This window comes from uncultured Hymenobacter sp., from assembly GCF_964243305.1.
GTDB lineage: Bacteria > Bacteroidota > Bacteroidia > Cytophagales > Hymenobacteraceae > Hymenobacter.
Genome location: NZ_CAXTEF010000009.1, coordinates 57672 through 114724 on the forward strand (window position 1 = coordinate 57672; position 57053 = coordinate 114724).

Genomic DNA, 57053 nt, shown 5'->3' on the forward strand with positions numbered 1-57053 from the left:
GGAGTTGCGCAGCAGCAGGCCGGCCCAACTGCGGTAGGGCCGCCACTGGTCGGCTGCTCGTTCGAGCGCGTCGAGGGCCGGCTCTTCACCGAGGTGGTAGGCGGCGGCCATCGCGTGGTGCAGGCGTTTTTCCGTGCGCGGGAAAGCGTCCGGGTCCCCTACCCCCCGAATGAGAATCAGCTCGGCCGAAAACGGCCCGATGCCGGCCAGCTGCTGGAGGTGCGCCAGCGCCGCGGTGTGGTCCAGCGCGCGCAGCCGGGCCGTGTTGAGCCAGTCGGGCGCGGCTTGGCCGAGGGCGCGCAGCTGCTCGACCTTGCGGGCGGCCAGCCCCGGCACCAGGGGTAGTTCCGCGAGCCGGTCGGGAGCTGGAAACCCGGGCAGCACCCGGTCCCCGACTTCCACCCGGACGCCGTGCGCCGCGGCGATGCGGCCGGTGATGGCGGCGGCCTGCCGCAGGGGCAGCTGGTGGCCGATAATGGCCCGCGCCGCCGCCTCGTAGGGACTCGGGAATAGGACGGGCCGCAGCCCCGGGTGCTGCTGCCGCAGCGCATCAACAACCTTGTCGCGGGCGGCCACGGCGGCAAAGCCGGCCCCGTCCACATCAAGGCAAAGCATCCGTTCCAGCTGGGCGCGGATGTCGTCGGCCGGGGCTCCGCCGGGGTTGGCCAGCACCTGCACGCGCACTTGCTTAGCGGCCTGGTATAGGCGCACGCCCACGGTGCGCCAGGAGCCTTCCAGCAGCAGGGCCAGGTCGAGCCCGTCGCCGTCCGGCCCGCCATAAAGCTTATCCACGAACGAGGCGCTGGCAGCCAGCGTTACGCTGGCCGCCAGGGAGTAGTCGCCGGTAAACCGTAAAATCAGGTTGGTATTGGACATCCTCAATCGGGTCTAAAGCTGCGCATCTCTATGGGGCCGGAACGTCCAGTTGATGCGTTCGCCCACCGGGCGGGCCGTTTTCAGCACCGCGTGTTCCCAGTCCTCCTGGCAGCCGGGAAGCATAATCAGCAGGGCGCCGCTTTCCAGGTCGTAATCAATCACTTCCCCGCTGGCTTTGTGGCGCAGCTTGAAGCGGCGGGTGCTCCCCAGGCTCAGGGAGGCAACGGCCGGCCGCTGCCCGATTTGCGAAAAACTATCCGAGTGCCAGCCGATGGAGTCCTTCCCGGTTACGTAGCGGTTGCCGACCGCGAAATTGAACGTCAGGCCGCACACGGCCTGAATCCGGTCGCGGACTTCGCGCAGGAAATCGGGCCAGGGCTCCGCCTTGATGAGGGCCCCCCGGTACTCGTAGCGTAAGTCGTCGCCGAACAGGGCTTCTTCCCGCGGGACGGGGATTTTCTTGCCGTACATCGTCAGCTCTCCCCGCTTCCATTCGAGCGCCTTGGACTGGTCGAACCAAGCCAGGTTATCGGCCGGGGTTAAAAAGTTAGGGTAAAACTGCACGGGCGGCGCTACTGCGCTTTTCATTAGAGAAGGGTTCATGGGGGTCTTAGTTAGGATTGACTGCTCATTTTTGCGAAGGGTTGCGGGGCGGGCGCTCCCGCCTGACCGGCATCTCATTCCAGGTCCGGCCGTCGAGCAGTCGGCCGCCGCCCTTGGGCGTGGTGCCGCCCCATTGCAGGAAGAAAAAAGGAATCCGGTTTGCCACCGCCTGGTCGCGCAGGTCGCGGACCCAGTCGGCGGCCATCGGCCGGGCAGTGCGCCCGGATTCGCCGGCAAGGCTTATCCAGTCGATACCGGCGAGATTCAGGTCCGGCAGCGGGCCCAGCAGCGGCTCCAGCGACAGAAAGCGCACGGCGGCATCGACTTTCCGCAGGTCGTCGGCGCGGTGCAGCACACTCTCGTCCTCAATCGAAGTGCCCACCCACACGTTAGCCGGCCAGTCAATGTACTCCGACAAATTGGCGAGCCGGCGGGCCCGCTTGGTCAGCACCTGGTAGGTGTGCTGCGGCGTCGCCCGCATGGTTTCCACCACTTGCTGGATGTAATCCAGCGGCACCCGGGGGTGGAAAAGGTCGCTCATGCTGCCGACGAAGATGTGCCGGGGCTTGCGCCAGGACTTAGGCACGTCGAGCGCGTCGGGGTGCAGCGTGAGGTCGAAGCCGGGGCCGCTGGTGCGCGGGTCGCCGTCGTGCTGGTAGCGCGGCTGGCCCAACTCCTGGAGCCGCCGGGCGAACATGAGGGCGTAGCAATTGTCGCAGCCCGCCGAGATACGGTCGCAGCCGGTCATGGGGTTCCACGAGGTCGTCTTCCACTCAACTACCTCACTGCCATTGGTCTCTAATTGGATAGTCGGCATCTTTCTTGGCTGATTTAGGTGGTTGAAACGTACTCGGTGGTGACTGCTTAACCAGTGATTAATATTATGTTCATAAACTGACCATCAGTCCAAACAATTTCCATTGCGGCAACTATCTGCTTGAAAATTCTGCTTGACCAGCACTAGCGAGCTTTGCGCTTGGGAGAGGGGGTAGGGAAATTTTGGGAACGTCCTACTCAGTTGGCGTTTACGCAGTGAAGCATCTTCACTGCTTCATTTGGGCCGTTCAATGAAGCGAGCGAGATGCTTCGACAAGCTCAGCATGATGTTCTCTCTACTTTTCTAGACTTTCCCTACCCCCCTCTAAAAAGCAGAAGCTGCTCATCGGGGCAGCTTCTGCTTGCGAATTAGCTACGCTCTCTGGTAGGCCGCGGCAAATTCCCTGGCGAAGTCTTCCAGCTTTATTTTACCCAGGGCATGAGGGTGGTGCTGGTCGTAGTCCTGCCGTAACGCACCGCTTCGGATGCTGCTGCCCAGCGCTATCATGCTGGCCACGGCCGGGGCGGGCATTCCCCGCTGTTCGAGGGCGGCCTGCATTTGCGCGTCGCCGAAGGCCACCCACTTCAGGTCCGGCTTGCCGATGGCGGCGCCCAGGACGCGGGCGATTTCGTTCGGAGTGCGCTCGTCACTGGCCACGTAGCGCACGCGGGGGCCGGGGGCGGCGGGAGTGGTCAGTTCCTCGGCGGCGGCGGCGGCAATATCGGCGGGGGCCACCATCACGATGCCCGCCTCGCCGCCGTAGTTGGAGCCGACAATGCCCTGGCCTTTTATCATCCCGATGTAGTTATTCAGGTTGTAGTAGAGGTAGCCCGCCCGCAAGTGTGTCAGGGCCACGTCGGGCAGCTGATTCAGCATATTCTCCACGTCGTGCGAGCCGAGAATAAAGCCGGTGCCCTTATCCAAATCAGCTCCCCAGCTGCTCAGGTGCACCACGCGCTGCACGCCCGACCGCTCGATGGCCTGCACGTAGCTGCTGCCAATGGCCCGGTAATAGGCGCGAGAATCGGGGGTGGCAAAGTTGGGCGGTATCATGCAATAGACCGCCTCGGCCCCGCCGAAGGTATCGGTCAGGAATTTAGAGTCTTCCAGCGCGCCGATGGCCGCTGTGGCGCCTAGGGCTTCAATAGCGGCTTGCTTGTCGGTCTTGCTGCTGACGACCGTGACGGCATGGCCTGCGGCGACCAGTTCCTGGGTTAGCGGCTGGCTAATGTTTCCCAGCGAGCCGGTTACTACGATTTTCATGAGTGGTGGAATGTGGTGAAATAACTTGATTTTTTGCTTAATGCATTGTTAGCCAAGAGGTAGGCTGGCAGGTCAATAAGCTGGCAGGCTTGCCTGTTTTCACAAGGTTGAATGTGAGAGCTTAGATAGTTAACGAGAAATTGTGTATTATGTTCATAAAATGACTAGCAGTCCAATTATAAATAAAAGTTAGTCAGCTGAAAATAAGCTCATTGTATTGTGGAATCTAAAAAGTTTTCCTTCTCAATGTAATAAAAGAACCCATATAGAGTCAGCGCCGAGGGCTCCGTGGTTTTCTCCAAGGCTCCGGCGACCTCCTGGGCGCGCCGGGCGGCAAGCCCTGCCACGACGTGCACGCGGTGAAGGTGACGCTGCGCGACGGGCACATCGGGGAGCCGGTCGAATACGCCAGTCCGGTGACGTTCGCTATGCTCAGCGGCCGGGGCCATCCGGCTTGGGTTAGCCGGTTTGCACTGGCCACGGGAACGGCGCAAAACGGCCGTGGCTGCCAGACTGGTTCCCAAATAGTATCTTTAGAAGCACTGGCAAATCAGCACTTCTTAACCGCCGCTAGTATGCTGGAAAAGGTTTAAGGTATCGTGAACGCCCGCGATGTCATCGGCTCGCTGCGGTATGCGCAAACCCGACCCGCACTGAGCGGGCCGACGGTGGGCCTGTTCGGTCACTGCCTGAGCTACAACGCTACGATGTTCGCCAGGCAGCAGCACCCCGAGGATTACTCTGCCCCTACCCGCTGGACGTGCCGGGATTGTTGGCGCCGGCAGCGTAGCGCCTACTTGGGGGTTAGTAAGAAAACCAGTTTCTAGCCGAAGCCTCGCTACGGAGTGCGCCGCAACCCGCAAGAGGTGCTAAGCGAAAACTGTTTTACGGCCCTCGAAGCAGTATTTCCTACCCCTCAGCCTCCGCAGGGACGCTCACTCTTTTCTTACCGACCACCGTTTCGTGGTGCAGCAAGCCCCATTCCACCATCGCATCTACTACGTTCGTCAGCGTCTGGCTATGCGGCGTAATTTCGTACTCGACCGTGATGGGGCGCGTGTCGCAGACGGTCCGTTTAACCAAGCGGTTCATCTCCAGCTCCTGCAATTCCTTCGCCAGCACGCGCGGCGTAATGCCGATTTCGCGGCTCAGCTCCCGGAAACGAAACTTGCGCCCCAGCAGCGTGGCCAGGATGACGAGTTTCCACTTGCCGTTGACCACGTCCATCGTATCGCGCAGGGCTTGGATGTGCTGTTTTTTAACGGGATGGATGCACGTGGTGGACATAGTGGTAGGGAAGGGGTAGACCGGTATACTTTCGGTAATTAGATACTAAAGTTACTAAAGCGAGCCGGTAGTTGTGCTTTCGCTTCCCTGCTCGCAGGCGGTCGTACACCCAGTTACAGTTTCCCAATTTATTCTATAACGCAGGCGGGGCGATGCCCATTACGGTCATAGTCCACGTCTTGGAGTTGCAACGTGACCAGAGCCCAGAGCCGTGAGAAAGCCGTGGGGGAGGCGACCAAGCAGTTTGGCGAGCACAAAAGCGCCTTGGGCCAGGCGTTACGCGGGCAGCAGCAAGCGCTGGCGCTGCGGGAAAGGGTGTGCTAAGCCAGCGCCTTCGTATTTCTTCTCAGTTCAAAAAAGCTCTTGTACGCCAAGTAAAGGACTTTTTTTTTGAGCTAATGCAACGGTTTCGTGGGTACCGCAAGGGTAAGCAGGGCGACCAGACGGAGCGACAGCAAGCAGCAGGATGATATGGCCAATGATACTGGTATCCTTTCGGTAACTGATACCATTTCAGGCTAGGGCGGACAGTAATTTTGCTTTCGCATTCTCAATTACGAATCGCTTACTGGCCTTTTATCGCCTTTGCTCATTTTTCCATGCAGATTCTAGAAATTATTTCCAGCCCCCGAGGGGCGGCCTCTTACAGCACCTAACTCGCCAATAGCTTGGTCGAAATGCTTACGGCGCCTACCCCCAGCAGCTCCGTCAAGGTCCATGACTTGGCCAACAAGCCCTTCCCCCACCTGGAAGAAGTTCACTTGCAATCTTTCTTCACGCCCGCCGACAACCGCACCCCGGCCCAGCAACAAGCCGTGCGCCACTCCGACGAGGCCATCCGGGAAGTGATGGAGGCCGACATCCTGGTCATCGGGGCACCGCTCTACAATTTTGGGATTCCCTCCACGCTCAAGGCCTGGATTGACCACATAGCCCGCGCCGGCATCACCTTTCGCTACACCGAGGCCGGGCCCGAAGGCTTGGTAAAGGGTAAAAAGGTGTACGTCGCCCTCTCGTCCGGCGGTGTTTACTCCGAAGGCCCGCTGACGGGCTACGATTTCGTGGCGCCCTACCTGCAAACCGTGCTCGGCTTTCTCGGCATGACGGACGTGACCATCGTGCGGGTGGAAGGCACCAGCCTGCCGGGCGGGCAGGATACGGCCCTCGACAAGGCGCTGGCCAGCGCCGGCTCTTTGTTAGCCGCCGCGCCCGTTCTCACCAGTTAACATTCCCCATTTATCCCTTCGTACTCATGACTTCCTCCGCTCGTAACATCGCCGCCTGGGTTTTACAGGGGCTGCTTGGCTTGGCCTTCATTGCCTCCGGCGCGAAGAAATTCACTGATTTGTCCGGTACCCTTACCATGTTCAGCAGCCTGGGGCTGCCCGCTATCCTGGCCTACCTCATCGCCGGGGGCGAAGTGCTGGGCGGCATCGGCCTGCTGGTGCCGCGCTTCACGCGCCCCGCCGCGCTGGGCTTAGCGGTTATTATGATTGGCGCGCTGGTGATGCACGCCACCAAAATTCCGGGCGGGCTGGCCAACGGCGTGCCGGCCCTAGTGCTGCTGGTGCTGCTAGGCATCGTGCTGTGGCTGCGCCGCCCCGCGCCCGCCTCGGCGTAGCGCCCGGTACCGCACCCACACCCGCGAGTTTCCAGGTGCCGTCTGGCCCGGCAACGCGGGGTAGGCGCCACAAGCCCGCCAGTTTCTGCCCGGCGGCAACCGCCGCTTTTGGTAAAAACAAGCCCCCACTCCCTACCTAAAACTAACCTCCTCTATGAAAAAGACTATTGGTATTATTGGTGCCGGCGCCATCGGAAAAACCCTAGCCAGACACTTTGCGCAGGCTGGCCACCAGGTATGGCTCAGCAACAGCCGGACCCCGGAATCACTCGCCGACGCCGTGCAGGAGCTGGGCGAAAACGTCAAAGCCACCACGCCGCTGGAAGCCGCCAACGCCGACCTCGTGGTGTTGTCCGTGCCGTGGCAAAACCTGGAAGCCGCAGTACAGGCAGTTCCAAACTGGCAGGGCAAAATTGTCATTGATGCCAACAACCACCTGCTGGCGGCCACGCGGCAACTGGTTGACCTGGGGGGCAAAACGTCCAGTGAAGTAGTCGCCGCGCTCCTGCCCGGCGCCCGCGTGGTGAAGGCGTTCAATACGCTGTACTACAAGGTGCTCGAACAAGCGCCCCGGGAGCCGGGCGGCAGCCGCGTCCTCTTCCTAAGTGGCGACGATGTCGCCGCCAAACAAGCGGTGAGCGACCTCATGGCGGAGGTAGGGTTTGCCCCGGTAGACCTGGGCTCCTTGGTCGACGGGGGCAAGTTGCAGCAAATCGGCGCTTCCCTCGCGACGCTTAACCTGCTGAAGAAAGCCTAGCCGGCGCACCGCCAGCACGGCTTGGCAGTTTTGCAATACTTGTTTTTGCCCGACCAGGTAGCTCAGACCGAAGCTGCATCAGGCAATATCCGTTGTATCCGAATGCTTTCGATTCTCACCGAAAGTTTACTCACCACCAGCTATGAACCCTACCCCCCAGCGCGCCATCAAAAAGACCTGGCAGGTCCAATTGCAGCGGCACAGTTCCTCTCATACCTCCGGGCTGGTGCTGCCGGCGGGGGAGTATGCCGCCTTCGACCCCTTTCTGATAATGGCCGAAGACAAATTTCAAGCGGCTGTCTTCGGGCACCACCCGCACCGGGGCATGGAAACGGTGACTTTCGTCATCGAAGGAAAGTTAATCCACGACGACAACAAGGGGGGACACGGGCTGCTGCACCCGGGTGAGGCGCAGTGGATGACGGCGGGCAGTGGCCTTATCCATTTAGAAGCCCCCCGGAAGACAGCACCGTGCACACCCTGCAGCTCTGGGTGAATCTGCCCCGGGCCAACAAAATGGCCCCGCCCCGCTACCAGGACATTACGAGCGAGCACGTCGTGGTGCGCCGCGAAGCCGGCGTCACCTACCGGGTCTACTCGGGCAATTCGGGCAGTGCGGTATCCTCCACCAAGAACTACGCGCCGGTGACGATGGTCGAAATACAAGTGGAGGCCGGGCATTCGGCCAGCCAGGATTTACCGGCCGACTACACCGGCTTTCTGTACGTGCTGGAAGGGGCCGGTGTGTTTGGTAGCAACCAGGTAGCGGCGGGGAAGGGGAAAGTGGTGTTGCTGGCTGCGCTGCCGGACAAGGCCGGGGCCAGCGAACTGACTTTTACCGCGACCGAGCGCCTGCGGGTCGTGTTTTATGCGGGCCGGCCCCTGCAGGAGCCAGTGGTGGCGCGCGGACCTTTCGTGATGAACACGGAAGATGAAATCAAGCAAGCCTACGCCGACTACCGGGCAGGGAAATTCTAAGCCGTCGCCTGTGGCACTTGACGAAACTTGCTCGCTACTTTAAATATAGCATGAACGTATTGGAGATGAGCAATAAACTTGAGCTGACCGGAGCTTCGACAAAAAAATTTGTCTTTTTCTTAGTTCAGCCTAGTACCGCCCCCATAAAGCGGTCGGAAGATTAAGGTATAGCCTTCGGATAGACGTCTGCCCATTACCGGCATCTGACGACACCGACGGGGAGTACGTGCGCTTTTCTCTGCGCCTAGGCTCCTACTCATTTAACTCACTCACCAAATGAAGCTTGCGATAAGTACCCTCGCATTTGTCATGCTTGGGATAATCCTGTTGCTGCGAGCGGCACCAACGTCAAAGCCTGAAATCATTTCAGTGGCTGCGGCATCGGAACGGGCGCTATCCGGTGGATTGAAAATGGCCGGCACAGTGCTGGCCTCGCCCTACCAGGTGGTTCGCACGCTCGCGGGTGGCCGGGTGGTGCGCGTGTACTTCACCGCGGGGCAAGCCGTGCCGGCCGGCGCGCCACTGCTGAAGCTGACCGTGGGCGGGGGGCAAGCAACCCGGACGGTCTTTGCCTCGGCCCCGGTGGCCGGGGACATGAGCAACGTGACGGTGAGCCTGGGCCACTACCTGGCGGCCGGCACGGCGTATGCCCGGCTCACGCCGCGCGGCCCAGTACGGGTCTTGGTGGCGAGTGCTGACGCCGCCCGGCTGCAACCAGGCGACTCTCTAGAGGTGCTGGTGGGCCCGCTTGGCTTGGTCGGGGCAATTACGCCGCTGACTGCCTTGTTGCCGGGCTCGGCCGGGGAACCCGTGGTGCTGGTCCTGGGCCGCCTGGGTTGGCCCCCCGGCACGACGGTCCAGGTTGTGCTTGCTCCCACTAAGGTTGGCGGTTGACTAGCCATTTGCCGTATCCAATTACTCGGTCAGATTAAGCAGGCTAGGGGCGGAGTTATTTCCCCGCTACTCGCCGGCCTCTCTAGAATCACTTCTTTCAACCAACCACTGCCATGCCCGAACACTCTGACTCCATCATCCCCGCCGAAGGCAAGCTCGGCATCCTGATTCCCGGCCTGGGGGCCGTGGCCACGACTTTCATCGCGGGCGTGCTGGCCGTGCGCAAAGGCGGGGCGCAGCCCATCGGCTCGCTCACCCAGATGAGCAACATCCGCCTGGGCAAGCGCACCGATAACCGCTACCCCAAAATCAAGGATTTCGTGCCGCTGGCCGCCCTCGACGACCTAGAATTCGGCGGCTGGGACGTGTACGAGGACACCGTGTACCAGGCCGCCGTGAAGGCCAAGGTGCTGGACCAGGCCCTGTTGGAAACCGTCCGGCCCGAGCTGGAAGCCCTGGTGCCGATGAAGGCGGCCTTCGACCGGCGCTACGTGAAAAACCTGGATGGCACCCACGTCAAGACCTATGCGACCCTGCACGACCTGGCCGGGCAGGTCATCGACGACATCCGCACCTTCAAGGCCGCGCGCAACTGCGCCCGGCTGGTGATGGTGTGGTGCGGCTCGACGGAAATCTACCACGAGCTGGCCCCGGTGCACGACACGCTGCTGGCCTTCGAGGCCGGCCTGCGCGCCAACGACCCCAGCATCTCGCCGAGCATGATTTACGCCTACGCTGCTTTGAAAGAGGGCGTGCCGTTCGTGAATGGGGCGCCCAACCTGACCGTGGACGTGCCGGCCCTGCTGGAGCTGGCTCAGGAAACCCGCACCCCCATTGCCGGCAAGGACTTTAAAACGGGCCAGACCCTGATGAAAACCATCCTGGCCCCCGGTCTGCTGGCCCGCGCCCTGGGTGTGCGGGGCTGGTTTTCAACCAACATCCTCGGCAACCGCGACGGGCTGGTGCTCGACGACCCCGACAATTTCAAGACCAAGGAAGTGTCGAAGCTGAGCGTGCTGGAGGACATTTTCCGGCCCGAGGACAACCCCGACCTGTACGGCGAAATCTACCACAAGGTGCGCATCAACTACTACCCCCCGGCCGGCGACAACAAGGAGAGCTGGGACAACATCGACATCTTCGGCTGGCTGGGCTACCCCATGCAAATCAAAATCGACTTCCTCTGCCGCGACTCCATCCTGGCCGCGCCGCTGGTGCTGGATTTGGCCTTGTTCATGGACTTGGCCCAGCGGGCGGGCCTGGCGGGCATTCAAGAGTGGCTCTCGTTCTACCTCAAGTCGCCGCAAACCGCGCCCGGCCTGCGGCCCGAGCACGACATTTTTCAGCAGCTGATGAAGCTGCAAAACACGCTGCGCTACCTCATGGGCGAAGACCTGATTACGCACCTGGGCCTGGACTATTACCAGGACCTGATGGAGGCTCGCTAATCTTGCTGGGCGTGGATAAGCTCATCGCCAGCGGGTTGGGCATCGGGTACGTGGGGCGCGGCGGCGGCACGCTGGCCGCCGGGGCCTGCGGCCTGGCCCTGTACCTGGCCCGCGCCGCCGAGCCGACCCGGCAGCTGCTGCCGGCGCTGCTGCTCACTGCCGGCCTGCTCGTGGCCGGCACCGTGGCGGCCCAACTCGTGGAGTCGGCTTGGGGCAAGGACCATCAGCGGGTGGTGATTGACGAGGTGGCCGGCATGTGGCTGACCATGCTGGGCGTGCCCCTCACCGGGGCGAGCCTGCTGGCGGGGCTGGTGCTGTTCCGGTTTTTCGACATCCGCAAGCCGCTGGGCATCCGGGCCCTGGAGCGGCTGCCGGGGGGGGTAGGGGTGATGCTGGACGACGTGCTGGCCGGCCTCTATGCCAATGTTCTACTTCAGGCCGGCGTTAAATTTCATTTGTTTTAGCAAAGTGCTACCCACCCGATTTCTGGCCGCGCAGGCGGCGTCCTTCGCCGGCACGGCGGCTGATTTTTTCGTCACCATCGTCGCGGTCGAAGTCCTTCACCTTCATTACCTGCCGGCCGTGGTGGCGGGCAACGTGGCCGGGGGCGGCCTAAACTTCTACCTCGGCCGGCACTACGTGTTCGGAGCGGGTCGGCAGGGGCTGCCGGGGCAGGCCACCCGCTACCTGCTGGTCTGGCTGGGCAGCCTGCTGCTCAACACCGGGGGCGTCTACCTGCTGGTGCAGGGCCTGCGCCTACCCTATCTGCTCAGCAAAATCGGGGTGAGTCTGCTCGTGGGCTTCGGCTTCAACTACGTCCTGCAACAAAAATTTGTGTTTCGTAAGCCATGAAAATTGCGCGGGCCCGGCCGGGCCGTTTTGCCAGGGTGTGCGGGTTGTGGGTGGGGCTGCTGGCCTGCGCGCTGGCCACGGCTGCCCAAACCACGACCCCCACTACCACGGTGACGGGCGTAGTGCGCGACGCGAAAACCCAGCAGCCGCTGCCCTACGTGAGCGTGGCAGTGCCGCAAGCCGCGGTGGGCACCACCACCGACGAAAACGGCCGCTTCGCGCTCGCCATTCCGGCCCCCTACACCACGCTCGTCTTCTCTTACCTGGGCTACCAGTCGGCGACGCGAACCGTGCCGGCCGGGCCGGCGCAGGAGTTGAGCGTGCGGCTGGCCGTCAGCGCAACTTCGCTCGGCGAGGTGGTAGTGAAGGCCCCGAAAGCGCCGCGCTATCAGAACAAAGACAACCCCGCCGTCGCACTCATTCGCCAGGTTATTGCCCATAAGGAGCAGAACCGCCCGGAAAGCTACCAGTATGTCGAGTACGAGCAGTACGAGAAGATGGCCTTCTCGCTCAGTAACTTATCCGACAAGTTCAAGCGCCGCAAGGCTTTCGCCAGCTACCAGTTCCTGTTCAAGGAGCAGGACTCGGCGGCCATCGGCGGCAAGAACCTGCTGCCCATTTATTTAGAGGAAAAGCTCTCGCGGCAGTATTACCGGCAGAGCCCGGCGCAGCGCAAGGCGGTCGTTTTGGGCACCAAGCAGGTGCAGTTCGATAAGAACTTCATCGACAACGACGGCCTGCAAAGCTATTTCACCCGCATGTACCAGGACGTGGACGTGTACGCCAACAACGTCACCATCATCGGCAACCAGTTTCTGAGCCCGATTGCCAGTAGCGCGCCCACGTTCTACCAGTACTTTATCACTGATACGCTGCGCGGGGCGGGGCCGGCGCTGGTCGAGCTGAGCTTCACACCCCGCAACAAGGGCGACCTGCTCTTCGAGGGCAAGCTCTACGTGACGCTGGATGGCCACTACGCCGTGCAGCAGGCCGAGCTGGGCGTCAACCGGCGCATCAACCTCAACTTCGTGCGCAGCCTGGCGGCGCGGGTCGAATTCGCGCCCAACCCCGACGGCCGCTACCATCAGCGCAAAAGCGTGCTGCAAGTCGAGTTTGGGGTGCTGAAAAATAAAGGCTCCGGCTTCTACGGGCAGCGCACGGTGTCGGTGCGGGACTACCGCCTGAATCAGCCGCCGCCCGCCGCCGTCTTCGACGACGACGCGGCGCTGGCCGCGGCCGGCGGCGCCGCTGACAGCACGGCCCGCCTCAGCGCCGCCTTCTGGCAGGCCAGCCGCCACGACAGCCTCAGCGCCACCGAGCGGGCCGTGTACCACGACATCGACACGCTGCAAACCATCCCCTCGTTTCGGCGCACGCTGGAGCTGTTCACGTTTCTGTTTTCGGGCTACAAGTCGTTCGGGGCCTTCGAGGTCGGGCCGGCCAACACGTTCTACAGCTTTAATCCCGTGGAGGGCTTCCGGGTGCGGGTGGGGGGTAGGACCACGCCGGAGCTGAGCAAGCGAATTTTCTTTGAAACCTACGCCGCCTACGGCTTTAAGGATGAGAAATGGAAGTACTTCCTCAGCTCCACGTATTCGCTGAATAACAAGTCGATTTACACCTTTCCCCAGAACTTTCTGCGCGCCAGCTTTCAGCGCGACACCCGGATTCCGGGGCAGGAGCTGGAGTTCGTGCAGGAGGACAACTTTCTGCTCTCCTTCAAGCGCGGCGTCAACGACAGGTGGCTGTATAACGACATTTTTCGCCTCGACTACCTGCACGAGTTCAGCAGCCATTTTTCCTACGCCCTGGGGGTGAAGCGCTGGAGGCAGGCCCCCGCCGGCGGGCTGTATTTCCGCACCGGCCAAGCCGGCGAGCCCAACGGCGAGCCGAACACCATCGCGGCCCTGCGCACCACGGAGGTGGGGCTGACGCTGCGCTGGGCGCCCAAGGAAAGCTTCTACCAGGGCAAGCTCTACCGCGTGCCGATTATCGGGCCCTACCCCGTGTTCACGGCCCGGTTCACGGCCGGCCTGAAGGGGCCGCTGGCGGGCGAGTACAACTACCAGAACCTGGGCCTGAGCGTCGTCAAGCGGGTGTACCTCTCCCAGCTGGGCTTTGCCGACGTGAACCTGGAAGGCGGCTACGTGCTGGGCCGGGTGCCGTTTCCACTGCTCACCATTCACCGCGCCAACCAGACGTACTCCTACCAGCTCAACTCCTACAACCTGATGAATTTTCTGGAGTTTTCCAGCGACCACTACGCCAGCGTGTTCATCGACCAGAATTTCAACGGCTTCTTTTTTAATAAATTACCGCTGGTAAGGCGGCTCAAGCTGCGGGAAGTGGCCTCGCTCAAGGTCTTGTACGGCGGCATCCGGGCCGAAAACGACCCGGCCCGCCACCCGGACCTCTACCAGTTCGTCGAAAACGGGGCCGGGCAGCCCACGTCGTTCGCGCTGGGCCGCGCGCCTTACGTAGAAGCCAGCCTGGGCGTGGCCAACATCTTCAAAATCTTTCGCCTCGACGTGGTGAAGCGCCTCAACTGCCTCGACCAGCCCAACGTGGCCGAGTGGGGTCTGCGGGGCCGCTTCAAAGTCACTTTCTAATCCTCAATCTATTGCTCAACCAGCCCACCCTCATGAAAACCGCCGCCATTCGCAACGCCCTGCAACAAAGCATCTACCGCGTCATCAACCCCGTGGTCCGGCTCCTGATTCGGCTGGGGCTGACGCCCAACGCCGTGACCCTGATTGGGTTGGGGCTGAATGTGGGCGTGGCCGTGATTTTTATCCTCGGCGCTGAGGAGGGCAACCGCGGCGATTTGCGCTACGTGGGCTGGGGCGGGGCGCTCATCCTTTTTGCCGGCCTCTTCGATATGCTCGACGGGCAGGTGGCCCGGCTGGGCAAGATGCAGAGCGACTACGGCGCCCTCTTCGACTCGGTGCTGGACCGCTACAGCGAGCTATTCACCTTCCTGGGCATATGCTACTATTTGGTAGCGCACCACTATTTTCTCAGCTCGCTGCTGGCCTTCGTGGGCCTGATTGGCTCCATGATGGTGAGCTACACCCGGGCCCGTGCCGAGGGGCTGGGCATCGAGTGCAAGGGCGGGCTGATGCAGCGCCCGGAGCGGGTGGTGCTGCTGGGCATGACGGCGCTGGCCTGCGGGATCAGCTCGGCCTACCTGGGCGGCGACTACCAGCTATTCGTGCCGGGCGTGCCGTTTCACGTGTTTGAAACCATGTCTATTTTCACCTTCCCCATCGCCGTGCTGGCCGTGCTGACCAACCTCACGGCCATCTCGCGGCTGCAACAGGCCAAACGGGCGCTGCAAAACCGGGCTGCTCTGGCCGCCGCGGCTTTTGCCCGCAACGCCTCGCCAGTAGTCGAGCGGGCCGAGGTATAGCCTATTGTGGGGTCCGTTCTGGTTTAGCCCCCGGTGAGGGGGTAGGAAAAATCAAGTGCCCTTCTAAAGAATCCGGCAGCCTTTTTCAAGCCAGGTTCAGCGGGTCTGCCGCCCCGCCGCAGGCGCCTTACGTACCCCTTATCCCATGCCGCTCTTCCTGGAAACCAACGTCCGTAAGTTCCCGCCCACTGGGGCTTTGCTGGTGCCCGGCATTTCGCTGGCCTACCTGCTGGTTTCCTACTGGCTGATTGGTTTCCGGCCCGAGCAGCTCGTGCTGGTGGGCCTGTTCGCCGGGGGCTACTACGCCTCGGCTCTCACGCGGCGCTTTATGCTGGGCTTTTCCATCTTCATCGTCTTCTGGATTATCTACGATTACATGAAGGCCTTTCCCAACTACGCCTACCGGCCGGTTGACATCGGCCACTTGTATAACCTGGAAAAAAGCCTGTTTGGTATTTCGGCCGGGGGCCGAATGCTGACGCCCAACGAGTTCTGGCTCACGCATCACACTGCTTTGCTCGATGTGCTGTGCGGCCTGTTCTACCTGTGCTGGATACCGGTCCCGCTAGCTTTTGCCGGCTACCTGTTCTTTCAGGACCGCCGCCTGTTCTTCGAGTTTTCGCTGACCTTTTTGCTCGTCAACCTGCTCGGCTTCACGATTTACTACCTGCACCCCGCCGCGCCGCCCTGGTACGTGCAGCGCTACGGCTTGGGCTTTCAGCCGCTCACGCTAGGCAGCACGGCGGGCCTGGCGCGCTTCGACCAGCTGCTGGGGGTGCCGGTGTTTGCGGGCATCTACGCCAAAAATTCCAACATCTTCGCGGCCTTGCCTTCGCTGCATTCGGCCTACCCGGTCATCGTGCTCTTCTATGCCGTGCGTCACCGGGCCGGATTGCTCTCGGTCGCGTTTGCCGGCGTGATGCTGGGCATCTGGTTCGCCGCTGTCTACACCAGCCACCACTACGTGCTGGACGTGCTGGCCGGCATTGCCGTGGCTTTGCTCGGCATAGGCACGTTTCGGCGGCTGCTCCGCCAGCGTCCGCTGCGCCGCTTGCTGGCGTTTTTGCTGGCGGCAACGGCGCCAAAACCGCCGCCAGACCCGTCGCACCGCGTTTTTTCACCACCCGCTCACCGCCAGTCCGGGTAGCGCTGCAAAGCTTGCTCCGCCCTGCCGACGGGACCACCGGCGGGCCGTCAACCCTTCGTCATGAATACGCTAGCTAATTACTCGCGCTTCAAATTGGGACCCGTCCTCATGGCCGGGCAGCGGGCTTTCTTTTCCACGCACGGCTTCCTGCATTTTCGTCCATTTGCGTCGCCGGAACACGTGCAGCAGCTGCTCCGCGCGACCGAGGAGGTCCAAGCTTACTGGCTGGCCGCGAAGGTGAAAAAAGTCAACGGCGTGCCCATCAAGTATGGACGGGACGCGCATTGTGCAGCGCTTTGCCTTTGCTTCCCAGCACCACCCCGTGCTGCATGAGCTGCTACAGGACGCCCGTTTTCAAGCCTTGGTACCCCTGCTCGAAGCCGAGGGAGGACGGGTAGGGGAGAACGAGAAAGACGGCCTTGTGGTGAACCACTACGTGAACGTGGCGGGCTCCGAGTTCAGCCAGATGGGCTGGCACACCGATTCGTTGCGCGACATCTTCTACGGCAAGCGCATCGGGCCCATGCTCAACGTGGGCCTGCACCTGGATGGCACCAAGGCCAGCAACGGCGGCCTGCGCGTGCTGCCCGGCACCCATCAGTAGGGCCTTTACCACATGCTCTTTCGCAAGCACTACTACAAGGACGTGTTCGACGACCCCGATGAAGTGGCCATCGAAACCGAGCCCGGCGACCTGACCGTGCACGACGGCCGCATGTGGCACCGCGTGGCGCAGTCGCCGCTGGTGGGCCCGGCCTCGCGCCGCCGCGTCATGTACGTGCCCATCATCGCCGGCAGATACGAGCCCAAAACCGCGGCCAGCTCCACCCCATTCTACCTGCGCTTCCTGCATTTGGTCAAGTAATTACGCCTGCCTTGCTGCCGGCGCGGCACGAACAGCAGCGTGGACGCGCGGGTCATGCTCCCGGCCGCGCTGGGTATATAGTGCAGCAGCAACCAGGGCTCGGCCCTGGACCACCTCAGCCCGCGCTCAAGGTCTTGCGCCCGCTTTACTCGGCCGCTGGCAGCACCAGGCTTTAGAACAAGCCGTGCCCGGTAGTGCCGAACGCGACGAGATTAAGCGCCTGCGCGCCGAGTTGCGGCGCGTGGAGCAGGAGCGCGATAGTTTAAAAAAAGTCGTGACTGTCTTTTCCCTCCGCCTCAGTTAGGAGCTGCTACCACCTCAGTGAAGAGCTGGCTGTTACCGAGCCCGTGCAGGTGCTCTGCCGCGTGCTGCACAGGAGGCCGGCTGGCTATTATCACTGGGGGCGTCGGCCCGCGAAGCCGGCCCCCGTTTGGCAGTCAGCGGCTACTGCCGCCTTCGAGCGGCACGCGCACCGCTATGGTACGCGGCACTTACGAGCCGAAGGCTACCCCACCCGGTATCCGACAATATTGCCGCTTAACCCAACCAATGCTTTCGCTGTTAATCCGCATTGGCTGACTAGTGAGGGACTTTTCAGGCGTACTTCGGCAAGGTCCGGCAGCCGGACGAGCCTGGTCTGCCTCGCGCTCAAAAAAGTCCTTGGCTCGTGCCGGGGAGTTTTGTTGTTTTTGGTGGCCACGGCGCCATTCTGTTGGTTCCCTACCCCCCTCATGCCGGTCATTGCCTTCGCCCCGCTCTACGCCCACCCGCTGCCGGCCGGTCACCGCTTCCCGATGCTCAAGTACGAGCTGCTGCCCGAGCAGCTTCTGCGCGAAGGCACGGCCGCCGCCGCCGACTTTTTCATCCCTACCCCCCCGCCCGACGCTGATGTCCTGCGTACCCACGACGCGGGCTACTACGAGCGCCTGCGCCACGGCCAGCTCTCGCGGCACGAGGAGCGGGCCACCGGCTTTCCGTGGTCGGCCCAGCTTTTTGAGCGCGAAGTCACCATCCTGGGCGGCACCATCGAGGGCGCGCGGCGGGCGCTGGCCGCCCCCGGTGGCGCGGGCTGCGCCCTCAACATTGCCGGCGGCACCCACCACGCCTTCCGCGACCGGGGCGAGGGGTTTTGCCTGCTCAATGACCAGGCCGCGGCGGCCGATTATCTGCTGGCGCACGGCCTGGCGCGGCAGGTTTTGATTATTGATTTGGACGTGCACCAGGGCAACGGCACGGCCGCCATCTTCCAGCACGAGCCGCGCGTGTTCACCTTCTCCATGCACGGCGCTAGGAATTATCCCACCCGCAAAGAGCACTCCGACCAGGATATTGCCCTGCCTGACGGCACCACCGACGCCGAGTACCTGGCGCTACTCGCCGATTCCCTACCCCCCCTGCTGGCCCAAACCCGGCCCGACTTCATCTTCTACCTGGCCGGCGTCGACGTGCTGGCCACCGACAAGCTCGGCCACCTCGCCCTCACCCGCGAGGGCTGCCGCCGCCGCGACGAGCTGGTGCTCGGCCTCTGCCACCAGCACCAGCTGCCCGTGGTCGTGTGCATGGGCGGCGGCTACTCCGAGCGCATCAGTGACATCGTGGAGGCCCACGCCAACACGTTTCGGGTCGCGGCGGATTTGTGGGGGTAGGGTGAGCAGATGGCGCTGCCTTATATTTAGGTATGAATCCTCTAACTTCTTGGTGCGCAGTGTGCTTGACTGCCAGCCTGTTCGGTGCCTCACTGGGTAATGCTGCGGGGTAGGCGCAGTCCGCAGCAACTGGCACAGCGCATTATTACGGGCCTAAACCCGAGACCCTGTCTGCCGCGCTTTCAGCCGGGCCGGCAGAATGGCCGCCGTGTCGCTGTGTCATACACCGTGCTGATTCCACGCGGGCGCCCGGTAAAAAACCGTAGGAAACGCCGTTAGCCGGCCCCAGGCATAAGGCCGCCGCGTGAGAACGGGAACGAACAGGACGAACAAAATCGGCCTAACACCAGCCCAATGGGCGCTAAGGCCCGATAATTATCACCTGCCAGCGAAACGCCCAGCGCCAGCGCAGCGCATACTTCGTAACGCCGGCCGCCGCTAGCAGGCGTCCCCAGTCTTCGCGGCGAAAGGCGCGGGCCACCGAGAGCGGTGCGTCGTGCCGCACCAGGTAAGAGCCCCGGAAAAGCCAGGTCAGCCCCTTGATGCTGTAGTAAGCCAGCCAGTGCCGGTGCAAGTCGTTGATGATAATCCCTACCCCCCCCTGCCGGGCCCAACCCCGAAAAAAGCCGCTTAAATCGGCATCCGAAAAGTGGTGGCAGAACAGGCTGCACGTGATAATATCAAACCGCTCGGCTTGAAAATCAGCCGAGAAAATATCGAGCTGCCGGTAGCTGATTTCGGGAAAATCCTGGCTCTTCGCCGCCGCGTAGCGCAGCATGAAGTCGTTGGCATCGATACCAATCAGCTCCACAGCCACGCCGTTGCGGCGGGCCCAGCGGGCGATGTGGCGCAAGGTGTCGCCGCCGCCGCTGCCCAAATCGGCGATGCGCAGCGGCCGGCCCACCGGGAAGCGCGGGCGCAGCCGGCCCAGGGCATCGAGCACCACGCGGTAGCCGCCGAGCCAGCGGTTGATGGTTTCCAGCTCGTCCAGGTTGCGGCGCAGGTCCTCGGAGGCCAGCGTGAGGTCGTCCATCAGCTCCGGGCCGGGGTGGCGGTGGGCGAGGTCAGGCGATAGCAAAGGATTGGAAAAGAGCGTCATGCAAAGCGCAGCGAAGCATCTCGTTCGGGGAAATAATCAAGCTAAAAAACGTCATGCTGAGCGCAGCGAAGCATCTTGCTTGCAGCAGTAATCTAATCGTTGCGGAAGCTGATTACCTCTCCGAGCAAGATGCTTCGCTGCGCTCAGCATGACCGCCTTTTCCTATACTACCCAACGCATTTACGCAAAGCACACTTCCAGCAGCATGGCTTCCAGGGTCAGGCCGGGGCCGAAGGCGAAGCTGAGCACCGGCGCGTCGGCATCGGCCGGCGTGAGGCTGGCCAGCAAGTCGCGCAGCACAAACAAGACCGTGGCCGACGACATATTGCCGTAGTCGCGCAAGACCTGGTAGGCAAAGCGGTTGTCGTCTTTGCGCATTCCCAGGGCCTGCTCGATGGTTTCCAGAATCTTGCGCCCACCGGGATGGATGGCAAAGGCGTGGATGTCTTCCAGCCGCACCGGCAGGCGGGCCAGCAGCTCATCGGTGAGGTTCCGAATGCCGCGTTGGATGAGCCGGGGCACGTAGCTGCTCAGGGTCATCTCAAACCCGAAGTCGTTGATGTGCCAGGCCATGTCGTCGTGGCCGTCGGGCTCCAGGCCGCAGTGAAAGGCGCGCAAGGCCAGGCTCGGGGCCGGGCCGGGCAGCGGCCGGCCCAGCACCAGGCAGGCCGCCGAGCCGTCGCCAAACAAGGCATTCGAGACCAGATGGTCGTCCTCGGCACTCTTCTGAAAGTGCAGCGTGCACAGCTCGGTGCACACAATCAGCACCCGCGCCCGCGCATCGGCCCGGCAAAAGGCGTCGGCCAGCTTCAGGGCGTTCACAGCCGCGTAGCAGCCCATAAAATTGACGCAGGTGCGGCGGATGCTGGCCGGCAGCCCCAGCGCCTGCACCAGCTCAATATCCAGGCCCGGCGCGTACATACCGGTGCAGCTCACCGTGATGAGGTGCGTCAGGCTGGCCGGCGCGATGCCGGGCGCCTGGCGCAGGCAGTCGTGCACGGCGGCCACGCTCAGGGGCAGCGCGTGCTGGCGGTAGGCGCCCATGCGCTGCCCGATGCCCGGAAAAGGCTCCAGGCCGGGCGTGTTCGGGAAAAAAGTATAGTCGCCGTTGGCTTGCCCGTAGTCGGGCAGCACCGAGTAGCGGTGCGCGATGCCCGACACCCGGTAGAGCGCCCGCAGGCGGCGCGAATCGTCGGCCCCAAACGCCAGCGCGCCGGCCATGAAGTCGGCAATCTGCGGCTGTGCCAGACGATGGGCGGGGTTGGCGGTGCCGATGGCACCCAAATAACTGCTAGGCACTTAGAAAGTCGCTAATTAAATTAAATCGCAGATGCTGCTGATTAACCAAGACGTCGCTGATTCTTCTATGATTGAGAAACGGGACGAGGGCGGCTACTATCTACGGCGAAACCTGCGGCGAAACTGCCCGCCTGACCTGACCCCGCCGGGCAGGGCTGATTCTGAGGCAGCTAAGACCCTGCCACACCCCTAAAAACCAATAAAATCCTGGTTAATCAACTTATAATCAGGCGTAAAAATCAGCGACATCCCAATCAATCTGCCCCAGCTGCGATTCAGAAGGGCTGGCCGTGGGTTTGCCGCATCAGGGCCCGCACTCCGCCGGGCCAGTGGCGCAGGCTGCCCACCACGGCCTCGCTTAGCACGGGCCGCCCAAACAGGCCCTGCACGGCCCGCCCTACCCCCAGCCGCCGGCCGAAGTGCCGCCGCCAGGTGCGGGCATAGCCGGCTTCGAGCTGCGCGCGGCTGATTTGTCCGCTCAAAAACCCTACCCCCGCCGCGCTGGCCAAAGCCGCGCCGTGCAGCGCCATCGCCATGCCGTTGCCGCAGAGCGGCGTGATGAGGCCGGCCGCGTCGCCGCACATGAGCACGTGCTGCTCGACGGGCTGCTTCGGAGCGAAGGAAATCTCGTTGATGACTTCGGGCTGCGGATACAAAAACTCGGCCTCGGCCAGAATCTGGCGCAGGTGCGGGTTTTGGGCCAGCACCCGCTGCTCCAGGGCCGGGATGCTGCCGTGGGCGCGCAGGTTGGCGCGGGTGGTGAGGTAGCAGAAGCAGAGCTTGTCGTCCTCAATGGCCGAGATGCCGGCGTAGCCGTCGGCGAAGTTGTGCAGGGCAATTAAATCTCGGGGAAAGCCGGGCAGGCGCAGGTGGTATTTCACGCCCAGATAGGGCGAGCGCTGCTGAAAAAACGGGCGTTGCAGCTGCCGGTCGAGGTTGGCGCGCTTGCCGTAGGCGCCCAGCACAAGGCGCGCCGTCAGCTGCCGGCCATCGGCCAGCGTCACCAGGTGCCGGTCGGTGGCCGCCTCGAAGGCCACGTCCGCGACCGTGGCGGGCACGTACATCCCTACCCCCCTCTTCAGCGCCAAGCGGTAGAGAAAGTCGTCGAGCCGGTAGCGGCTCACCCCGAAGCCGCCCAAATCCAGGGCGCTGGTGAGCGTGCGCCCGCCGGGCGCCGAAAGTAGAAACTGCGAGATAGCGGCCGGCCCGAGCGGCGCCGGGTCGGCGCCGAGGCGGCGCAGGTAGGGCAGCACCTCATTGGACACGTACTCGCCGCAAACCCGGTGAAACGGGTACTGCTTGCGCTCAACGAGCCCGACCTGATAGCCGCGCTGCGTCAGGTCGAGGGCGGCGGCGAGCCCGGCCAGGCCGCCGCCGATAAGAAGAACATCCACCAGATTTGGGCGGGGTTTTAGGGAGACTAATCGGGAAAAACGCAGGTTCGGAAGATTATTGCCTGCTCAGGATATGAAATGAGCTAACTGGCTATGTACCTTTGCAAACCAATTCGCCCGCCGCTCGTTAAGCAAGGGAGCGGGCTAGTTGTTTTGATGCCCTCGCGGCCATTCTATTTGATTTTTGCTATGATGCAATGCCTACGCTATTTCATTGCCCTGCTCTGGCTGAGCGCGCTGCCCTTGGGCGGCGTGGCGGCCCAGGGACAAACGCGGGCCGCCACGCGGGCCGCGAAGCCGGGTTCCGGCGATGACAAAACCCTGCTTGTGTACCCCAACCCCAGCACCGGCATCGTGCACCTGTCCATCAACGGCCTCGAAGGCCGCCGCGTGGAGGTGCAGATACTCAACGTCATCGGTACGGTGATGTACCGCGAAACCCTGACCGAGTTGAACGAGCGCTTCACTAAAACGCTCGACCTGAGCCGCTTCGCCAATGGCCTCTACTACGTCAAGCTGGAGTCGGATAATGCCAGCCAACTCTCCAAGCTCGTCATCCGCTAGTTGCCGGGCGCAGCGCTACTACGCTCCTCAGGCATAAAAAATGCCTCTCAAGTACATTGAGAGGCATTTTTTATGCCTGAAACAGCCAAATCTACTTGACCCGCACCCGGCTGGGGGTGAGTATTTCTTTCACATTATCCACCGTGTCGAGAGCCAGGAAAGCGGTGGCGACCATCAGGCCGAGCAGGATAAGCCAAAACATAGGAGTAGGGTAGAGTGTGGGAGGATAAGGGTCAGCCTAAAGCCGGAGTTGGCAGCTGATTACCAAAGCTTTCAACCACGAAACGCAGGTCGGGGTTACAACAAGATTAGGGCATTGGGCGCGGGGCTCACGATGAATCATGAGCTGTTACTACATGAGTGATTAACAGCCAAGTCATCACTCAGTAGTACTTACTCATTGCTCCCTCCTTGCAAGCAACGCCGCCACCACGCGGCGCGCGTCGGGCCCGGCGCCGTGCAGCAGCGCCGAGCGGCGGCTGTCGAGCCAGTCGAGGCCCAGGAAGGCGACCCCCGGCGCGGCTGTCATTCCCCGTTCGTGCGCGGGGCGGCCGGCCGCATCGAAGATGGGCAGGTGCACGAACTCATAGCTGGGGCGGTAGCCGGTGGCCCACACGATGGCTTCCAGCACCGGTGTGGTGGCGCGGCGCCCTTGCAGGCGGCCAGCGGGCAGCGCCGCGTCGGCCCGGCCGATAAGCTGCGCGTTGGCAAAGCGGCGCAGCCGGGCCAGGTCGCCGCTCACCACGGGCTCGGGGCGGCGGTGCAGGTAGCGGCCCAGGCCGGTGTGGCGCGGCACGGCCAGCAGGCCCGTCAGGCGCAGCAGCGCCCACATCAGGGTGTTGTTGGGCAGGGCGGGCGTTTTTTCGTCAAAAGCCACGAACACCGGCCGGCCGGTGGCGGCCAGGTCGGCGGCGATTTGCAGGGCTGAGTTGCCGGAGCCCACCACGGCCACCGGCCCATCGCCGGGCAGCTGCGCCGGGCGCCGGTACTGCTGGCTGGGCAGCTGCCGCACCGTGGCCGGCAGCGCCGCCGCGAAGGCTGGCACGTTGGGCGTCTGGTAGGGGCCGGTGCTGATAATGACGCGCCGGGCGGCAAACTCCTGGCCGGCCGCCGTGCGCACGAGGTAAGCCGCGGCGGGGGGGTAGGCGCCGGCCAGCGCCGCCGCGACGCTGGTCACGCGCTGATTTAGCAGTACGGGCAGGCGGAAGTGGGCGGCGTAGCCGGCCAGGTAGGCGGCGGCTCCGTCTTTGGTGGGGTAGCGCAGCGGGTTGCCGGGCCAGGACCGGCCGGGCAACCCGCTGGTCCAGGCGGGCGAGAACAGGCGCAGCGAGTCGTAGCGGGCACTCCAGCTGTGGCCGATGGCGGGGCCGGCATCGAGGAGCACAAACGTGGCGCCCGCCCGCCGGAGATAGTAGCCCGCCGCCAGCCCGGCCTGCCCGGCGCCGATGATGAGGGCATCGAGCAGCGGAGGGGGGGTAGGGAAGTTCATGGAGCCGGGGCGGCGCGCGGCCAGGCAGGGCCCGCCGGACAAGGATAGCTGCGATTACGCGAAAAAGCCCGCCGTGCGGCGACACGGCGGGCTTTTCAGGCGCAAGACGAGCAGCGCGGGGCCTAATAAATTGCGGAATAAAGAGCCAAAGTTACGGCGCACGGCCGGGGCCAGGCAAGCAGTTGGCCAGGCCTGAATTTTTTCCGGCGCCGAAAAAAGCCGAAAAACCGGCCCGACGCTAACGGGCGCCCACAAAACTTTTTTCGTGAAAAGCAGCAAAAATTTTCAAACCAAAAATTTAACATTACCAGCTAAAAACATAACGTAAATTTGCATCGTGCTTCAGCTCCATAAGGTAAATCTGATGAAGCGTGGGACAGGTCAGACGGCCGTTCTGCGAAAAGACCAGCCGGTCGCCGCCGCTTATTTTCTTTCGTTTTCGACGGTTTGTTCCCGTTTTGCCGCTTCGGTTTCGTAGCGGTTTTTTTGTGCCCGGCCGGTTTGCTTCTAACGGTTTGATTACTCAAAAACAGCCAACTCCTAACTCCTAACTTTTAATTCATAACTCTTCCCAAATGGACACTGCCACCCTGGCCCAGCAGATGACGGCCGCCGCCCCCGCCGCCCAAAACCGCAACCTGAGCACCGACCCCAAGCGCATGGCGGTGATTAAAGTATGGGACGCTATGATGCGCGGCGCCCGCCGCTACTGCGAGCAGGAAGGCTTCGTCACGATTCACAACATGCCCCACATCGTGGGCGTGACCGGTGCCTGCGAGAACACCGACACGCTCTTCACGCTGGACTGGTACGACGGCAAGAAAATGTTCCTGCCTCAGTCCAACCAGCTCTACATCGAGATGCTGACCCAGGCCGTGGAAGGCGGGCGGGTGTGCGGCGAAATCCAGAGCTTCCGCAAGGAGCTGAACGCCGACAACCGCCGCCTGGCCCAGTTTACCTTGTTTGAGATTGAGCATATTGGCGACCTCGACGAGCTGCTCGGGCACCTGAGCGGCATCGTGGCCGGCGCGGCCCGCGAAGTGGCCGAGAAGTGCGCCAAGGAGCTGGCCCTGTTCGGCCGCGACGCCGAGGAGCTGAAGAACCTGACCTTCAAGCGCATCACCTACGCCGATTCGATTGAGTTGCTCAAGCCCAACGGCTTCCCCGACCTGCAGTGGGGCGACGACCTGGGCGCGGCCGAGGAAAACCGCCTTACCGAGCTGATGGGGCCGATGTTCGTGACTCACTACCCGGCCGACATCAAGTTCTTCAACATGCGCAACAACGACGACGACCCGCGCGTGGTGAACAGCAGTGACCTGCTGCTGCCGCTGGCCGGCGAGTCAGCTGGCTCGGCCGAGCGCGAGTTCGACGGCGCCAAGCTGCGCCACAAGCTCGAAACCTCGTCCATGCTCGCCGGCCTCATCCGCCAGGGCATGAAGCTGGAAGACTTCGAGTGGTATCTGAGCTTTCACGAAACCCACGACGTGAAGCTGCACAGCGGGGCGGGGGTAGGGATGGCGCGCGTGGCGCAGTTCATCCTGGGCCAGACCGACATCCGCGAGTGCGTGCCGTTCCTGATTAACCGCGACAACGTGATTTAAGGCGGCTGGCTTGGCAAAAAGGCCGTCATGCTGCGCGCAGCGCAGCGGAGCCGAAGCATCTTGGCTGGGGAAGTGACTCGCTTCTCCAACGATTAAATTACTAATCAGGCAAGATGCTTCGACTTCGCTGCGCTACGCTCAGCATGACGTTCTTTTTACCTCGCACTAATTTCAGCTCTGTCCAAAACCAAAGATGAAACTCGGCCCCCTTACCCTTGAGAATCCCGTCTGCCTGGGGTCAGCGCCCTGGGAGCTAGCCGCCGGGCGGGCCGGGGCAGGCCGGCCGGGCGCGTTGTTCACCAAAACCGTGACGATGGAGCCGCTGCCGGGCGATGTGTCGGACCACGTGATTTGCCGCGTCGGCGAGCAGTCGCTGCTCAACCGCATTGGGCTGCGCAACTCCGGGGCCGAATGGTTTGTGGAAACCGGGCTGCCGGCATTGGCGGCGCTGGGTTTGCCGGTGGTGGCGAGCGTGGCCGCGCCGGGCGTGCCGGGCTTTCGCAAGCTGGCGCGGTTTCTGGCCCAGCGCGCCGAGGGCCGGCTGGCCGGCATCGAGCTGAGCGTGGCCACGGCCGTGCCGCCTGGTGCGGCGGGCCTCACGGCCGATTTCGTGCGCGAAGCCACTGCGGCCGTGCGCCAGGAGATGGGCGCAAGCGTGGCCGTGCTGGTCAAGCTGCCGGCCTGGCCCGACCACATCGCCGCGCTAGGCCGGGGCGCGCAAGCTGGCGGCGCCGACGCGCTGACGGCCGTGAGCCCGCTCAAAGCCTTGCACCTGGCCCACGACGACCACCACGCCGCGCCGGTGCTGGGTGGCCTTTCGGGGCAGGCGTTGCGGCCGGTGGCCCTGCGCTGCGTCTATGAGCTGACTTCGGACCCCGAAATACACCTGCTGGTGCTGGGCGCGGGCGGCATCTTCAGCGCCGACCACGTGGCCGATTACCTGCGCGTGGGCGCGGCGGCCGTGCAAGTGGCGTCGGGCGAATGGCTGGAGCCCGGCTTGACGGCGCGCCTGGCCGCCGAGTTCGCGCCAGTGCCGGGGTAGAACGGTATGGTGCCCCGGCTTTTCAAGATACTGCCAACCAAGCAAAAATGAACTTTCTCACCCAGCGCGTGGCCGCCGCCAACTCCCTGCTCTGCGTGGGCCTCGACCCCACGGGCGCTGATGAGGCGGTCGTGGCCGGGCGCCTGCGGGAGGTGATTGAGCAGACCGCGCCGTTCGCGGCGGCCTTCAAGCCAAACCTGGCCTTCTTCCTGGCCCGGCCGGGGGGGGTAGGGCTGTTGCAGGAAATCAGAAATCTAATTCCCCGAGATATTCCGCTGATTCTCGACGGCAAGTTTGGCGACATTGCCAATACCGCTGAGCGCTACGCTGATTTTGCCTACGACGTCATCGGTGCCGATGGCGTGACGGTGAACCCCTACATGGGCGACGACGCCATTCTGCCCTTTGCGCGGCCCGGCAAGCTGGTGTTCGTGCTGGCGAAAACGTCCAATCAACCTGAGTTTTGCTTGCAGGATGAGAAGCTAGCTCGCGGCGGCACCCTCAGTGAGCGGACCGCCGCCGTAGTGCGCGCCTTAGATGAAACGCACGGAGGCAGCCTGGGTCTGGTCGTGGGCGCCACGCAGCCGCAGATGATGCAACAGATGCGCCGCCATTGCCCGCAGCAGTGGTTTCTGGTGCCGGGCATCGGCGCGCAGGGTGGCGACCTGGCCGCTACGCTGCAAGCCGGCCTGCGCCTCGATGGCGCCGGGCTGCTGATAAACGCCTCGCGCAGCCTCTGGCAGGCGGCCGACGCAGGCGCGGCGGCTGAGGAACTGCAAATCCAGATAAACCAGTACAGAGCAGTTGTAGCCTAACTTAATATGTCGTTCGCTTTAGGGGAAATCTTAGTTTTGAATGGCGAACCCTGTGTAGTAGTAGGACTGAGTGGGCAGTTTCTTGGTGCCGATGAAGTTCCGGAGGAGCATATAGTAGTGTGGTTTGGTAGTAGTCCGGAGCGGAGAAATTTAGGAAACGGACAAGCAAAGGGTAGCATAGAGGTTTGGACAATTCCAGCCGGTTATTTTAAGAAAGGACCGGCGCCGATAGTCAATCATTAAATCAGAAATCTATTATGACTCATCAAGCTGCCGATACTTTGTCCTCTAAAGCCGCTGACACTCTTGAAAATCAGCTGCGCCAGGAAGAAGCCCTGCTGAGCGGGCACTTCCGGCTCTCGTCGGGCCTGCACTCCGATACCTACGTGCAGTGCGCCCGCTTTCTGCGGCGGCCGGAGTTGGCCGGCGCGGCTTGCGCCGCCCTGGCCGCGCAGATTCAGGCGGCTGGCTTGCAGGCTGAGGTGGTAGTGGGCCCGGCGATGGGTGGCATCGTCATCGGCTACGAGCTGGCCCGGCAGTTGGGCGTGCCCGGCATTTTTACTGAGCGCGATGCCGAGGGGCAGATGAGTTTGCGGCGCGGCTTCACGCTGGCGCCCGGCGAGCGGGTTATCATTGCCGAAGACGTGGTGACGACCGGCAAAAGCACCCTGGAAGTCGCCCGCATTTTAACCGAAATGGGCGCCGAAGTGCTGGCCGTCGCCTCGCTGATTGACCGCACCGGCGGCGCGGTCAGGCTGCCGTTTCCGAGCTTTGCGCTGCTACCGGTGGTAGCAGCGGTGTTCCGGCCGGAAAGCTGCCCGCTGTGCGTGGCCGGCGTGCCGGTCGTGAAGCCGGGCAGCCGCCCGGGGTAGGGGCGGGGCTCGCCCCCGCCCGGACGCCTTGCGCCGGCTCAATGATTACTGTTCAACGACGGGCGGAGGCAAGCCCCGCACCTTACATGGAAACACCTGCCCAACACTCTATTCAGCTCCTGCTCCGGCCCAGCCAGCACGACGGCGACGGGCGCCGCGTGGCCGAAGCCGCCGCCCGGCACCTGGGCCTAACGACGGGCCGGGTGCAGGCCACGGCCCTCTACGCCGTGCGCTACCCCCTGGTTGAGAGTCAGTTGCGCGACTTCGCTATGGCCTGCCTGCAAGACTCGGTGCTGCACGAGGTGAGCCTGAACGAGCTGCGCCACCGGCCCGAAATGCGCTCCTACATCCTCGTGGCCAAGGGCCCCGGCGTGACCGACGACGAAGGCACATCGGCCCAAAACGCGCTGGGCGACTTTCTCAATGAGGCGCTGGACACACGCACGCAGCATATTTTCAGCAAACGGCTGTATTTCCTCGAAAAGGAGCTGGCCGACACCGACCTGCGCCGGCTGGCCGAAGAGCTGCTGGGCAACAAGCTCATCAACCGCTTTGAGGTGGGCCGCGTGGCCGACGGCATCCGCGACTTTACGCCCCGCCCGGCCACGAATGTGGACAACACCGTCCAGACCGTGGTTCTCGACGGGCTCAGCGACGAGGAACTACTCAAGCTGAGCAAAGACAAGCTCTACGCCCTGAACCTGGCCGAGATGCAGGCCATCCGGGCTTATTACGACGACCCGGCCACGCAGCTGCGCCGCCAAACCGCCGGCCTGCCGACCGAGGCCACCGACTGCGAGCTGGAAATCCTGGCCCAAACCTGGTCGGAGCACTGCAAGCACAAGGAGTTCGCGGCCCTAATTAACTACCGAAATCTGGCGACCGGTGAGGAGGAGCAGATTGACGGGCTGTTCAAAACCTACATCAAAAACGCTACAGCCGAGGTAGACCGGCAGCTGCGCGCCAACGGCAACGACTGGCTCGTGAAAGTGTTCTCGGACAATGCCGGGGCCGTGCGCATCAATGCTGACTCGCTGTTTGTCTGGAAAGTCGAAACCCACAACTCGCCCTCGGCCATCGACCCCTACGGCGGGGCCATCACCGGCATTCTGGGCAACAACCGCGACCCGCTGGCCACCGGCATCGGCGGGGCGCGGCTCCTGTTTAACACCAACGTGCTGTGTTTCGGCAACCCCAACTACGACGGGGCCCTGCTGAGTGGGCAGCTGCACCCGCGCCGCATCTTCGAGGGCGTGCGCAAGGGCATCGAGGACGGCGGCAACAAGTCGGGCGTGCCCACGGTGAACGGGGCCATCGTCTTCGATGACCGCTACGCCGGCAAGCCGCTGGTGTACTGCGGCACCGGCGCGGTGCTGCCCATGCAGCTGGCGGGTTTGGATAGCTGGGAAAAGAAAATTGACGCCGGCGACCGCATCATCATGGCCGGCGGCCGGGTAGGGAAAGACGGCATCCACGGCGCCACGTTCAGCAGCATCGAGCTGGACGAAACCGCGCCCGCCACGGCCGTGCAAATCGGCTCGCCGATTACGCAGAAGCTGGCGATGGATTTTCTGATTCTGGCCACCCGGCGCGGCCTCATCAAGTGCAGCACCGACAACGGCGCGGGGGGCCTCTCGTCGAGCATCGGCGAGCTGGCGCTGATTCCGGGTGGGGCCGTGGTGGAGCTGGAAAAAGTGCCGCTGAAATACGCCGGCCTGCGGCCCTGGGAAATATTTCTGAGCGAGTCGCAGGAGCGCTTCACGCTGGCCGTGGAGCCCGACAAGCTGCCCGAATTATTGGCGCTGGGGCAGGAAATGGAAGTGGAGCTGAGCGACATCGGCCACTTTACCGCCGATGGCACGTTGGATATTCGTTTCAATAATCAGCCCGTGGCGCGACTGAGTTTGGAGTTTTTGCACGAGGGCGTGCCGCGCAAAACGCTGGAAGCCGAGTGGTCGGCGCCGGCCCTGGCCGAGCCCTCCCTACCCCCCCACCTGGACTACAACGCCGTGCTGCTGCGCCTGCTGGGCTCGCTCAACATCTGCTCGCGCGAAACCGTCATTCGGCAGTACGACCACGAGGTAAAAGGCCGCACCATCATCAAGCCCCTGATGGGCGCCACCGGGCAGGCGCCGCAGGACGCGGCCGTGGTCCGCTTCAATTTCGAGAGTTGGGAGGGGGTAGGGGTCAGCAACGGCATCCTGCCGCGCTACGGCGATTTGGACGCCTACCACATGTCGGCCGGCGCCTTCGATGAAGGCGTCCGGCAGCTGATTTCGGTGGGCGCGAAGCTGCCGAACCTGAGTTTCGGTGATGGCAACTTCTGGTCGGTAAATGATAATTTCTGTGTCCCCGACTCGGTGTTTGACCCGGTGACCAACCCTGATGGCAAGCTCAAGCTGGCCAAGCTCGTGCAGATGTGCCAGGCTCTGCGCGACGCCACGGCCGCCTACTGCATCCCGCTCACGAGCGGCAAGGACTCGATGAAAAACGACTTCAAGGCCGACGGCGTCAAGATTTCGGTGCCGCCCACGGTCTTGTACTCGATGACCGCCAAAATTGAGGACGTGCGCCAGACCATTACCTCGGATTTCAAGCAGGCCGGCGACCTGATTTATCTGCTCGGCGAGACGTATGATGAGCTGGGCGGCTCGGAATTTTACCAGTTGTTTGGCGAGCTGGGCGCTAATGTGCCGCAGGTGCGCTTCGCGGCGGCCAAGGAGCTGTACGTGCTGGTCAGCGAAGCCAACGAGCAAAACACCATCCAGAGCTGCCACGACCTGAGCGACGGCGGACTGGCCGTGGCCGTGGCTGAGTGCTGCTTCGGGCACGATAAGCTGGGCGCCGACCTGGATTTGGGCGGCGGGCTGCCCAGCGAGCTGCCCTTGCCGACGCTGCTCTTCAGTGAGTCGCACTCGCGCTTCGTGGTGAGCGTGGCGCCGGCGGATGTGTGGGCTTTCGAGAGCATTTTTGAGGAGCGCGCCACCCGCATTGGCACCGTCACGGACAGCGGCCGGTTGCGGGTGCGCCACGCTGGGCAAGACGTTATTGCAGCTTCTACCACGGCTTTGCGGGCTGCCTGGACCAATGGCCCGGTGAATACCCTGCTGGCCGTGGGCGCTAACGTATCGGACGAAACGCACCGCACGGGGCTGTAAGGGCCTTTTGACTCTATAATTAGCTCAAAAACCAATTCTAGTGGTACAAAACAGCGGTCAGTCAGTACAAGAAGCTCAATTAGCGGTACAACCAGCACCACCAAACCGCAGGCGCGCGGTGCAGGCGTTGGTGCTGACGGGCTTTGGCATTAACTGCGAGGAAGAAGTAGCCGCCGCCTACCGGCTGGCGGGCGCCGAGGCCACCATCGTGCACCTCAATCAGGTGCTGCACGGTGAGGTCAGTATTCACGACTTCGATGTGCTGACCTTTCCTGGCGGCTTCAGCTTTGGCGACGACCTGGGCTCCGGCGTGGTGCTGGCCAACAAGCTGCGCTACCGGCAGACCGGCGCCCCGGACGGCCAACGCCGCACCCTGCTCGATGACCTCAAGGAGTTTGTGGCGGCCGGCAAGTTTGTGCTCGGCATCTGCAACGGCTTTCAGGTGCTGGTCAAGCTGGGCTTGCTGCCCAACCTGGGCGGCGGCTTTCAGCCCGAAGTGACGCTGACGCACAACGCCTCGGGCCGCTACGAAAACCGCTGGGTGCGTCTGCAAGTCAACCCAAACACGAAGTCGCCGTTCCTCGCCGGCCTCACTACGCTGGAAGTGCCCGTGCGCCACGGCGAAGGCCGGCTCGTGCTGCCCGACGACGCCACGGCTGCCGCCCTCGAAGCCGCTGGCCTCAACTGTCTTAGCTACGTGGACGCGGCCGGCGACGGCACCAGTCAGTATCCGCTGAACCCTAATGGCGCGGCGCTCAACTGCGCCGGGCTGACGGATACAACGGGGCAGATTCTGGGGCTCATGCCGCACCCGGAGGCGTTTTTGATGGCGGAAAACCATCCGGACTGGGCGCGGCGCAAGCGGTTGGGTGGGGCAGGGGGGGTAGGGGATGGGCTAGCGATATTTAGGAATATCGTGCGGCATGTCGCCCTCCGGGGCAACCCCACCCCCCTAGCCCCCCTCCCCGATGGGGAGGGGGGGACTAGTTCTAGTTTTAGCTCTAGTCTCACTACTCCAAACCCTACCACAAAATCTAGCCTAGAAACTAGTCCCCCTTCCCCATCGGGGAAGGGGCTAGGGGATGGGGTTGCCGAGGAGCCCCGCCCGCACTACACCCGCCGCCAGCAGCCAACACCCGAGCCGACAAGCATTCCTGATAATGTTTTTACCACTACTCCCCAACAGTGGAAAAACGTAAAAAGCCTGGGCCGCGCCATGCGCCAGGCCCCCACGCCGGCCGAAGATGCCCTCTGGCAAGCCCTGCGCGCACAGCAGCTCGGCGTGAAGTTTCGGCGGCAGCACACCATTGACTCCTTCATTGTCGATTTCGTCAGCCTGCCCGATAAGCTGGTGATAGAGGTAGATGGCGCCGTGCACGGCGAAACGGAGCAGGCTATTTATGATGCCGGCCGCAGTGAGATTCTGCGAGAGCTAGGCTACAGGATTATCCGGTTTTCCAATGAAACAGTGCTCCAGAAGCTGCCGGAAGTTTTAGAAGACATCAAGCAAAATATTACGTCGATTGCCGCCAACACCTAAGTTCCGATGAACACTCTCCCCCACTTCGCCACTCCCCAACTGCACTTGCTGCACCGCGGCAAAGTCCGCGACTCCTACCGCGTCGACGACCAAATCCGCCTCATCATCGTCAGCGACCGGCTTTCGGCCTTCGACTCGGTGCTTGAAACGGCCGTGCCCCACAAGGGCGCCGTGCTCAACGGCTTGGCCGATTTCTGGTTTGAGCGCACCCAGGGCATCATTCCCAACCACATCCTCAAGCTGGTCGATGCCAACGCCACGCTGGTGCGCGAAGCCCAGCCCATCAAGGTGGAAATGATTGTGCGCCAGTACCTGACGGGCTCAATGTGGCGCGGCTACCAGACCGGGCAGCGCACGTTTTCGGGCGTCACGGTGCCCGATGGCATCGGCAAGCACCAGTCGTTTGGCCAGCCCATTCTGACGCCTACCACCAAAGAGGAATCGGACCGCGAAATCACGCCCGAAAACCTCGTGAGCGAGGGCTGGGTGAGCCGGGAGCTGTACGAGCAGATGGCCGAAAAGTCCTTGCAGCTCTTTAAAGTCGGCTCCGACTTGCTGGCCGAAAAGGGCATTATCCTGGTCGACACTAAGTATGAGTTTGGTCTCTTGAATGGCGAGCTGATTCTGATTGACGAAATCCACACGCCCGATTCCTCGCGCTTCTGGTCGGCCGAAGACTATGCCCGCAACCCCGAAGGCGCCGAGCAGATGGACAAGGAATACGTGCGCCAGTGGCTCATTGCCAATAAGGTAGAGGGCAAGTACCCGCGTGCCCTCAGCCCGGAAGTCACCCAGGAAGCCAGCCGCCGCTACCTCGACATCTACGAGCGCATCACCGGCCGGGCCCTGCCCACGGCCGACGAAACTGCCACCGGCGGCCACGTGCCGGCCCGCCTGGTCAGCAACCTGGTGAAAGCCGGCATCATGCGCGACGCCTGGGTGAACATCGTGATGGGCTCGCCGGCCGACAAGGAGCACTGCCTGAAAATCCGCTCCCACTTCGAGGGCTACGGCGTGTTTGCCCAACTGCGCGTAACGTCGGCCCACAAGAACGGCGAGGAAATCGCGGGCATGGCCGAAGTCTGGAACCGCAGCATCGAGCCGGGCGTGATTATCGCCGTGGCGGGCCGCTCCAACGGCCTGGGCGGCGCGCTGGCGGCCAACGTGAACGTGCCGGTCATATCCTGCCCGCCCTGGAAAGATTACGCCGAGCTGACGGCCAACCTGAACTCGTCGGTGATGATGCCCAGTGGCACGCCCAACCTGACCGTGGTGCACCCCGACAACGCCGCCCAGGCCGCCCTGCGCTGCCTGAACCTGCCGCGCCTGCGCGAGCAGCTGCGAGGCGAGATTCAGCAAACCAAAGCCAAGCTGCGCGCCGCCGATGCGGAGCTGCGCGGCCTGTTCACCGAGGAGGCCCGCCCGCCGGTCGATGCTCAGTCGGATGGGTTCTTTATTTAGCCGCTTCGCTCGCCTTGAGCGGGGTAGGGTTGCCTGGCCGGGTATCACGTGCCCGGCCAGGCAACCCTACCAAAGAGCCTTTGCGCAACTTCTTTAACCCCGCAAAACTTTGCGTGAAACTTCGTTGAATCTCCTGCTCCTCGGTGGCGGTGCCCGCGAGCACGCCCTGGCCTGGAAGCTCACCCAGGACGGCGCCCGCGTGCACGTGGCGCCCGGCAACGCCGGCATCCCCAACAGCCGTCCGGAGCTGAGCGCCACCAACTTTGCAGCTATCAAAGCATTCTGCGAGAAAGAGCAGATCCAGCTCCTGGTCGTCGGGCCGGAGGCGCCGCTGGCGGCGGGCGTGACGGATTTCTTCGCTGGCTCCGAGATAAAAGTGTTCGGCCCTGCCAAAGCCGGCGCGGTGCTGGAAAGCTCAAAAATCTGGAGCAAGGAGTTTATGCGCCGCCACGGCGTTGCCACGGCGCCGGCCTGGGCCTTCCGGCGCGATTCCCTACCCCCCGCTCGCGCCCAAGCCGCCGCGCTAGGCGGGCAGGTTGTGATAAAGTACGACGGGCTGGCCGCCGGCAAGGGCGTGTACGTGTGCAGCAGCGTGGCCGGGGCCGAGGCTGCGCTCGATGAGTTGCAAAGCCTGCACGAAGGCGATTTTTCTTTTCTGCTGGAAGAAAAGCTCACCGGCCCCGAAATTAGCATCATCGGCCTCACCGACGGGCGCGACATCGCCCTGCTCAGCCCCTCGCAAGATCATAAACAGCTCTACGCCAACGACGAAGGCCCCAACACCGGCGGCATGGGCGCCTACTGCCCCGTGCCCTTCCTCACGCCAGCGCACGAGGCCGCCATTCGCCGCGATATTATCGCGCCCACGCTGCAAGGCATCCAGCGCGAAGAGCTTGATTTTAAGGGGTTTCTTTATTTCGGCATCATGCTTACGTCCGGCGGCCCGAAGCTGCTGGAATACAACGTCCGCCTCGGCGACCCCGAGGCCGAAGTGTTGCTGCCCGCGCTGGAAAGCAGTCTGCTGGATTTGATAATGGCCACGCTCGCCGGCACCCTCAGCCAGCAGGCAGTGCGGCAGCGGCCCGGCGCGTTCGTGGGGGTCGTGCTGGCGTCGGGCGGCTACCCGGCGGCGGGCTTTCCCACGGGCTTTCCCATTGTGGGCCTCGAAAACCTGCCCGCCGACGTGCGAGCATTCCACGGCGCCACGCGGCGTGGGGCTGACGGCCAACTGCTTACCAGCGGCGGGCGGGTGCTGGTGCTGGCGGCGCCGGGCGCCGACTTGCCCGCCGCCACGGCCCGCGCCTACGCGGCTTGCGCCCAGGTTTCTTTTCAGGATAGCTACTTCCGAACCGACATTGCCCAGCGCCCGGCGCCAGTGTTCGCGGCCAGCGCCGTAAATTGAAGTCTTAAACCCGACGATGACCCCCGCCCGCCCCGCCGATAAGCACTCGTTCCCTACCCCCCCTTCGCGGGTGGAAGAGGGGGTAGGGACCGGGACCGCCCGCCTCGCCATCCTGCTCTCCGGGCGCGGCTCCAACATGGTCGCGCTCGTGCAGGCTGCCCAGACCGGTGCCCTGCAAGGCCTCGCCGAAGTAGCCGTGGTGTTCAGCAACCGGCCCGACGCGCCGGGCTTGGCTACGGCCGCTGCCCTGGGCTGTGCCACGGCCAGCCTGCCCAGCCAGGGCCGGCCGCGTGCCGCCTTCGATGCCGAAGCCGCCGCCCTGCTTCAGCGCTACCAGCCCGATTATATCGTGCTGGCCGGCTACATGCGCATTCTCTCGCCGGCCTTTATTCAGCCGTTTGCAGGCTGCATCCTCAATATTCACCCCGCCGACACGCGGGCGCATCAGGGCCTGCACGCCTACGAATGGGCATTTGATAACATGCTGCCGGAAACGAAAATCACGGTTCACCTGGTTGATGAGGGCCTTGACACCGGCCCCATTCTGGCCCAGCAAACCGTCGATTTGCGCGGTGCTGACTCGCTGGCGGAAGTCGAGCGCCGCGGCCTGGCCGTGGAGCACGAGCTGTACGCGCGGGCGTTGGCGGCATTAATTAAAAAGACAAAAGGCGGTCATGCTGAGCAACGCGAAGCATCTCGCCCGCTGACTAATTCAGACATCTGAACGATTGGATTACCTCTTCTGGCGAGATGCTTCGCGTTGCTCAGCATGACGTTTCCTTGTAGCTTTTAACCCGCAATCATATGTGTGGAATTGTAGGATTTTTCGGCCCCGATGACGTCGTGCACGACATCGTGTTTGGCCTCACCGCCCTTCAGCACCGCGGGCAGGACGCGGCCGGCATCGCCACGTTCGATACCAACTTTCACTTGCACAAAGGCCAGGGGCTGATTCCGGACGCCTTCAAGCCCAAGCACTTAAAGAAGCTGACCGGCAACATCGGCATCGGCCACGTGCGCTACACCACGCAGGGCTCCAACGAGATTGACCTGGCCCAGCCCTTCACCACGAGCTACCCGTTCGGGCTGGCGATGGTGCACAACGGCAACGTCATCAACTTCCGGCAGGTCGCCACCCGCTTGCACGACAAGTACCACGTGCTGCCCAAAACCAGCAACGACCTGGAACTGATTATGTACACCTTCGCCTCGGAGCTGCGCATCAAAGACCTCGACCACCTCTCGGTGGTCGATATTTTCGATGCCGTCGAGACCACGCAGGAGCTGGTCAAGGGCGCCTACGCCACCATCACCATGATTGCCGGCCACGGCCTATTGGCCTTCAACGACCCGCTCGGCATCCGGCCGCTCGTGCTGGGCCGCCGCGACACCCCGGCCGGGCCCATCTACGCCTTTGCCTCCGAGAGCACCTGCTTCGACTACCTGGGCTTCGAGTTTATCAAGAATATCGGGCCGGGACAGGCCGTTTTTATTGATAAAAACTTCGAGGTTCATTACAAAAATAAGTACGCCGCGCCGAAGAATTTCTGCGTGTTCGAGTACATCTACTTCGCCCGCGAAGACTCGACCATCCACGGGCGGCTGGTAGCACGCGAGCGGGTGCGGCTCGGCAAGCTGCTGGCCCGCAAGGTGATAGACGCCGGCATCCGGCCCGACATGGTGATTGATGTGCCCTCGTCGGGCTACTTCGCCGCCTCCGGGCTAGCCGAGGCGATGGGCGTGCCCTACCGGCGCGGTTTGGTCAAAAACAACCACATGGGCCGCTCATTCATCGTCAGCTCGCAGGCCGGGCGCGAGGATATCGTGAAGAAGAAGCTCAACCCGATTCGGGCGTTTGTCGAGGGCAAGAAGATTGCCGTCGTGGATGACAGCATCGTGCGCGGCACCACCTCGCGGCGCATCGTGAGCATCCTGCGCGAGGCCGGCGCGGCCGAGGTATACTTCATTTCCAGCGCCCCGCCCATCGTCTCGCCCTGCATCTACGGCATTGATATGGCCATGAGCACCGAGCTGATTGCGGCCAACTACACGGAGGACGAAATCTGCCAGTTCATTGGCGCCGACCGGGTTATATACCAGGATTTAAGTGACTTGGAGGAGCTGTTTGCTGAGGATAAGGGCCACGGCGGCGGCTGCTTCGCCTGCTTCTCGGGCAAGTATCCCACGGGCGATGTGAGCAAATACCTGCGCCACGTGCAGGAAGAGCGCCTGAGCCAGCGCCACGAGAAGAAGCGGGATAAAATCCCGTCGGTCAGCCCCAAGGCCCCCGCGCCGACCGAGCATTGACAATGGAACGACCAACTCCCCTCCTTTTTTAAGGAGGGGACGTTTTCACGAAGTGAAAACTGGGGTGGTGCCCGTCATTGAACGAAGCTGGAACGAAAGTTCACCATTCCCTACCCCCCTCTTTTTCCTGGAAGTCGTTCGAGCACACTGTTCAACGACGCGCACCACCCCAGTCCAGGCTGCGCCTGAACGTCCCCTCCTTGAAAAAGGAGGGGAGCTTTGACCGTCTACCCTTCATGACCAGCAGCCCTACCCCCCCCGCAACCTCCAACGCCGGCTACTCCATCGCCGACGGCAACGCCGCCTCCCGCAACGCCTACGGCTGGGCTAAGAAAACCTTCCCCAACCGCGCCGGCCGGCCCGGCGAACCGGCCCAGGACCTCGACGGTGGTTTCTCGAATGAAATCCGTTTCGGCCAGGAGCGGCTTGGCATCAGCTCCGACGGCATCGGCACCAAGATAGAAGTCGCCGAGCGCCTGAACCGCTACGATACACTCGGCTACGACCTCATCGCCATGACCGCTGACGACCTCATCGCCGCCGGCTTCGTGCCCACCAATCTGTCGAATATTATCGACGTGAACTCGCTGAATTACAGCGTGGTGGATGAGCTGATGCGCGGCTTGCACGACGCGGCCAACTTCGCCGGGCTCGCCATCACGGGCGGCGAAATCGCCGAGCTGGGCAACCGTATTGGCGGCTGGCCGGGCGCCCGCATGAATTTCAACTGGTGCTCAACCGCCATCGGCGTGCTGCACCCAAGCCTGGAAAGGCCGCTGAGCGGCGTGGGCGTGCGGGCCGGCATGGCCGTGGTGGCGCTGCGCTCGCCGAGCTTCCGCAGCAACGGCTTTTCGCTGGCCCGGCGCACGCTCATTAATCTGTTTGGCGAAAACTGGCACGAGGCGACGTATGACGGCCCAGACGCCGCCAACTTTTCAACCTGGGGCGACGCGATGCTGGCGCCTTCGCTCATCTACTCGCCTGGAATATCCGCCCTGCTCGATGCCGGTCTACCGCTGCACGGCATCGCCCACATCACCGGCGGCGGCGTGGCCGATAACTTCCAGCGCGTGCTGAAAGGGGGGGTAGGGGCCGTGCTGGACAATCTTTTTTCGCCCCTGCCGGCCATGCAGCGCCTCTGCGAGCTGGGTGGCATCTCGGCCGAAGACGCCTACCTGTACTGGAACATGGGCAACGGAATGCTGCTCGTCACGGAAGAAGCGTCGGCGGCGGCCGTGGTCGCGCAGCTGCAAGCCGGCGGCTACGACGCGCAGGTGGCCGGCCGCATCACGGCTGATCCGGGCGTGACGCTGCGCGTGGGTGCGGGTGAGCTGCGTTATTCCTAATGCTATGAACTGCCTGCTCAGCTTTTTCTTGAGTCTCATTCTGCTATCGCCCATTCAAGCTAATGGTCCTGAGTCACTTTCAGCAGAATCCCGATTAGTGCAAGAAGCTTATTTAGCTTATACGGCCAAGCCGCTTTCGGAGAAGACCCAGCTTAACTTTCTTCGGGCCTTTCCGAAATCAGGCGTGGCTTTCCGGCGCATTTTCGATGAGCCGAACTTCGGGCAATTATATGAAACAAGTATAAATTATATTTCGTCTTTAGAAAAGCTCAGCAATAGATACCCAAAGCAAGTGCTTCGGTTAGAAATTACGCTTGGTAAAAATCTGGTTTGGAGTGCCGATGCTATCAATCATTTGCAGCGTATAACGCTTACGATGGCAATAGTGCAACCACGACTTTTCGCTGTCGAAGCGGCAAAACTCACGCCGACCGAACAGCAAAAGCTATCCGAATTCTTGACGGGAGGTGCAGAACGAGAAGACTTGTCATGCTCCCAATTGGTGAAAGAGCTTACGAAAATCGGGTCCGTGAACTTAGCCAAGCAACTACGCCAAGCTCAGATTCGGCAAATGCGACAGCCAGAATAAAATCATTCACGCCGCTATCGGCTCGATGTCAAACCCGGCTTGGAGCACGGCTTTCATCACCTGCTCTGGGATGGGATTTTCGCCCTCCACGGTCAGGATTTTGGCCGGGTCGGCGGTGTCGACCTGCCACTGGGCTACGCTGGGCTCGGCGTTGAGGAAGGGCGTGACGGCGCGCAGGCAGTTGCCGCAGTTGATGCTGGTTTTGAATTGCAGGGATTTCATGAGAAAAAGTAAGACCTGGTCAGTGACTTCGTTTTAAACGGAAGAGCGGTAGCAAAAGTCGCCGTTGCCGCCGCGGGAGCCACATAGGTTCAGGGTTTGCAGCGTGCAAAATCGTGTGGTCCCTACCCCCCTTACAACGGCCGCGCCCGCTTCTCCAGTATCAGATTCGTGCGGAACGTGTGCAGCGATTCTTCCAGCCCGACCGGATACACGTGCGGATTTAGGAAGCGGCGGATGCTGGGGTCGAGGCTTTGCACTTCGCGCTGCGCGTGGGCGCGGCTGTCGGCTAGGGCCGGCAGCTCAGCCACCAGCTTGCCTCGGCGGAAGACGGGTTGTAGCAGCTCCCGAAACGCCATTTCGGGCCGTATCAGGCGGCGGCGGGTAGCATCGAGCGGGTCGATTATCGTGGGGGAGGGGGGTAGGGAATCGGGGGCGGCGGTGTTGTAGAGCAGGTCGGCGCGGGGCTCGCCTTTGTCGGTTTGGTAGCGTCGCACTTGCAGGATGCCGGGAATGCTGGTTTTGGCCAGCTGCTCACTCATTTTGATGGTGAAATCCCAACCCGAGTCGTCGGCTTTGCGCAGGGCGGCCAGCTTGTAGACGCCGCCGAGCGCGGGCTGGTCGTGGGCCGTGACGAGCTTGGTGCCCACGCCCCAGGTGTCGATGCGGGCGCCCTGCTGCTTGAGGCTCAGAATCAGATTTTCGTCTAAGTCATTGGAGGCCACGATGCGCGTCGCGGGGAAGCCGGCCTCATCGAGCAGGGCCCGCGCTTCGCGGCTCAGGTAAGCCAAATCGCCGGAATCGAGGCGGATGCCGCCCAGCTCGTGGCCGCGGGCGCGCAGCTCGCGGGCCACCTTAATGGCCTGGCGCACGCCTTCGAGCGTGTCGTAGGTATCGACCAGAAACACCGAATCGTCGGGAAACGCGTCGGCGTAGGCTGAGAAGGCGGCGTACTCATCCGGGAAGCTCATCACCCAGGAGTGGGCGTGGGTGCCTTTTACGGGAATGCCGAAGCGCTGCCCGGCCAGCACATTGCTGGTGGCGTCGGCCCCGCCGAGGTAGGCGGCGCGGCTGGCGCTCAGGCCGCCGTCGAGCCCCTGAGCGCGGCGTAGGCCGAATTCTAGTACCTGGTCGGTGCCGGCCGCCTCGCGGATGCGGGCCGCTTTGGTGGTGATGAGGGTGTGAAAGTTGACCAGCGTGAGCAGCGCCGTTTCGAGCAGCTGCACCTGCAAGAGCGGCCCCTGAATGCGCAGCAGCGGCTCGTTGGCAAACACGACGGTGCCTTCGGCAATGGCCTCGACATCGCAGCTGAAGGCCAGTGTGCGCAGATACTCCAGAAACGCGGGCTCGAACAAGGCCGCGCCCTGGCTGCCGCGCAGGCTGCCCAGGTAGGTAATATCGTCTTCGGCAAAGCGCAGGTGCTGAAGCCAATCCACGGCGTAGGTCAGGCCGGCGCACACGGCGTAGCCGCCGCCGAACGGCGGCCGGCGAAAATAAAGGTGAAACACGGCCTCGCGGTCCTGCATCCCCTGCTTCCAGTAGCCGTAGGCCATCGTGAGCTGATACAAGTCGGTGGCCAGACTGAGCGAGGGCGCGTAGAGGCTGGAGAGGGGGGTAGGAGACACGAGTGATTAGCCTGAAATAGTAGCTTGAAATGAAAGGCCAAAGAACGTCATGCTTCCGCTCTCCCCGCTTGGCGAAGCAGCTTGGTGGCCGGGTGGTAATGCAGTCGGCCGATTTCCTACCCCCCTGCCTGGCGCCAAGGTGCTTCGCTTCTGCTGGCGCTGGACTGGCCTTTAGCTTGCCGCGCCGTAGGCGCCGCATGACGTTCTTTGAAACCTTGATTCTGCTTTAGCCCGCGCCGCTATGTCCGTCACTATGGTGCCCATCACGCCGCTGCGGCGCTTCATTTACTGGCTGGGCCGCCTGCCCGCGCTGGGGCGGCTGGCCATCTGCGTGAGCCTGGGGGTGGCGGCGTCGTTTGTGCCCACGCCCGGCCTGGACTTGCTGAGCCGGGTGGCGGCGGCCTGGGATGCGTTTGCCTGGTCGCTGCTGCTTTTGTCCTGGGCGGCCATCACCACGGCCGACACCGGCCGCATCCGCGACGTGGCCACGTCGGAAGACCCCGGCCGCCTCATTCTGTTTGGCGTTGTGCTGGTGGGCATTGTCGCCAGTCTGCTGGCCGTGGTGGTGCTGCTGGGTACCATGCACTCGCTGGGCCGGTCCGCCTTTGTCGCCCAGGTAAGCCTGGCCATCGGGGCGGTGGCTGGCGCCTGGCTGCTGCTGCACACCAGCTTCACGCTGCGCTACGCCCACCTCTACTACGACCCCGACGTGGATGGCGGCGAGGGCGGTCTGCAATTTCCCGGCGAGCCCAATTTTGAGCCCGACTACCTTGATTTCGCTTACTTCGCCTTCACCATCGGCATGGCCGCTCAGACCGCCGATGTAGCCATTGCCGGCCGCACCCTGCGCCAGCTGACGCTGCTGCATTCGGTGCTCTCGTTCAGCTTCAACACGGCCCTGGTGGCCATGAGCATCAGCGCGCTGGGCGGGGCACTTTGAAAAAGAGTTAGGAGTTATAAAGTATGAGTTATGAGTTGGAATCTGCTGGTTTTCAGCTCATAACTCATACTTTATAGCTCCTAACTCTATTTAATAAGCCTCCAGTCCAGGGCGAGCTTGATGAGGGCGGCGGTGTTTCTCGCCTGGGTTTTGGTGATGATGTTCTGGCGGTGGGTTTCGATGGTGCGCTTGCTGGTGAAGAGCTTATCGGCAATCTCCTGGTTCGTGAAACCTTCGGCAATCAGGCGCAGCACCTCCAGCTCGCGGCCGGTCAGCTCGACGCCGGGGGGTAGGGTCGGGGCATTTTTCTCGGGTTGCAGGGGGCTGCTGGTGAGCTTGTAGAGCAGGTTGAACCCAATTTCGGAGCACAGAAACCGCTGTCCTGTGGCCACCATCCGAATGGCAAAGGCGATTTCGGCGATGGACGAGTTTTTAAGGATATAGCCCGCTGCCCCCGCATCCAGCATCCGGGCAACGTAGTTCTCGTGGTCCAACATGCTGAGCACCAGCACCCGCAATGCCGGATAGCGCTGGCGCAGCTCCTGCATGGTGGCGTAGCCGTCGAGCACGGGCATGTTCACGTCCATCAGCACGACATCGGCGGGTGTGGTTTCGAGCAGGGTTAGCAGCTCGGCGCCGTTGCCGGCCTCGCCAGCAATGAGTAGGTCCTCCTCCGCCGAAAGCAGCGCCCGGATGCCGTCGCGGATAATGGCGTGGTCATCGGCAAGCAGGAGACGCGTCATAACTCAAGAAACTGAAATAGCAAATATAACCGACCCCAAGCAGCGGCGGCGCTACGCCAAGGTACGTGCCAAACCCCAGGAGCGAAGGAATGATTTTGCTGGCGAACGACAGGTAGTGCGGGCCGGGTCTCATCCGGCCTAGGCCGCGCGCCGAGACTACGCCGCGCGCTTCAGGCCGATGATACCAATCAGCACCAGCCCGATATACAGCACGTGCGAAAGCGAAAATGGCTCCTTGAGCACCAGCGTATCGACGAGCTTGATGCCGACCAGGGCCATGCCCATCCAGATGGCAAACGCTGTGGCGGCCGGAATCTGGGCCAGCGCTTTGGAGAAGAAGATGACGTTGCCCACGCCGAAGGCCACGTAGCCGATGGCCGGCAGCAGGGCCCACCAGCCCGCCGGCTCGGTGAACAGGCGCGGCCAGCCCAGCTCGCGCAGCCGCGCGATGCTGGTGTATTTGAGGCTGTAGTTCCAGCAAACTTCCATCACGGAAGCCAGCAGCAAGTAAATCCAGGCAGAGTTAGGCGTGTTCAACGGGCGGCGGCTACGGTTTCGGCTTCGAGGGCGGGTAGGGAAGTAGCCGGCGCGGGCGCGGGCGCCGCTATGGCGCCCCCGGCGGCCGGTTGGTCGGGCCGGGCACTCGGCGGCGCGACCAGCGAGATGGTGGGGGCGGCCGGCACGTCCCAGCCCTTCAGCTCAGCCAGGGCCGGCACCCGCTCGCTCAGCCAGTTGAGCACGGCCGGTCGGGCCGCGGCATATTGCCGAAGCAGCGGCCGGCCCAAGAGCTGCTTTTCGTCGAGCCGGCGCACCGAGAACACGTGCTGCAAGAAGTAGTCTTTGGGGAAATCGTAGTAGAGGCCCCACTTCTCGGGCTTGCGGTCGGCGGGCTTGTACGCGGTGCCGAATAGCCAGTCCCAGAAGGCAAATTTGGTCGAGAAGTTGGCGTAGTACACCTCCTCGTGGTCGGCGTGGTGCCAGAGGTGCATTTCCGGGCCGTTGATGACGTACTGCAATTTGCCCGATTTCACGTCAATATTGGCGTGGATGTACATGCCCCACACGGCGTCAATCAGGGCCTTGATGGGCACGACCAGCGGGTTGGCGCCGAGCAGAATGATGGGCGCAAACTCGATGGTCTGGTTTATCAGAATCTCGACCGCGTGGGAGCGGGAGCCGGCCAGCCAGTCCACCTGCTTGCCCGAATGGTGCGCCTCGTGGGTGCGCCAGAGCAGCTTGCTGTTGTGCTGCAAGCGGTGAAACCAGTAGATGTAGAAGTCGTGGGTAATCAGGAAAAACAACACCTGCCCCCACACCGGCCAATCCGACAAAAATGAGTTGTGCAGCCAGCCAAAGCGCTTGTCGAGCGGCTGAATAATGAAGTCGAAAATCAGAATCTTCAGCAGAAAGCTCTGGAAGAAGGTGTACCAAATCAGGTCCACCCACAGCCCTTCGCGGAAAAACGGCAGGCCCTTGCGGTACGGAAACCGGCGCTCCAGCGCCAGCAGCACAACCACGGCCGTGAGCAGCAGGGCGGTGGTGATGAGTTCGACTTTGGGCATAATGGAGGGGGTAGGGAAATGAAGCGCCGGGCGGCAGACAAGCTCCCCTCCTTGAAAAAGGAGGGGATGTTTCGGCGAAGCCGAAACGGGGGTGGTGCGCGTCGTTGAACGAGACCCGGACGCTCAGCGGCCGAGCAAGCCTAGCGGACTAGTTGCCAAAAAACCGGCTGGCCGCGAAAACGTTCAGCCGGCTTGTTTTGGAGTAATTGCGCGGGTTTCGTTCCGCGATGCGCACCACCCCAGCGGCCGCTTCGCAGCCGCGTCCCCTCCTTAAAAAAGGAGGAGAGTTGTCGCCCTCCCGAATTCCCTACCCCCTGCTGGCTAGCCGGCCGTGACTTCGCGGCGCAGGCGGCGCAGGGGCTCGCGCTCGCTCTCATACACCACTTTCACGCCGTCGCCCAGGGCCAGCTCGGTGTCGCGGATGTCGCGCACGAGCTTCATCATGCCGCCGGGCTCGACGCTCGCGGCGTGGTCGGAGCCCCACATGGCGCGGTCGAGGGTGAAGTGGCGCTCCACGAACGTAGCGCCCAAGGCCACGGCCGTCACGGTGGAGGCCAGGCCGGTTTCGTGGCCCGAATAGCCAATGGGCGTGCCGGGAAACTGCCGGATGAGGGTCGGAATCATGCGCAGGTTCAGCTCCTGCGGCGGGCAGGGGTAGGCCGATGTGGAGTGGGCAATCAGCAGCTTATCAAGCCCTACGTAGCGCACGGCGTCCTCAATCTCGTGGCTCGTGCTCATGCCCGTGCTCAGCATCAGCGGGCGGCCGGTGGCGCGCACGCGGTCGAGCAGGGGCTTGTCGGTGAGCGAGGCCGAGGCCATCTTATACAGCACGGGGCTGAACTGCTCCATAAAATCGACCGAGGGCTCGTCCCAGCACGAGGCAAACCAGTCGATGCCCCTGGCCCGGCAGTAGTCGTCAATAAGCGTGTATTCTTCGAGCCCAAACTCGGTTTTGCGCTTGTAGTCGATGTAGCTCATCGTGCCCCAGGGCGTTTCGCGCTGCTTTTCCCACTGGTCTTTGGGCACGCACAGCTCGGGGGTGCGCTTTTGGAATTTCACCGCGTCGCAGCCCGCCAGCACGGCCGCGTCAATCAACTGCCGGGCAATGTCCACGGAGCCGTTGTGGTTGATGCCGATTTCGGCGATGATGTAGGTCGGCTGACCGGGGCCGATGGCGCGGTTCTTCTTGATTTGAACGATGCTCATATGTTCTTTTCCGTCATCCTGAGCTTGCGAACCGAAGGAAGGCGTAAGCCAAGGACCTTGTCACGTTCGCGCCGCAGGGGTTAAGTGAAGTACTGACAAACGCCGCCGCAATAAGCGGCATTGCCTCTCAGTATGACAATATTACTGTTTACTTGCAATAATCAGCTCCGCCAGCTCCCGAAACGCGCCCTGCCCGCCGTAGGCCGCGCACTGATAATCGGCCACCGCGCGGGCAAAAGAGGTAGCGTCGCCGGGGCAGGCTGCCAGGCCCACGAGCTGCAACACGGCTACGTCATTCGTGTCATCGCCAATAAAAGCTACATCTTCGGCCTGCAAGCCGGTTTTAGCCAGAATCTCGGCCAGGCGCGCGGGCTTGTCCTTCACGCCCAAATGCAGCTCCGTGATGCGCAGCTTCTCGGCCCGCTTCGCTACTGAGGGTGATAACTCACCAGTCACGATGCCGGTCTCGACGCCCACCTGCCGCAGCCGCTCCACCCCCATGCCGTCGCGGATGTTGAAGCGCTTGAAGACTTCGCCGCTCTCGCCGTAATACACGCCGCCGTCGGTGAGCACGCCGTCCACGTCGGTCAGGACGAGCTGGATGCGGCGGGCTTTGGCGTTCAGGTCGGCTTGGGTCATGGGGAGGGGGTAGGGAAATGGAATGCCGGGTAACTACTCATCTCAAGGCTTGTTCAGCTAAGACGCGTGCCGCGGAAAATTATTGCTGGCTAGATGGCCGTCCAGCCACCGTCCACCACCAGGTTGGCGCCGGTCATGTAGGCCGAGGCGTCGGAGGCCAGAAACACCACGGCGCCCTGGTAGTCCGTGGATTGCGCCATGCGCCCCAGCGGCGTCTTGGCGCTGTACTGCTGCACGAAAAACGCATCCTGCGAATTCTCTACCCCCCCCGGCGAAAGCGTATTAACCCGCACGCCCTTGCTGCCCCAATAAGCGGCGAGGTAGCGCGTGAAATTCACGACCGCCCCCTTGGTTACGGGGTAGGAGGGCGACTTATAAAATGTCTGCTCGCCGGCCTCGTTTTTATAGATGGTCTGGTCGGGGCCCACCAGGCCATAGGTGCTGGCTATGTTGATAATCGAGCCGTGCCCTTGCGCGGCCATCGGCGTGCCGAACACCTGCGCGGCCAGAAATACGCCCGTTACGTTCACCTCCAGCACCTGCTGAAACGTGCTGAGCGGGAAGTTTTCAAACTTACTCAAATCAGCCGCCAGCGTCGGATTCTCGAACATGTCGTTGATGGCGGCATTGTTTACCAGCACGTCGATGTGCCCGAAGCGCGCTAGAATCTGGTCGCGGGCGGCGGCTAAGGATTCCGGGCTGGTTACGTCCAGCGCCAGGGCCAGGTGCTGGTCGGCGCCACCGGGCAGCTGGTCCGCCAGCGTCTGGCAAGCGGCCAAATCGCGGTCGGCCAGCACGACGTTGGCGCCGGCCAGGGCCAGGGCCTCGCAGTGGCGCCGCCCGATGAGGCCGTGGGCGCCGGTGACGATGGCGGTTTTGTGGGTGAGGTCGAAAAGGGTCATTTGCGGTCGTTCAACGGGCAACCTCACCCCTAGCCCCTCTCCAAAAGAGAGGGGGACTAGTTTCTAGCTTTAGCTTTTAAGCTAGTGGGAACCGGATAGCAGTAGGAGATAGCAGTAGGAGGAAGATGGCTAACTTAAAACTAGAAACCAGTTCCCCTCTCTTTTGGAGAGGGGCTAGGGGTGAGGTTGGCGTTGGGCGGCTACTTTTTCACCGGCGCCGCGTTCGTCACCTTCCGAAACACAGCTTCTACCGGCTCGCCCAGCAGGCGCGCGGCCACGTCGCCGGCCGCGATGGCTTCTTTGAGCAGGGGTAGGACTTCGCCGTACATGGCCAGCGTGTGGGCCACATCCTCATCGGAGTGCGAGAAGCACATGTTGTGGAAGCCGCCCCACAGAACGCCGCGCTTGAACAGCTCCTGCTGCACGAACGCCTTAATCTCCAGCGGATTGCCGGCGCTGGCGTCGAAGGTGACGATGGTGCGGCAGTCGTAGCCGTAGCACTTGGTGTACTGGCTCAGGCCCAGTTCGGCGGCCAGGGCGTTATAGCCATCCTTGAGCTTGCGGCCCTGCTCGGCGAGGCGGGCGGGCACGTTCTTTTCGCGCATCTCGGCGATGGTCGCTATTGCGGCGGCCATGCTCAGGGCCTCGCCGCCGAACGTGGTGAAGAAAAACACGTCCTGCTCGAAAAGCCGCATCACGTCTTGGCGGCCGGTGAGCAGGGCGATAGGCATTCCGTTGGCAAAGGCCTTGGAGTAGACCGCTAAATCGGGCGTGATGCCGAAATACTCCTGCGCCCCGCCCACGGCGATGCGGAAGCCGGTCCACATCTCATCGAAAATCAGCAGCGTGCCGTTCTCTTTGCACAAACGGGCCACTTCATGCAGGAAGTCATCTTTGGGCGCGTCGAAGATGAAAGGCTCCAGAATCAGGCAGGCCACGTCCTCATCGAGCAAGGCCTTCACCGAATCCAGGTTATTATATTCAAAAGCTATTGTCAAATCCTTGATTTCCGGCGGGATACCCTTGTCGCGGCTGGTCGTGCCGATGTACCAGTCGTGCCAGCCGTGGTAGCCGCAGCACAGCACCTTGCTGCGCCCGGTGAAGGCGCGGGCCACGCGCACGGCCGCTGAGCACACGTCGGCGCCGGTTTTGCTGATGCGGATGCTCTCGGCGTTGGGGATAATCTCGTGAATCAGTTCCGCCAGCTGCACTTCCAACTCGTGCATCATCGAAAACGTGATGCCGTCGGCCAGCTGCGCCCGGATGGCCTCATCGACCCGCTCGTAGGCGTAGCCCAGCGAGATAGGGCCGATACCCATTTGATAGTCAATAAACTCGTTGCCATCCACGTCGAAGATGTGGGCGCCCTTGCCGCGCTTCACGTACTTCGGGCTCACGCCCTTGGTGTACTGGCCGGGGCCTTTGGCCAAGGTCTGCGTCACGGGATGCATGATTTTGACCGCGCGGGCGTAGAGGGCATCCGACTGGCTGATGTCGGGGTAGTTTTCGTTGGGGGCGATGGAATTGGGCATTTTCTACGTCATCCTGAGCACAGCGAAGGACCTTATCACGCCCGCGCCGTTTGAGTTAATACTACTGACGAAAGCAGCCGTGATAAGATGCTTCCTTCGTCAGCATGACAGCCGATTTGTTGCTCTTTGTTACTCCGCGAACTGATTCTCAATCACCGCCGGGCCGGCCGCAATGCTCGCGCCGCCCTCGCCGAGCGCCGCCGCGATGCGCCGCGCGATGTGCTGCCCGGTGAAGCCTTCGTGCTCCAGCACCTCGCTCAGCCGGCCGGGGCGGTACCACTTCTCCTCCAACGCCAGGGGTAGGACGCGGGCCGTAAGCTGGTTTTTGAGCAGGATTTCGGCCAGGATGGAATACAGCCCGCCGGTCAGGAAATGGTCTTCCACGGTTACCAGCAAGGAGCCGCCGCGGGCCACGCGTAGCAGCGCGGTTTCATCGATGGGCTTGAGACTGCGCAGGTTAATCAGCCCCACGGATTTGCCCTGAGCTGCCAGCAGCTCGCGGGCGACCAGAGTCTGCTCGAACAGCATTCCATAAGTCAGGATGGTTACGTCGTCGCCCTCCGCCACGATTTCGGCCCGGCCAATCTCGAAGGCTTCGTGGGCGTAAGTGCCGGGCCGGGTATTGACGCGCACATAGGCTGGCTGGGGCGAAGCCCAGATAGCGGGCAGCATGGCCAGCATGTCGGCCTCGTCGGCGGGAGCAAAGACCGTCATGCCCGGAATGCCGCGCATCAGGCTCACATCCTCGATGGCCTGGTGGGTGGGGCCGTTGCCATCGGAGAGGAAGCCGGGCACGAACGAGCTGATTTTCACTGGCAAGCCCGAAATGCCCACGTCGGTGCGAATGAACTCAAACGCCCGCAAGGTCAGGAAAGTAGCCAGCGCGTGCACCACCGGGATGCGCCCACGCAAAGCCAAGCCAGCCGCCGCCCCAATCATGGTTTGCTCCGTGATGCCCGTGTCGATGAAGCGCGGGCCCAGCACCGGCGGCAGGTTGCGGATGAGGGCGCGGTTTTCGGCCGTCATCACCACCAGGCGCTCGTCGGCGAGGGCGGTTTGCTTGATTAAATCCTCATAGTTCATGCTTCTATGTCATCCTGAGCAACGCGAAGGACCTTATCACCGCCGCGCCGCATGGTTACTAATTCTGACAAAAGCAGCGGTGATAAGATGCTTCCTTCGTCAGCATGACAAACAGTTTTACTACCTGACCGTCAGCGTCTCACTGGTCAGTTCCGTGGCGACCTGGCTGTGCAGCTCTTTGAGCAAATCCTGCACCTCGTCGGCCGAGAAGTTGCAGAACCAGCGGTCGGCGCGGGCCTCGATGCTGGGCAAGCCCCTGCCCCGCACCGTGTCGCAGATGATGACCGAGGGCTTGGTATCGGAGAAGGGCAGGGCCGCGAAGGCTTCTTCGAGCTGCGCGAAGTCGTGGCCGTCGATGCGGCGCACCACGGCCCCGAAGGCCTCGAACTTGGGCACCAGCGGCTCCAACGGCAGCAAGTCCTCGGTGGCCACATTGGCCTGGAACTGGTTACGGTCCACGACCAAAGTCAGGTTATTGACTTTCAGGGAAGAAGCCACCAGCAGCGCTTCCCAGCAGGTGCCCTCGTTCAGCTCGCCGTCGCCGGTGATGCAGATGACGCGCTGGGTTTGGCCGCGTAGCTTGGCATCCATTGCCACGCCCAGCGCCACGCTGGGCAGGTGGCCCAGCGAGCCGGAATGAAACTCGACGCCCGGCACGGCCCGGTTGGGGTGCCAGTAGATGTGGTCTTTGGTGCTCAGGTGGTTCGCCAGCCGCTCTTTGGGCATGAAGCCCAGCTCGACGAAGGTGCCGTAGAGCGCCGGCACGTCGTGGCCCTTGCTCAGGAACAGGTAGTCGCGCGCCGGGTCCGTGAGGTTGTCGGGCCGCACGTTCAGAAAGTCGGCGTAGAGATAAACGAGCAAATCGGCGCAGCTCAGCGAGGCGCCGGTGAAGCAGCCGCCGTCGGTGCTGAGGCGGATGATGTGCTCGCGCACGCGCAGGGCCAGGGCTTCGAGGTGTTGTTTTTTATCGGAAGTCATAAGCTGTTTTCGATAATCCCTACCCCCCTCTGGTCTGTCATCCGGGGAATGCTCAGGATGACAGACAGGAGGGGGGTAGGGATTATAAGGTTTTGGTCTGGCGCTTATCCACGGTTTTCAGCTCGTCCAAATGGTTGCGGTACCAGTTTACGCCCGCATACTGCGCGTTGAGGGCGTAAAGGTCGGGCCGCTGGGTTAATAAGTCGAGAATGTCAGCCAGGCCAAACGCTGGGTTGGCCGGAAAAAGCGCTTCGTAAATGGCCCTGATAAACTCGTAATCAGCCGGATAGTCAATCGTGAAGCGGTGCGACATGGAATAGTCGAGCCCAGTTTGCCAGGCGACGTTGGCGAGGCGGAAGCGGCCGGAGTTTTCCCAAAAAAAAGGCGTGGTGTGCTCCCGCTCCAGCGGGCGCTGCGCCTCGCGCCAGGCCGTTTCGAGCGCCGCCAAGGACATGACCTCCACGTCGTTGCCATCGGGGTAGGTGGCCGGGTGCAGGTTGCTCACGAAGTCAAACTGCCCCTCAGTTTCCAGGTAAAAGCCCAGCACCCGGTCAATCACGGCCGGGTCAATCAGCGGGCAGTCCGACGGAATTTTTACTACCCCCCCCGTTTCGCCGAAGTGCCGGGCGGCCTGGTAATGACGGTCAAGCAAATCCTGAGAGCTGCCGCGAAAACACGGAATCTGGTGCTGCTCGCAAAGGTCAGCCAGGGCATCGTCGCTGCGTTCCTGAGTGGTGATGACGGCCACCTGACCCACCAGCCTGGCCCGGCGCACCCGCTCGACCTGCCGCACGAGCAGCGGCTGGCCGCAAAGGGCCAGGCGTACTTTGTCGGGGAGGCGCGAAGAGCCGCGGCGCGCTTGAATGAGGGTGAGCATGGCAGGGGGGGTAGGGGCGGGGCTTGTCCCCGCCCGGCATTGAGCGGTGGGAATTAGCGGCGTTGCTTCCCGGTCAGCGGCGCGGCCGATTGGGCGGGGGCCAGCCCCGCCCCTACGTCTTTATACTGCTTCAGAAATGCTGGGCCGGAACCTTCAAACTGTACAAACTTCCGGCATAAATCGGCGATGCGGCGGGCGGCGGTGCCACCGTTCTGCCAGGGCGCTTTCTGCTTCAGGTCCTCGATGTCGAAGTAGGAATGCGCCGGAATGCCCAGCGCCAGCGCCACGTAAACCACTGTCGAGTATTGCGTTATCAGCTCCACGGAGTTGGCAATTATCTCCTCGGTGTTGCCTTCGGTGTAGAGCAGCGTGCCCGGCGGGCAGTATTTTTTCGCCTCGGCCACGGCGCGGTCCATCTGCTCGTTGGGGTGAAACTTGACCAGCATGGGCCGGCCGGCCGCGATGCGGGTGGCCTCGCGGAAGAACTTTTGGCGGTTATCAGGGCGGTAGGTTTCACGCATGTCGGTCGTGGCCACCATCACGTAGCCGCGGTGCTCGAACGAGTTGTAGCGTAGCCGCTCCATATCGTCGAAGTTTGGGATGCCGGTCACGATGAGCTTGCCGGCGTCCACGCCAATTTCTCTGAAGTGCTCGGCATAGCCCTCGGAAGCCACGCAGTAGAGGTCGCAGCAGTTATTCATACCATTAAGCGAAGTGCCGATGGCCAGAATGGGGAAGCGGGTGAAGCGCTTCACCTGCCGGGCCCACCAGTGGAGCGGGTCCGTCATGCCTTCCTGAATGAAGACGGACTTGGTGGTAGCCAGCAGGTTCCAGGGCACGACGATGTCGGAGCAGCAGACGATCAGGTCGTACTTTTCCCGCAGCCGCCGGTTTTCAAAGTCGTTCTTGAGCCCGTGCTGTTGGAGGTAGGCATCGGCTTTTTGCTTGATGTGGCCCGATACGACCGTGCGCTCCAGGGCGCGGGCGCGGAGCATAAGCTTATAGAAGCCCCGCATCCAGCCGTCGTAGTAAATCTGGCTGAAGTACGGCTCGCACTCGTCCGCCAGCAGCCGCGCAATCTGGTGCATCTGCGTGGTCTGGTTGGGCGAGCCAATCAGAAACAGAACTTTCTTTTTGGGCATTCGGGCGGCGGCAGGGGGTAGGAAATTGCGCGCCGAAATTACAGCGTTGCCGCTCCCGCTTCATTGGTGGCCCCGGCGGGAATCGAACCCACATCTAAAGTTTAGGAAACCCTTATTCTATCCGTTGAACTACGGGGCCAGTCCGCAAAGGTAAAGTAGTTTTTGGGTCGGGATGAAATGCTGGCCCGCTGGTGAAAGCCGGCCCCAGCCGGAGGCTGACGGCGCTTATTACAACCAAGAGGGGGTAGGAAAACCGTAGTTTCCCTACCCCCTCTTGGCGCACCAGAGCCAGTGACCAGGCTATTCAAGCTGGCAGCCGGCGATAAGATACTGCTCTACGTCTTATAGGCGAGTACAATCCCAAACGACAGGGCCGTCAGAATCAGGCCTACCATGAAGATGGTGTAGCTCGTGCGCAAAAGCCGGTATTTGCGGTCAAGCACTTCGCCGAGGTAATAGATGTCGGTTATCATGTTCGAGTACAGCGCATCGGAGTCGCGCATCAGGCTGTGGATGCCGCTCTGGAAGTTGTCGAGGCTGAGCTTGGTGAACTGCCCGAAGAAGAGCAGGTTGACGCGGCGGTTGGTAGCCACCTGCGGGCTGCGCTTGAGCCACTTGAAGCTCGTCACGTCGGGCTGCGCCGAAAGGATGGCTGTGGTCACGGAGCCCAGGGCGGTGGCCACGAGCAAGCCCATCGGCACGGCCAGCACCGGGTTGCGGGTGAAGGCCGGGCCCAGCGCCGATGATTTGGCGCCCAGGTAGGTGATGAGAATGGAGAGGATGACGGCGTTGAGGCTGACCATCATATTGGCCTTGTTGTCGGCCATCTGCGAGAGGGTCACGTGGTTGTCGTACATGGTTCGGAACATGGTTTCGACGCCGCGCTTGCCTTCGGCGAAGGTGCCGTTCTGCTCCTTATCCTTTTCCTTGGCTTTCTTCTCCAGCTTCTTGAGCTGCTCGCGCTGGGTTTTGATATTGGCCTTGAACGCTTCTTTGTAGCGCGCCTTGCCCGCCTCTGATAAGTACTTGTGCGAGAGCATAAACGAGAGCTGCATCTCGGCCCAGGCAGTATTGGAGTAGGTTTTGCCCAGGGCGGCCTCCCACTCGGCGCGCAGCAGCTCGGCGCGGCCCCGGAAATCCTCGGCCGCCAGGTTGCTCATGTCAGCATCGACGAGCATCTTCTGCAACTCGGTGGTTTTGGGCTCGTCGCGGTGGGTGGCCCGGATGAGGTCGACCACGGCCGCCACGCCGACGGTGGGGTAGGCCTGCGCCAGCAGCCACTCGCGGGCGCGGGCCATGCTGCGAAACTCGTGGCCGTCGTAGGCGTCGAGGTAGCCCGTGTCGTGAAACCAGGCTGCCAGCAGCAGCCGTTCGGTATCGTCTTTGCTCAGCGCCACAGCCGTGGCCAGGGCACGGGCTTCCTTGGCCACGGTGGCCGTGTGGCGGAGCGTGTGGTAGGTGAGCGTGGCCGGCAGCTGCTTTTCCAGCAGCGCCGTCACGTGGGCTTCGGCCGCCTTCACCAGCGCCGACACCTCCGCCTTGGGGGGTTTGCCGGCCGAGGGGGGGGTAGGGGCACCAAGAATAGGTGGCGCAACGGTCACTACGGGCAGCACCGTTGAGCCAGAGGGAGGATTTTCCATGAATAAAAAGCCAGGCAAGCGCAAAAGAAACAACCAGCCCAATTTGCTTGAACGCGAAGCCGCGCCCGGAAGTTAAGTACGGCTGCGGGCAGTGCCACCTTGCTTCAAAAATACGGCCAGCCCCACTTTGGTTCACTTTAATCAGCCTCAACCCGCCTGCGTACCAGCCCGATTAGGTTACTTTACTCTATGAATCCACTTCTTCGCGCCTTGCGCGGCAGCCTTTTTCTGCTCTTCCCCCTGCTGCTCTCGTCCCCGCCGGCCCAGGCCCAGGGCGAATCCGACCAGAACCCGCACCACGCCCGGCCCAACTACCGCTTCGGGGCCGAAAACTGGCAGGCTGCTACCCCCCCCGACCCGGCCGGGCTGCGCTACTCGGTGTTTCTGATTGGCGACGTGGGCAAGCCCATCCTGCCCGATAAGGGCGGCGAGCCTTCACTGAACTTCCTGCGCCGCCAGATTCTGCAAACCGGCAACCGCAGCACCACGGTGTATTTGGGCGACAACATCTACAACCAGGGAATGCCGCCGGAAGGCGCCTACGACCGCAAGGACTCCGAGGCCCGCATCAACGCGCAGCTCGATATTTTCAAGGGCTACCGGGGCGAGAAATACATGATTCCGGGCAACCACGACTGGGTGCAGGGCGCGCCCAAGGGCCTGGCGCAGGTAATTCGGGAGCAAACGTACACGGAGGAATATCTGGCCAAGGACTCGGCCAATTTTGCCCAGACCGGCGACTTTCTGGTGCCCCGCGACGGCTGCCCCGGCCCCTACGAGGTGCGCATTCAGGACAACGTGGTGCTCATCGCTCTCAACTCGCAGTGGTTTCTGACCAGCCCGGCGCTACGGCCTTTTGGGGCGAGTTGCGGGGTCGAGACCGAGGCCGAGGTGTATGCCCAGCTCGAAGACATCATCGCCCGCAACCAGGACAAAAACATCATGGTGGTGGGCCACCACCCGCTGTTTTCGGATGGCATTCACGGCGGCTACTTCACCGTCGGCGACCACCTGTTTCCGCTCAGCATCGTGTCGAAGTATGCGTTCCTGCCGCTGCCCATCATCGGCTCGATTTACCCGTTGGCGCGCAAGTATGGCGGCATCAACCAGGACTTGCCGCACCCGGACTACCAGGCGTATAAGAGCGGGCTGGTGGATATCTTTAATAAGTACCCGAACGTCATCTACGCCTGCGGGCACGAGCACAACCTCCAGTATTTCAAGCAGGGGCAGGCGCACTACATCGTGAGCGGCTCGGGCTGCAAAACCCAGCACGTGCGGCCGGGCGACGGCGGCGGGGCTGTTTTCTCGGATAAAGAGAAGGGCTTCGTGCGCGTCAACTACTACGATAACGGCCAGGTTTGGCAGGAGCACTACATCCCCGAGGGCAGCGGCGAAACAGCCCGGCTTGTGTTCCGCAACCAGCTCTACACCAAGCAGACCACGGCTGCCGCGGCCAACGAGCCCGCCGCCCCGCGCACACCCGTCGAGAAAGAGGAGCAGCGCGAAAAAGCCGAGGCC

General features: G+C 62.6%; 53 protein-coding genes and 1 tRNA gene (2 of these 54 cut by a window edge). 30 read left to right on the forward strand and 24 right to left on the reverse strand.

Features of this window, described 5'->3' with window-relative positions; genetic code table 11:
- The 5 genes from ACFE70_RS07795 to ACFE70_RS07815 form a co-directional block, all read right to left on the reverse strand.
- Positions 1-876, reverse strand: the 5' portion of a protein-coding gene (locus ACFE70_RS07795; RefSeq protein WP_375417167.1) for a DNA-3-methyladenine glycosylase family protein. Its footprint begins 12 nt before the window's first position; 876 of the gene's 888 nt are visible here — the first part of the coding sequence; it begins with the start codon at positions 874-876; its stop codon lies off the left edge, out of view.
- Between the two features lie 12 nt (positions 877-888).
- A complete protein-coding gene (locus ACFE70_RS07800; RefSeq protein WP_375417168.1) occupies positions 889-1479 on the reverse strand; it encodes an alpha-ketoglutarate-dependent dioxygenase AlkB in 591 nt (196 codons plus the stop codon).
- A gap of 25 nt (positions 1480-1504) precedes the next feature.
- Positions 1505-2296, reverse strand: coding sequence for a DUF5131 family protein (locus tag ACFE70_RS07805; RefSeq protein WP_375417169.1), 792 nt, complete (start codon positions 2294-2296; stop codon positions 1505-1507).
- A gap of 372 nt (positions 2297-2668) precedes the next feature.
- Positions 2669-3559, reverse strand: a complete 891-nt coding sequence (locus tag ACFE70_RS07810) for an NAD(P)H-binding protein (RefSeq protein WP_375417170.1) — start codon at positions 3557-3559, stop codon at positions 2669-2671.
- 909 nt (positions 3560-4468) lie between these two features.
- A complete protein-coding gene (locus ACFE70_RS07815) occupies positions 4469-4846 on the reverse strand; it encodes a winged helix-turn-helix transcriptional regulator (protein ID WP_375417171.1) in 378 nt (125 codons plus the stop codon).
- A gap of 668 nt (positions 4847-5514) precedes the next feature.
- Between ACFE70_RS07815 and ACFE70_RS07820 the strand changes: the two genes are divergently transcribed.
- The 15 genes from ACFE70_RS07820 to ACFE70_RS07890 all read left to right on the forward strand — a co-directional run bounded on the left by ACFE70_RS07820 (position 5515) and on the right by ACFE70_RS07890 (position 18463).
- Positions 5515-6072, forward strand: a complete 558-nt coding sequence (locus ACFE70_RS07820; protein WP_375417172.1) for an FMN-dependent NADH-azoreductase — start codon at positions 5515-5517, stop codon at positions 6070-6072.
- Positions 6073-6098: 26 nt separating this feature from the next.
- Entirely contained in the window at positions 6099-6467 is a 369-nt protein-coding gene (locus ACFE70_RS07825; protein ID WP_375417173.1) for a DoxX family protein, read from the forward strand.
- A gap of 154 nt (positions 6468-6621) precedes the next feature.
- On the forward strand, positions 6622-7224 hold the full coding sequence (locus ACFE70_RS07830) for an NADPH-dependent F420 reductase (RefSeq protein ID WP_375417174.1): 603 nt from the start codon (positions 6622-6624) through the stop codon (positions 7222-7224).
- A gap of 142 nt (positions 7225-7366) precedes the next feature.
- Positions 7367-7720, forward strand: coding sequence for a pirin family protein (locus ACFE70_RS07835; protein ID WP_375417175.1), 354 nt, complete (start codon positions 7367-7369; stop codon positions 7718-7720).
- 20 nt (positions 7721-7740) lie between these two features.
- Positions 7741-8202 (forward strand): pirin family protein, encoded by a 462-nt coding sequence (locus ACFE70_RS07840; RefSeq protein WP_375417176.1) that lies wholly within the window; start codon positions 7741-7743, stop codon positions 8200-8202.
- Positions 8203-8613: 411 nt separating this feature from the next.
- Positions 8614-9096: a hypothetical protein gene (locus ACFE70_RS07845; RefSeq protein WP_375417177.1), complete on the forward strand. Its 483-nt coding sequence runs from the start codon at positions 8614-8616 to the stop codon at positions 9094-9096.
- A gap of 113 nt (positions 9097-9209) precedes the next feature.
- Positions 9210-10544 carry an inositol-3-phosphate synthase gene (locus ACFE70_RS07850; protein WP_375417178.1) on the forward strand — a complete coding sequence of 445 codons (1335 nt, stop codon included), beginning with the start codon at positions 9210-9212 and terminating at the stop codon, positions 10542-10544.
- 11 nt (positions 10545-10555) lie between these two features.
- Positions 10556-11008, forward strand: coding sequence for a phosphatidylglycerophosphatase A (locus tag ACFE70_RS07855; RefSeq protein WP_375417179.1), 453 nt, complete (start codon positions 10556-10558; stop codon positions 11006-11008).
- A gap of 4 nt (positions 11009-11012) precedes the next feature.
- Positions 11013-11396, forward strand: coding sequence for a GtrA family protein (locus ACFE70_RS07860; RefSeq protein WP_375417180.1), 384 nt, complete (start codon positions 11013-11015; stop codon positions 11394-11396).
- A complete protein-coding gene (locus ACFE70_RS07865; protein ID WP_375417181.1) occupies positions 11393-14005 on the forward strand; it encodes a DUF5686 family protein in 2613 nt (870 codons plus the stop codon). The genes ACFE70_RS07860 and ACFE70_RS07865 overlap by 4 nt, the downstream gene beginning before the upstream one ends.
- 32 nt (positions 14006-14037) lie before the next feature.
- Entirely contained in the window at positions 14038-14805 is a 768-nt protein-coding gene (locus ACFE70_RS07870; RefSeq protein ID WP_375417182.1) for a CDP-alcohol phosphatidyltransferase family protein, read from the forward strand.
- A gap of 145 nt (positions 14806-14950) precedes the next feature.
- Complete coding sequence (locus ACFE70_RS07875) at positions 14951-15952, forward strand: phosphatase PAP2 family protein (RefSeq protein WP_375417183.1); 1002 nt, start codon at positions 14951-14953, stop codon at positions 15950-15952.
- Between the two features lie 268 nt (positions 15953-16220).
- Positions 16221-16556: a hypothetical protein gene (locus ACFE70_RS07880; RefSeq protein ID WP_375417184.1), complete on the forward strand. Its 336-nt coding sequence runs from the start codon at positions 16221-16223 to the stop codon at positions 16554-16556.
- Between the two features lie 12 nt (positions 16557-16568).
- The gene (locus tag ACFE70_RS07885; protein ID WP_375417185.1) at positions 16569-16817 is read left to right on the forward strand and encodes a hypothetical protein; all 249 of its coding nucleotides are present in this window, start codon (positions 16569-16571) and stop codon (positions 16815-16817) included.
- Positions 16818-17548: 731 nt separating this feature from the next.
- Positions 17549-18463 (forward strand): histone deacetylase, encoded by a 915-nt coding sequence (locus ACFE70_RS07890; RefSeq protein WP_375417186.1) that lies wholly within the window; start codon positions 17549-17551, stop codon positions 18461-18463.
- A gap of 361 nt (positions 18464-18824) precedes the next feature.
- Here ACFE70_RS07890 and ACFE70_RS07895 read toward each other — a convergent pair whose 3' ends face one another.
- The 3 genes from ACFE70_RS07895 to ACFE70_RS07905 form a co-directional block, all read right to left on the reverse strand.
- Complete coding sequence (locus ACFE70_RS07895) at positions 18825-19541, reverse strand: methyltransferase domain-containing protein (RefSeq protein ID WP_375417187.1); 717 nt, start codon at positions 19539-19541, stop codon at positions 18825-18827.
- 201 nt (positions 19542-19742) lie between these two features.
- A complete protein-coding gene (locus ACFE70_RS07900) occupies positions 19743-20861 on the reverse strand; it encodes a type III polyketide synthase (protein WP_375417188.1) in 1119 nt (372 codons plus the stop codon).
- A 275-nt stretch (positions 20862-21136) separates the two neighbouring features.
- On the reverse strand, positions 21137-22255 hold the full coding sequence (locus ACFE70_RS07905; RefSeq protein ID WP_375417189.1) for an NAD(P)/FAD-dependent oxidoreductase: 1119 nt from the start codon (positions 22253-22255) through the stop codon (positions 21137-21139).
- Positions 22256-22444: 189 nt separating this feature from the next.
- On the opposite strand from ACFE70_RS07905, the gene ACFE70_RS07910 reads away from it, so the two are divergent.
- Positions 22445-22819, forward strand: a complete 375-nt coding sequence (locus ACFE70_RS07910; RefSeq protein ID WP_375417190.1) for a T9SS type A sorting domain-containing protein — start codon at positions 22445-22447, stop codon at positions 22817-22819.
- A 397-nt stretch (positions 22820-23216) separates the two neighbouring features.
- On the opposite strand, the gene ACFE70_RS07915 is transcribed toward ACFE70_RS07910, so the two are convergent.
- Positions 23217-24350, reverse strand: a complete 1134-nt coding sequence (locus tag ACFE70_RS07915; protein WP_375417191.1) for a flavin-containing monooxygenase — start codon at positions 24348-24350, stop codon at positions 23217-23219.
- A gap of 533 nt (positions 24351-24883) precedes the next feature.
- Here ACFE70_RS07915 and ACFE70_RS07920 point away from each other — a divergent pair.
- From ACFE70_RS07920 to ACFE70_RS07975, 12 genes are all read left to right on the forward strand, one after another.
- On the forward strand, positions 24884-25912 hold the full coding sequence (locus ACFE70_RS07920; protein WP_375417192.1) for an amino acid--tRNA ligase-related protein: 1029 nt from the start codon (positions 24884-24886) through the stop codon (positions 25910-25912).
- Positions 25913-26105: 193 nt separating this feature from the next.
- A complete protein-coding gene (locus ACFE70_RS07925) occupies positions 26106-26954 on the forward strand; it encodes a hypothetical protein (RefSeq protein WP_375417193.1) in 849 nt (282 codons plus the stop codon).
- A 47-nt stretch (positions 26955-27001) separates the two neighbouring features.
- On the forward strand, positions 27002-27769 hold the full coding sequence (gene pyrF, locus ACFE70_RS07930; RefSeq protein ID WP_375417194.1) for an orotidine-5'-phosphate decarboxylase: 768 nt from the start codon (positions 27002-27004) through the stop codon (positions 27767-27769).
- Positions 27770-28026: 257 nt separating this feature from the next.
- Complete coding sequence (gene pyrE, locus ACFE70_RS07935; RefSeq protein ID WP_375417195.1) at positions 28027-28641, forward strand: orotate phosphoribosyltransferase; 615 nt, start codon at positions 28027-28029, stop codon at positions 28639-28641.
- Between the two features lie 86 nt (positions 28642-28727).
- Positions 28728-31799, forward strand: coding sequence for an AIR synthase-related protein (locus tag ACFE70_RS07940; RefSeq protein WP_375417196.1), 3072 nt, complete (start codon positions 28728-28730; stop codon positions 31797-31799).
- A 118-nt stretch (positions 31800-31917) separates the two neighbouring features.
- Entirely contained in the window at positions 31918-33339 is a 1422-nt protein-coding gene (locus tag ACFE70_RS07945) for a phosphoribosylformylglycinamidine synthase subunit PurQ (protein WP_375417197.1), read from the forward strand.
- 6 nt (positions 33340-33345) lie between these two features.
- Positions 33346-34800: a phosphoribosylaminoimidazolesuccinocarboxamide synthase gene (locus ACFE70_RS07950; protein ID WP_375417198.1), complete on the forward strand. Its 1455-nt coding sequence runs from the start codon at positions 33346-33348 to the stop codon at positions 34798-34800.
- A 124-nt stretch (positions 34801-34924) separates the two neighbouring features.
- On the forward strand, positions 34925-36202 hold the full coding sequence (gene purD / locus ACFE70_RS07955) for a phosphoribosylamine--glycine ligase (protein ID WP_375417199.1): 1278 nt from the start codon (positions 34925-34927) through the stop codon (positions 36200-36202).
- A 16-nt stretch (positions 36203-36218) separates the two neighbouring features.
- On the forward strand, positions 36219-36926 hold the full coding sequence (purN, locus tag ACFE70_RS07960) for a phosphoribosylglycinamide formyltransferase (protein WP_375417200.1): 708 nt from the start codon (positions 36219-36221) through the stop codon (positions 36924-36926).
- An 80-nt stretch (positions 36927-37006) separates the two neighbouring features.
- Positions 37007-38509: an amidophosphoribosyltransferase gene (gene purF, locus ACFE70_RS07965; RefSeq protein ID WP_375417201.1), complete on the forward strand. Its 1503-nt coding sequence runs from the start codon at positions 37007-37009 to the stop codon at positions 38507-38509.
- A gap of 236 nt (positions 38510-38745) precedes the next feature.
- A complete protein-coding gene (locus ACFE70_RS07970) occupies positions 38746-39855 on the forward strand; it encodes an AIR synthase-related protein (protein WP_375417202.1) in 1110 nt (369 codons plus the stop codon).
- 4 nt (positions 39856-39859) lie between these two features.
- Positions 39860-40444 (forward strand): hypothetical protein, encoded by a 585-nt coding sequence (locus ACFE70_RS07975; RefSeq protein WP_375417203.1) that lies wholly within the window; start codon positions 39860-39862, stop codon positions 40442-40444.
- Positions 40445-40450: 6 nt separating this feature from the next.
- Here the strand turns inward: ACFE70_RS07975 and ACFE70_RS07980 are convergent, their stop codons facing one another.
- Together ACFE70_RS07980 and ACFE70_RS07985 are read right to left on the reverse strand one after the other, a co-directional pair.
- On the reverse strand, positions 40451-40666 hold the full coding sequence (locus ACFE70_RS07980; protein WP_375417204.1) for a heavy-metal-associated domain-containing protein: 216 nt from the start codon (positions 40664-40666) through the stop codon (positions 40451-40453).
- 131 nt (positions 40667-40797) lie between these two features.
- Positions 40798-42288, reverse strand: a complete 1491-nt coding sequence (locus tag ACFE70_RS07985) for a nicotinate phosphoribosyltransferase (protein WP_375417205.1) — start codon at positions 42286-42288, stop codon at positions 40798-40800.
- A 241-nt stretch (positions 42289-42529) separates the two neighbouring features.
- Here ACFE70_RS07985 and ACFE70_RS07990 point away from each other — a divergent pair, with 241 nt between their 5' ends.
- A complete protein-coding gene (locus ACFE70_RS07990; protein WP_375417206.1) occupies positions 42530-43228 on the forward strand; it encodes a DUF1345 domain-containing protein in 699 nt (232 codons plus the stop codon).
- Between the two features lie 86 nt (positions 43229-43314).
- Here the strand turns inward: ACFE70_RS07990 and ACFE70_RS07995 are convergent, their stop codons facing one another.
- The 13 genes from ACFE70_RS07995 to ACFE70_RS08055 all read right to left on the reverse strand — a co-directional run bounded on the left by ACFE70_RS07995 (position 43315) and on the right by ACFE70_RS08055 (position 55532).
- Complete coding sequence (locus ACFE70_RS07995) at positions 43315-43971, reverse strand: response regulator (protein ID WP_375417207.1); 657 nt, start codon at positions 43969-43971, stop codon at positions 43315-43317.
- Positions 43972-44127: 156 nt separating this feature from the next.
- Positions 44128-44508, reverse strand: coding sequence for a DMT family transporter (locus ACFE70_RS08000; RefSeq protein WP_375417208.1), 381 nt, complete (start codon positions 44506-44508; stop codon positions 44128-44130).
- Positions 44505-45533: a sterol desaturase family protein gene (locus ACFE70_RS08005; RefSeq protein ID WP_375417209.1), complete on the reverse strand. Its 1029-nt coding sequence runs from the start codon at positions 45531-45533 to the stop codon at positions 44505-44507. The genes ACFE70_RS08000 and ACFE70_RS08005 overlap by 4 nt, the downstream gene beginning before the upstream one ends.
- A 321-nt stretch (positions 45534-45854) precedes the next feature.
- The gene (locus tag ACFE70_RS08010) at positions 45855-46739 is read right to left on the reverse strand and encodes an N-acetylneuraminate synthase family protein (protein ID WP_375417210.1); all 885 of its coding nucleotides are present in this window, start codon (positions 46737-46739) and stop codon (positions 45855-45857) included.
- A gap of 141 nt (positions 46740-46880) precedes the next feature.
- Entirely contained in the window at positions 46881-47378 is a 498-nt protein-coding gene (locus tag ACFE70_RS08015; RefSeq protein ID WP_375417211.1) for a KdsC family phosphatase, read from the reverse strand.
- A gap of 89 nt (positions 47379-47467) precedes the next feature.
- Positions 47468-48280 (reverse strand): SDR family oxidoreductase, encoded by an 813-nt coding sequence (locus ACFE70_RS08020; RefSeq protein ID WP_375417212.1) that lies wholly within the window; start codon positions 48278-48280, stop codon positions 47468-47470.
- Positions 48281-48480: 200 nt separating this feature from the next.
- Positions 48481-49812, reverse strand: coding sequence for an aminotransferase class III-fold pyridoxal phosphate-dependent enzyme (locus tag ACFE70_RS08025; protein ID WP_375417213.1), 1332 nt, complete (start codon positions 49810-49812; stop codon positions 48481-48483).
- A gap of 129 nt (positions 49813-49941) precedes the next feature.
- Entirely contained in the window at positions 49942-50895 is a 954-nt protein-coding gene (locus tag ACFE70_RS08030) for a transketolase family protein (RefSeq protein WP_375417214.1), read from the reverse strand.
- Positions 50896-51015: 120 nt separating this feature from the next.
- A complete protein-coding gene (locus ACFE70_RS08035) occupies positions 51016-51873 on the reverse strand; it encodes a transketolase (protein ID WP_375417215.1) in 858 nt (285 codons plus the stop codon).
- Positions 51874-51955: 82 nt separating this feature from the next.
- Positions 51956-52750 (reverse strand): cytidylyltransferase domain-containing protein, encoded by a 795-nt coding sequence (locus ACFE70_RS08040; protein ID WP_375417216.1) that lies wholly within the window; start codon positions 52748-52750, stop codon positions 51956-51958.
- Between the two features lie 53 nt (positions 52751-52803).
- Positions 52804-53892 carry a hypothetical protein gene (locus tag ACFE70_RS08045; protein ID WP_375417217.1) on the reverse strand — a complete coding sequence of 363 codons (1089 nt, stop codon included), beginning with the start codon at positions 53890-53892 and terminating at the stop codon, positions 52804-52806.
- A 64-nt stretch (positions 53893-53956) separates the two neighbouring features.
- Positions 53957-54031, reverse strand: a tRNA-Arg gene (locus ACFE70_RS08050).
- Between the two features lie 196 nt (positions 54032-54227).
- Positions 54228-55532: a Pycsar system effector family protein gene (locus tag ACFE70_RS08055; RefSeq protein WP_375417218.1), complete on the reverse strand. Its 1305-nt coding sequence runs from the start codon at positions 55530-55532 to the stop codon at positions 54228-54230.
- A gap of 189 nt (positions 55533-55721) precedes the next feature.
- On the opposite strand from ACFE70_RS08055, the gene ACFE70_RS08060 reads away from it, so the two are divergent.
- Positions 55722-57053: the 5' portion of a metallophosphoesterase gene (locus ACFE70_RS08060; RefSeq protein WP_375417219.1), read on the forward strand. It continues 2658 nt past the right edge of the window; the window shows 1332 of its 3990 coding nt (coding positions 1-1332); it begins with the start codon at positions 55722-55724; its stop codon lies beyond the right edge, outside the window.

Coding starts and splice junctions, on each gene's coding strand:
- ACFE70_RS07800 (WP_375417168.1), bottom strand. CDS start 1,479: ATGAACCCTTCTCTAATGAAAAGCGCAGTAGCGCCGCCCGTGCAGTTT.
- ACFE70_RS07805 (WP_375417169.1), bottom strand. CDS start 2,296: ATGCCGACTATCCAATTAGAGACCAATGGCAGTGAGGTAGTTGAGTGG.
- ACFE70_RS07810 (WP_375417170.1), bottom strand. CDS start 3,559: ATGAAAATCGTAGTAACCGGCTCGCTGGGAAACATTAGCCAGCCGCTA.
- ACFE70_RS07815 (WP_375417171.1), bottom strand. CDS start 4,846: ATGTCCACCACGTGCATCCATCCCGTTAAAAAACAGCACATCCAAGCC.
- ACFE70_RS07825 (WP_375417173.1), top strand. CDS start 6,099: ATGACTTCCTCCGCTCGTAACATCGCCGCCTGGGTTTTACAGGGGCTG.
- ACFE70_RS07830 (WP_375417174.1), top strand. CDS start 6,622: ATGAAAAAGACTATTGGTATTATTGGTGCCGGCGCCATCGGAAAAACC.
- ACFE70_RS07835 (WP_375417175.1), top strand. CDS start 7,367: ATGAACCCTACCCCCCAGCGCGCCATCAAAAAGACCTGGCAGGTCCAA.
- ACFE70_RS07840 (WP_375417176.1), top strand. CDS start 7,741: ATGGCCCCGCCCCGCTACCAGGACATTACGAGCGAGCACGTCGTGGTG.
- ACFE70_RS07845 (WP_375417177.1), top strand. CDS start 8,614: ATGGCCGGCACAGTGCTGGCCTCGCCCTACCAGGTGGTTCGCACGCTC.
- ACFE70_RS07850 (WP_375417178.1), top strand. CDS start 9,210: ATGCCCGAACACTCTGACTCCATCATCCCCGCCGAAGGCAAGCTCGGC.
- ACFE70_RS07865 (WP_375417181.1), top strand. CDS start 11,393: ATGAAAATTGCGCGGGCCCGGCCGGGCCGTTTTGCCAGGGTGTGCGGG.
- ACFE70_RS07870 (WP_375417182.1), top strand. CDS start 14,038: ATGAAAACCGCCGCCATTCGCAACGCCCTGCAACAAAGCATCTACCGC.
- ACFE70_RS07875 (WP_375417183.1), top strand. CDS start 14,951: ATGCCGCTCTTCCTGGAAACCAACGTCCGTAAGTTCCCGCCCACTGGG.
- ACFE70_RS07880 (WP_375417184.1), top strand. CDS start 16,221: ATGGACGGGACGCGCATTGTGCAGCGCTTTGCCTTTGCTTCCCAGCAC.
- ACFE70_RS07885 (WP_375417185.1), top strand. CDS start 16,569: ATGCTCTTTCGCAAGCACTACTACAAGGACGTGTTCGACGACCCCGAT.
- ACFE70_RS07890 (WP_375417186.1), top strand. CDS start 17,549: ATGCCGGTCATTGCCTTCGCCCCGCTCTACGCCCACCCGCTGCCGGCC.
- ACFE70_RS07910 (WP_375417190.1), top strand. CDS start 22,445: ATGATGCAATGCCTACGCTATTTCATTGCCCTGCTCTGGCTGAGCGCG.
- ACFE70_RS07920 (WP_375417192.1), top strand. CDS start 24,884: ATGGACACTGCCACCCTGGCCCAGCAGATGACGGCCGCCGCCCCCGCC.
- ACFE70_RS07925 (WP_375417193.1), top strand. CDS start 26,106: ATGAAACTCGGCCCCCTTACCCTTGAGAATCCCGTCTGCCTGGGGTCA.
- pyrF (WP_375417194.1), top strand. CDS start 27,002: ATGAACTTTCTCACCCAGCGCGTGGCCGCCGCCAACTCCCTGCTCTGC.
- pyrE (WP_375417195.1), top strand. CDS start 28,027: ATGACTCATCAAGCTGCCGATACTTTGTCCTCTAAAGCCGCTGACACT.
- ACFE70_RS07940 (WP_375417196.1), top strand. CDS start 28,728: ATGGAAACACCTGCCCAACACTCTATTCAGCTCCTGCTCCGGCCCAGC.
- ACFE70_RS07950 (WP_375417198.1), top strand. CDS start 33,346: ATGAACACTCTCCCCCACTTCGCCACTCCCCAACTGCACTTGCTGCAC.
- purN (WP_375417200.1), top strand. CDS start 36,219: ATGACCCCCGCCCGCCCCGCCGATAAGCACTCGTTCCCTACCCCCCCT.
- purF (WP_375417201.1), top strand. CDS start 37,007: ATGTGTGGAATTGTAGGATTTTTCGGCCCCGATGACGTCGTGCACGAC.
- ACFE70_RS07970 (WP_375417202.1), top strand. CDS start 38,746: ATGACCAGCAGCCCTACCCCCCCCGCAACCTCCAACGCCGGCTACTCC.
- ACFE70_RS07975 (WP_375417203.1), top strand. CDS start 39,860: ATGAACTGCCTGCTCAGCTTTTTCTTGAGTCTCATTCTGCTATCGCCC.
- ACFE70_RS07980 (WP_375417204.1), bottom strand. CDS start 40,666: ATGAAATCCCTGCAATTCAAAACCAGCATCAACTGCGGCAACTGCCTG.
- ACFE70_RS07990 (WP_375417206.1), top strand. CDS start 42,530: ATGTCCGTCACTATGGTGCCCATCACGCCGCTGCGGCGCTTCATTTAC.
- ACFE70_RS07995 (WP_375417207.1), bottom strand. CDS start 43,971: ATGACGCGTCTCCTGCTTGCCGATGACCACGCCATTATCCGCGACGGC.
- ACFE70_RS08005 (WP_375417209.1), bottom strand. CDS start 45,533: ATGCCCAAAGTCGAACTCATCACCACCGCCCTGCTGCTCACGGCCGTG.
- ACFE70_RS08010 (WP_375417210.1), bottom strand. CDS start 46,739: ATGAGCATCGTTCAAATCAAGAAGAACCGCGCCATCGGCCCCGGTCAG.
- ACFE70_RS08015 (WP_375417211.1), bottom strand. CDS start 47,378: ATGACCCAAGCCGACCTGAACGCCAAAGCCCGCCGCATCCAGCTCGTC.
- ACFE70_RS08020 (WP_375417212.1), bottom strand. CDS start 48,280: ATGACCCTTTTCGACCTCACCCACAAAACCGCCATCGTCACCGGCGCC.
- ACFE70_RS08025 (WP_375417213.1), bottom strand. CDS start 49,812: ATGCCCAATTCCATCGCCCCCAACGAAAACTACCCCGACATCAGCCAG.
- ACFE70_RS08030 (WP_375417214.1), bottom strand. CDS start 50,895: ATGAACTATGAGGATTTAATCAAGCAAACCGCCCTCGCCGACGAGCGC.
- ACFE70_RS08035 (WP_375417215.1), bottom strand. CDS start 51,873: ATGACTTCCGATAAAAAACAACACCTCGAAGCCCTGGCCCTGCGCGTG.
- ACFE70_RS08040 (WP_375417216.1), bottom strand. CDS start 52,750: ATGCTCACCCTCATTCAAGCGCGCCGCGGCTCTTCGCGCCTCCCCGAC.
- ACFE70_RS08045 (WP_375417217.1), bottom strand. CDS start 53,892: ATGCCCAAAAAGAAAGTTCTGTTTCTGATTGGCTCGCCCAACCAGACC.
- ACFE70_RS08055 (WP_375417218.1), bottom strand. CDS start 55,532: ATGGAAAATCCTCCCTCTGGCTCAACGGTGCTGCCCGTAGTGACCGTT.